This window comes from Citrobacter sp. CK198, assembly GCF_030333295.1.
Classification (GTDB): domain Bacteria; phylum Pseudomonadota; class Gammaproteobacteria; order Enterobacterales; family Enterobacteriaceae; genus Citrobacter_B; species Citrobacter_B koseri.
The window spans coordinates 1-57,671 of sequence record NZ_JAOWGE010000030.1 but is presented as its reverse complement, the minus strand read 5'-3'; the positions used below and the strand labels follow the sequence as shown (position 1 = coordinate 57,671).

Here is a 57,671-nt window from a genome sequence, read left to right as displayed (position 1 = left end):
CAGGAAATTATTCAGGATGTGACAATACACGCGCTCTATAAGGCGCTAATGGCATATTCCGCAGAGATGAAGAATATCAGGGAGATTTCAGAAGAAAAAACAAACCGGTTTTACTTCTATCAACAGCGGCGCTGGGAGCTTGAGTGCATTTTGTTGTATTGCCAGGCCGTTACGGCGCTGTATGAGCGTATAGCGCCGCTGTCTTTGTCTTCCGACGGTATGATTAATTTCAGGCATTATCTTCGTCAGTATATCGAGAGTGAAAATTTTACCGGGTTATATTCAACCGCCACTATGATAAGAAAAAGTCTGGAGGCGGTTCAGTACGGCCTGAAAATTAAAGGCGACGCCATTATTGTTGAACGGTATCACCAGGAGAAAAACTATAGCGATGAGATCCTCGATGTGTTCTCAAAGTTTAAGCAGCATGATGTGAATGTCGAGGTGGAGAGTAGACATCACAGCTTCGGGATGAACCATATTGAAGCACAAGTTCTGGATTGTGTTGCCAGACTATTTCCCGCCGAGTTTCATCAACTTGATGTGTTTATAGATGCCAACAAACGCTACAGAGATAACACGCTGGATCTTTTTGAACGTGAAGTGCAGTTTTATCTGGCTGTTGTGGAATACATTGAAAAATTTCGGCAGAAAGGGCTGCCGTTTTGTATCCCGGAGATACAACGAGATAAAAAAGCTATTTCGGCTGTTGCGGCTTTCGATCTCGCGCTTGCAGAGGTCATCCTTGAGAAAAAGGAGAAGGTTGTCTGCAATGATTTCAGCTTCCAGAAGCATGAACGTATTTTCGTCATATCGGGCCCCAACCAGGGCGGGAAAACCACCTTTGCCCGCATGATAGGGCAACTGCATTTTCTTGCCTTGCTGGGCATTTATGTCCCTGCCAGGCAGGCAAAACTCTTTCTGACAGACACTATTTTTACGCATTTTGAGAAAAGCGAAAATATTTATAACCTTCGGGGAAAACTGTATGACGACCTGGTGAGAATAAAAGCGATCCTTGATGCTGCCACATCACACAGTTTGATTATCATGAATGAGATTTTTACGTCAACCACATCGCGGGACGCTATTTATCTGGGAACACGGGTAATCAAGAAAATAGTCATGCTCGATGCGCTTTGTGTCTGCGTAACGTTTATCGACGAGCTTACGGCATTAGATCCGTCCATCGTCAGCTTAATGAGTACGGTTGAGCATAATAATGCGGCATTAAGAACCTATAAAATCACCAGGAAACCGGCCGATGGTATCGCATGGTCAACGACGCTGGTGATAAAGCATGGGCTGACATATGAGCAGATAAAAACGAGGTTAAACGGATGAACGCGTATCTGATGTATAAAGATAACGATTTTATCGTTGACGATAATATCCCAGAGAACATCAAATTTGCCATGAAAGATCTGGAGCTGGCGGTGTTGTTTCATGCGTTGTCTGATGGAGATGATTTTCTTTATTCCGTCGTCAGGAAGGCATGTTCTGTGCTGCTATCGGGCATTCCTGACATTGAGTACAGGCAGGCTATTCTGCGGGATTGCCTGTATAATGAGGACGTTATCAGAACATTCTATAGCGTGGTGGTTGAATGTCTGCAAATGGAAAAAGAAAAACTTCACTACGGCGTTTTTGGTCATTATCCTTCCGCTGTGCTGCATCAGTCTCTTTCGTTTACCCAATTCCTGATGACCTATTTACAGAAAATAAAAATTATCGCACAAGAAAACATCCATCACGTTGAATCTCCGGGGATGGTTCGTCTTTTCTCGATGCTTGTTCAGGAGTTAAACGATGATTATATGAGTACTATTGAAAGACATCTGAAACAGATGTCTTTCAAAAAAGGCATATTAATCAGCGCACGATTGGGGCAGGGTAATCAGGGCAAAGACTATGTACTCAGGCGGCCCAATCCCCCGCAAAAAGGATGGTTCCGGCGTCTTTGGACAAAAAGGCCAGCGCATTACACCGTACAGCTAGCCGCGCGTGATGAAAATGGCTTCAGGGCATTAAGCGACTTAAAGGATGAAGGACTCGTATTGATCGCCAATGCAATGGCGCAATCCACCGCGCATTTGCTTAATTTTCTAAAGTCACTGCGCACTGAATTAGGATTTTATATTTCATGCCTTAATCTTGCGCAGGCCTTAAACAAACGCAATATTCCACTGTGCTTTCCTGTCCCGATATATCAAAGAGAACGCCATCATGTGTTTGAGGCACTCTTTGATCCCTGCCTTGCACTGACATCGGATCGGGAAATCGTTAGCAACACATTAAGAACGGATAATAAAAATACTTTTATCATCACTGGCGCAAACCAGGGAGGGAAATCCACTTTTTTACGCAGTATCGGGCTGGCGCAGATAATGATGCAGACGGGGATGTTCGTTTCTGCTGAATGTTATAGCGCAGATCTTTGTCGGCAGATATTCACGCATTACAAATGTGAAGAAGACAGCCATATGGTCAGCGGAAAGCTGGATGAAGAGCTCCGACGAATGAGTGATATTGTTGATGCTCTACAACGTGATGACCTGGTGCTGTTTAACGAATCGTTCTCTGCGACAAACAGTCGGGAAGGGGCCGAAATCATCAGAGGCGTGGTAACCGCACTGGCAGAAAGCAACGTGAAGCTCTTTTTTGTTACGCATACTGCGGAATTTGCATGTTCGTTTTATCAGGAGGATCGCCAGGACACGGTATACCTGTGCGCCGAACGACGCGACGATGGAGAAAGGACATACAAAATAGCAGAAGGCGTGCCTCTGGATATCAGTTATGGCGAAGATCTGTACCGGGATGTTTTTGATGCCTCTCCCGTATACCGGAATACGGGAGAGGTTTCAGAGCATTAACCTTTTCTGAAAGCAGATTTACCGGCAAAAACGGCGGCATCGCCAAGTTCATCTTCAATACGCATTAGCTGATTGTATTTTTCGATGCGTTCTCCACGGCTTGGCGCTCCCGTTTTGAGGTGTCCAGCGCGTAAGCCTACCGTCATATCAGCAATGAAACTGTCTATTGTTTCTCCGCTACGGTGTGAGATAAAGCTGCCCCAGTGATGATCATGACACAATTGAACCGCTTCGATTGTCTCGCTTAACGTACCAATCTGGTTCAATTTGATCAGTGCGGCATTCGCCAGATTTTCATCAATTCCTCGCTGGATATATTTTACGTTAGTCACAAAAAGATCGTCACCCACCAGTTCAATCTTATTGCCAAGCGTATCACTCAGAATTCGCCAGCCAGCCCAGTCATCTTCAGCCAGGCCATCTTCAATCAGAACAATGGGGAATTCGTTGACCAGCCGCTCATAATAGCGCGTCATCTCTTCCGCACTGAATTGCGCATTTTCGCTGCGCAGGGTGTATTTTCCATCTGAATAAAATTCGCTGGATGCAGGGTCCATGCAAATAACAATATCCTCGCCGGGTTTATAACCGGCTTTTTCGATCGCTTCGACAATCAATTCCAGCGGTTGCCGGTTTGACGAGACGGCTGGCGCGAATCCACCTTCATCGCCCACGCCAGTAGACAAGCCTTTCTCCAGTAAGACCTGACGTAAATTCTGATACACCTCGCTACCCCAGCGAATGGCTTCCCGAACAGAGCTTGCGCCCCAGGGAGCAATCATGAACTCCTGAAAATCGGCGCCTTGCCAGCGAGCGTGAACGCCGCCATTGATGATATTCATACAAGGAACCGGGAGGAGGTTAGCGCCAACGCCGCCGAGGTAACGATACAGCGGAATGTTTGATAGCTGCGCGGCCAGACGCGCCACGGCAAGCGATACCCCGAGAATAGCATTGGCCCCGAGACGACTTTTATTTTCCGTACCATCAAGAGTTATCAGGCGGTTATCGATATCTTTCTGGCGGCGGACATCATATCCCCGTAGCGCATTATCGATCTCAGTATTGATACTCTGAACCGCGCCCAATACACCTTTGCCGCCAAAACGCGACTTATCTCCATCACGGCGCTCAATGGCTTCGCGCGAACCGGTACTGGCACCGGAAGGGACTGACGCGCGCGCAACACCGCCGCCGATGGCGGAGACTTCGACCTCAACGGTCGGATTACCTCGGGAGTCCAGAATTTCTCTTGCGATCACACGTTCAATTTCATAGCTCATAGAAATGACCTTATTTTATGGAGTGGATATATGTTTAATCAGCACATCAACCGAGAGATGATTGATGAACTCAAAAGAGAACGAGGAAAAAACCCCAAACAGGCGATTCTTATGACCCAGCATGACCAGGTCGATATCCTCATGTTGGATAACCGCTTCAACATCTTTGAAACGTTGAATGCTGATAATTGATTTCACTTGCACATGAATACTGCTGGATTCCGCCAGGCGACTGAGCATCGCTTTGGCCTCGATCACTTCATGTGATTGTCGATCCCGGGTTAAAGCATCACTCGTGTAATCCAGCTCCCGGTAATCAGAACTGATATGCCCGAGGGTGATCTGAGTCCCCATTTCTTTTGCCAGACGTTCAGCATGGTGCAGCAACAGCACACCATCGATTTCATTCTGGACCAGTAATAATGCGTGTTTGTACATATGCATACGCCACCTCTCAAGTAATGAGAAACGTTCAGCATCGCAAATGAACAATGTGTTGCAGACGGGCCGATGGACATAACAAGAGCCGGTGAGCGCTACGTTGTTGCTGATGTTGTGATAGTCAAAGGCATGGATAACATCTTTCTTTTCAAAAAGATGAGATTCAGGAAGTAATGAAGTGGTTGTTTTACTATTCATAGCGATACCCGACATACATGCCTAAGAAAAACAGCAACAGTTGTATATCAGGCGTCATCATCCGATTCGAGCGAACCGGCGGTTGGGAAAGGTGGAACACCATCACCTTGTGAACTAAGCGTATAGCAGGTTCAGGCGGAAATCAATGAGAAGTAAATCTGTTACGCATGGATCGCGAAGAAGGAGAGGGTAGTCAACGAAATCTGCGGCGGAAATAACGCAATAAAAATTATAACTTAGTACGATTTTGACTTTAACAATTCCATAAGTCGTTTAATTATAGACAATTATTGTATCTACAAGTCTTCGAGTGTGCTTATGAAAGAGATCTGTTCCGCAGATTCGTCAACATTTAAACATGTGCGTTTTGTTCTCACAGACATGGATGAAACGCTGACTTACAAGGGGCGCCTTGCGGCTGAAACCTATCTGGCGCTGGAACGGTTGCAGAACGCGGGAGTCAAAGTGATACCGGTCACAGCCGCGCCCGCAGGCTGGTGCGACCAGATGGCACGGATGTGGCCAGTTGATGGCGTCATTGGTGAAAATGGCGGTGTGTTTTTCAGAAGGCGAAATGACGGTCATGGCATTGAGCGTTTCTTCTGGCACGGCACAGAAAAATATCCTGACGTCGCTGAGCGCCTGACGCAAATTGGGGAACAGATAAAAAGGGAAATTCCTGCCGCTCATTTTGCCGACGATCAACCTTTCAGAATGACGTCCATTGCCTTTGCTAAACCGCCAGAAGCCCATCAGTGTTCATTAATACTTAACGCATTGACGCAAGCAGGCGCTACAACCACCGTAAACAATCTCTGGATTCTTGGCTGGTCTGGAGAATATGACAAGTTATCTATGGCCCGACGAGTGCTCAGGGATTTTTACGATCTCGACATTGATGCCGAACGTTCTGCCGTATTGTATAGCGGCGACTCGACGAATGATGCGCCGATGTTTTCATTCTTTGAACATACGGTTGGAGTGAGCACGGTATCAGATTACCTTGATCAAATCCCGAAACCTCCGCAGTGGATTACCCGTGGCCCGGGAGGTGCTGGTTTTGTGGAAATTGCAGATGCGGTAATTGCCGCCAGATAGTGAGAAACGCAGATCCCATTGGCTTATCCGGTCACAGTGGCCGGGTTTTTAATGCGTGCGCTACGTGAAATCTGACGCAGGATAACCGCCAACAGTTTGCAGAATTCACACAGAACACGATGGAAGGTATGCATAAAAAGGCGAGGGATGCGTTATGAGTCAAGGGAGTAAGCCCGTATTGGGCGTCATAAATTCAATTTAACATAATATACATTATGCGCACCAAAGAGAATAAAGGGAGAATCTGTGGTTTTGTAGTCATCCTTATCCTTGTGCTGGCCGCTATAGTCTCTGAAGCACTTTCTCCAGCACGACTCCGTTGATTCTGGGGCTCTGTTTCACAGCTCCGGCACTTCCCGCGATGTCTAAATACATTTTCCGAATACATGTAACACGCTTTTTTGCTTAGGCGTTGTGAATTCCTCATCCGCAAGATGCTGCATCCCCAGGGATTCATAAAACCGACGCCCGCTGTCGTTACCCTTAAGAACCTGCAACCAGAAAAAATGCTGCTCCTTATGCCTTGCTATCTCGATGGCTTTTTCGAAAAGAATTCGGCCATATCCTTTACCGGTTTCTCCGGGTGCAAAATACAGTTTGTTTAAGAGCGCTCCTGAGTGATTACCACCGCTAACTGGACGGTCCCAGCTTATCTTTGCAAAACCTACTGGCTTATCGCTTTCCGCAATGAGCCAGGTAACTGACGGATCATTTAAACTATTTTCAAGTTGGTCCGGCGCGTACTCACTGTCAATAAATTGTCGAAGCTCTACAGAACAATTCCATAACTCTTTGAAATGATAGTAATAACTTAACTTCCCCAGCGTTTATAATATCGGGGTATCGGCAGGTACAGCATAACGTATGGTCAAGTTCATTCACTCTCCTGAAACGGCTTAAATTTAAGTTAACGCACAACATAATGCTGAATATGATATTTATCACAAAGCGCTCAGAAGTGCTGTAGCAAGATTAAAATATGCTATGGTTAATATATAATGTTTTCATCGGGTACATCCATCAGTTATTGTTAACATACTAAGGAACCTGTCGCTTACTCACATAAACATACCGATATTACTCGTTTAAATCCTTGTCGTTATTATTTTAAGGAGAAGAGTATGAAAGAGCTTAATATCTTCGGTCAATATGTAGGCAGACATCTTGAGGGTAACCTTGATTTTATTTTACCTGACACGCGCCAGTTGTCAGGCCGTTACTGTCACTTACAGCCCCTTGCGACTTACCACTGTGATGATCTTTATCAGGGCTGGCATAGTATAGAGGACCCACGGGACTGGACTTATCTTCCTGATGAACGCCCCGAGACAAGGCAAGCAACCTTTGACTATATCAAACGCATCATCAGTCAGGGCGGAATTTCATATTATGCCATAATAGAAAATAAATCCGCGAAGGCCCGAGGCACCCTCGCCCTTTTTAATATAGACAAGAATAATGGCGTTGCGGAAATCGGATATGTACATCTCACGCCAGCGATAAAACGCACCTTTTTAAGCACGGAAGCAATTTATCTTTTACTGATGTATGTTTTTGATGTCCTTAAATATCGCCGTTGTGAGTGGCAAACAGACACGCTTAATCATGCTGGAATGAATGCTGCTGAAAGAATTGGGTTTCGGAAAGAAGGCATCTTACGTGATAAGCAAATCATAAAATCAAGGAGCGTGGATATCGCAACATATTCAATTATTAGCGCCGAGTGGCCGAAGATATCCAGTGCGATATCTGTCTGGCTAAGAACGGAAAATCTCGACGAGCGCGGACATCAGATTCACCCTTTACGGCACTACCTGGCGGAGCCTGAAGTGTAATCTGGAATACGGGGCCGTGACGACGGCCCATGCTTTTATTTATCCCATAAGCATTCAAGTTTTAAACACTCAGCGCCTTTGTATAAGCATTCATCATAAATACGGTAGCCCACATGCTCAGCAACACGAATGGACGGAATGTTATTCTTTGCGATAAGACAAATTGTCTTCGAAGGTGAAAACGAATGGACAAACCACTGATGCGCAGCGACGGCGGCTTCCTTTGCTACGCCAGCCCCCTGAGCTGAACGTGAAATAACCCATGATGCCTCGACACAGTTCTCAAAGTTTTCATCAATGCCACGATGAAAATTAGCCAGCCCTGTTTCGCCTAAAAACGTGCCGTCAGACTTTTGAAAAATAGAAAATATACCGTAACCAAAAACAGACCAATGCCCGATGTTTCTCAACAGGCGGTTCCATGCCTCTTCTGGCGTAAAGCCTGGGGCATTAACCAGATGAAATATTTTAGGGTCTGAATACATCGGATACCATACATCATAATCTGTGATGACTTGAGGGCGCAGAATGAATCTTTCCGTGACGATAGCAGACATTATTTTCCACTCATTATGCTTACGTTGCTTCTATTGTAACTGAGTTATCCACTCATTCCGTCCAAAACTTTCTGTGGATAACGCGTTGGCGTTAATCCCGTGTGTTGACGGAAAAACGCAACAAATGCGCTGTCGCTGGCAAATTCCAATAGACAGATAAACACGGTTTTCCCGCCATTGAGATATCTGTTTAGCCTCCGTTGTAACACAGATCCCGCTTTGTCATTATGATCCTGCGTCTGTTCTCCTTTCTGCCATTCATCACTGGTTGAGTGTGGGATCATCTGATAGTGTCGGGAAATGAATGTTTAACGGAAATGACGATGAGCAAAGTCTATACTGGCGGCTGTCTGTGCGGTTTTATCCGTTTTTCGGCGGTAGCGCCGAAAAATCCACATACCTGTTCCTGCTCGATTTGCCAAAAACATACAGGTGCATATTCGGTCAGTTGGGTTGAGTTCGACGCTCAGGATGTGACGTGGACAGGACAAGGAGACAAGCCTGCGGTCTGGCGCTCTTCGGATATCTCCAGTCGGGCATTTTGTTCTCACTGCGGAAGTTCAGTCGGCGCAATTGATGATGCGCCTACCGTTGCGTTGTTAACTGGCGTATTTGACGAGCCTCAGGATGAAGATCTTCATGCGCATTGAGCGCATCGCCCTCACCCTGTCTGCCTGTTTCGCCAGCCCTCCCTTTTCTGCCTGACGGGTAAACGCACGGAAGTTTCAGACAGCGATTAACTTTCCCCTCAAAAGTATGTTGTAACTAAATAACATGAAAACAAAACCCGGCCGCAGCCGGGTCAGATGATTAGCACAGCGGTTTTACCGCTTCACGCATCCCTTTCGTCAGGATTGCATCCAGGTCGGTCGTGACCTGTTCGACCAGACCTGCAACGTGCGTCAGATCCTGCCCCCAATGCGCGTCCACGGCCAGCACGGCATGAACCAAATCCTGTGTGCTGATAAGACCGTCGCTATGTTGATGCCACAACTGTTGATAGCGCTCAATCCAGTGCGCATCATCCTGGAGCGGATACGTCTCGCCGCGACGTTCACCACGATAAAATGCGATCAGCGCCGCAAGCGCAAACGTCAGGCGCGCCGGTAAAACGCCGCTGACCTGCTGCCCTGCCAGTAGCTGCGGTAAAATACGGGTGCGAAATTTAGTCATGCCATTTAACGCAATCGACAACAACTGGTGTTTAATATACGGATTCTGGAAACGCCCCGTCACCGCACTGGCGAACGACATTAGCTCGTCGCGAGGTAAGTCCAGCACCGGAATAATCTCTTCATAGATGGCTTTTTCAACAAAGGCGCAAATGTCGCGGTCATTCATGGCTTCACCAACGGTATCCAGCCCGGCCTGGAACGCAACGGGCACCAGCGCCGTATGCGCACCATTCAGGATCGCGACCTTACGCTCTTTGTACGGCTTGATGTCATCAACAATCAGCACGTTGAGCGGATACTTATCAAGACGCAGCTCAGACGCTACCTTTTTTGGCCCCTGAATCACAAACAGATAAAAATGTTCCGCAGTATCGAGAAAAGCATCGTGATAGCCAAGTTCCGCTTCAAGTTGCGTCACTTCATCACGCGGATATCCGGTCACGATCCGGTCAACCAGCGTGGAGCAAAAGGTGTTCGCCTGATCCAGCCACTGCACAAACGCAGCGGACAAGCTCCACTCCTGAGCGTAACGCAGTACCAGCTCGCGCAACGCCTCGCCATTGTAATCAATCAGTTCACAAGGAATGATAATCCAGCCTTTATCAAGCGCGCCGTCAAAACAGGTATAACGTTCAAACAGCAGTCGCGTCAGCTTCGCGGGGTAGCTGACCGCGGGCGCGTCATCAAATGCGTCACCGGCATGGTAGCTAATACCGGCTTCTGTGGTATTAGAGAAAACAAAACGCATGTCCGGGTTATGCGCCAGTTTCAGGAATTCATCGTAATCCTCATAGACGCTGATTTCACGGTTAACAGAACGGATCAAACGCGCGTCGCTAACCGCCTCGCCCTTTTCATTCAAACCACGAATAATCGTGGTATAGAGCCCGTCCTGGGTACTCAATGACGGCGGAAACGTGCTTTCGATAGGGCGAACAATGACCACTCCGGCGTTCAAATCGGTATGTTCATTCAGCAGATCAACTTGCCAGTCAACAAAGGCGCGCAGGAAGTTTCCCTCACCAAACTGAATGATGCGCTCAGGATAGCAGGCACCGGGAAAATCGCGACGGTTTAGAGTTTTCACAATGGGTTCCCTTCTTAATTAGTCATACAACCTGTTTGAATTGGTAGAACAGGTTAGCAAACTTTATGATATTGAAACCCTGTTTTGATCAAGTAGTCACGATTAATCAAAACTGTTTTATGCTTTAACATCTCTCACGACGCGGAGATTTACGGCTGATTCATCTGGATAACCAGCCAGTGGTGAATGACGGCAACAACATACTGCTGCTGTTCTTCACTCAGCGATTCTCCCTGGGGAATGTTGTGCCATTTCGCCAGACAACCACGGCAGCAGGTCGCCGTCGCGTGTTGGGCAATAAATACGGGGTGGCCGCGCATCGGCGTTTGTTTACCATCGTTGCGCGGAAAAGCCGGGGCCAGCCGCTTAGCAATAAACTCAGCGGCATGTTGATCAATAACCTGCGCGCCTTTATCCCAGCAATACTGCCTTTCTTTTGCGCCAAGACGAAACCGCGCGCGAAATGGCGAACGTGACAGGCGAGAAAAAAGTGGATCAAGCGCGTTCATCAGTAAACCGAACGCCCTAATTGTTGGGTGAGTTGTTCGAGTACCGCAATACCCGCCAGGGAGTTGCCCGCCGGGTCCAGTTCAGGGCTCCATACCGCAATCGCCATTTCGTGCGGGACAATCGCCACAATCCCGCCGCCGACGCCTGACTTGGCAGGTAATCCTACTCGCCAGGCAAATTCGCCTGCGTTCTGGTACATTCCACTGGTCGCCATCAGCGCGTTGATTTGTCGGGCCTGCATCGGCGTGACAACCGGTTCATCAAGGTGAAACGCCTGCCCCTGTCTGGCCAGAAAAACAAATGTACGCGCCAGTTCTGCACAGCTCATTTTCAACGCGCAGTAGTGAAAGTAATTTTGCAAAACGGTAGTGACATCATGCTGGAAATTACCAAATGACTTCATCAGCCAGGCAATAGCGGCATTGCGTGCGGAGTGCTCAAATTCAGAACGGGCGACCGTGACGTCATACGCAATATCCGACACACCACTAAGCGCCCGAACCACTTCCAGCATACGCTGGCGCGGCGCGCTCAGTCGCCCTTGTAGCATATCGCAGACCACCAGCGCGCCGGCATTAATGAACGGGTTACGCGGTATCCCTTGCTCCAGTTCCAGTTGCACCAGTGAATTGAATGGCGACCCGGAGGGATCTTTTCCGACACGTTGCCAGATTTCCTCTTCCGGGTAGTGACGCATCGCCACCACCAGACTCAGCACCTTTGAAATGGATTGTATTGAGAAGCGTTCCTGCGCATCGCCAGCCTGATAGTATTGCCCGTCAACGGTGCAAATGGCGATCCCCAGTTTTGACCCATCGACAGAAGCCAGCGCAGGGATGTAATCAGCCACTTTCCCCTGTCCAATCAACGGGCGCACCTGCTGAAGGATGGTCTCTAAAATTGAATTGTCCATGGCCCTGGCCACAATGTGCTCCTTGCTCGCAGGTCTGAAAAGGCCTGCGAGTATAACAGAGCTGAATGTGCGGCGTCAGGCAGAAAGACGAAATCGCGCCACCGCGTTCAGAAGCTGATGAGATTCATGATGCAGTTGCAGCGATGACGCCGATGCGGTATTTACCAGGCTGCTGGTCTCTTGCGCCGCACGGTTAAGCGCCTGTAGCTGCCCCGTCATCTGGTGGATGCTGTCCCCCTGGCTTAACGTGGCGCCAGAGATGTCATTCAACAGTATGCCCAGATTGTCTACTAACGAAATCACCTGCTGTAAATTTTCTTCCAGACGATTAACCGCATGTGAACCCTCCTCGATTCCCTGCAAGGAGTGGTGGATAAGTTCCTGTATGTTCTGCGTGGACTGGCTGCTTTTACGGGCCAGCAGCCCCACTTCTTTTGCCACCACGGCAAATCCGCGACCTTGTTCTCCGGCATGGGCCGCTTCGATAGCCGCGTTCAGCGCCAGGATATTGGTCTGGAACGCGACGCTGTCAATCAGAGAGATGATCCCGCGCATTTCTGACGATCGCTCAACAATCGCCTGCATCGAACGGTTAACGGTCTCCATCATACGATCGCCGCCAGCCGCTACCTGACGCGCCTCGGCTGCACGTTGATTAGCCAGTCTGGCAAAGCCGCTATTGTCCTCGACATGCGTTTCCAGAAACGAGATATGCGAGGTGACACTACTTAACTCTTCGCTCTGTTTCGCCGATTGCTGATAAAGCTGTTTGTTGCTCTGCGCAAGCTGATCGATGTTGCCGACCATTGCGGTGGTGGCATCACTCACCTGCTGCACCAGTTGCCTCAGCCCCTGTTGCATCGCATCAATGCGTGAACTGAGTTGCGCGACCTCGCGGTTAAACCCGCTCACCTTCGGCATCGGTTCGGACAGATCGCCTGCGGCCAGAATATTAATATGGGCGATCAGGCGACGCAGCGGAGAAATAACCCAACGAGACATGCCGCTCCAGACCAGCAGGGCAATCACCACCAGCACAAACGGGATGAACAAAAAGAGGTGCTGCAACCCTTCCAGGCTGGCAATCAGCTGCTGCCTGCCGCCCTCTGTCTGACGCCCGCTCTCTTGCTGAAAGCGGGCATAATTTTCATTGAAATCTGTCTGAAACGCCTGAACAGGAACAGCAAAGAACGCGTCGATGGCGTTAGTTTGACTCAAACCATCCGCCTGTTCCTGAATACCACTATAAAAACGCTGATAACTCTCAATCAGGCCGTCGTCTTTATGAGGAGCCATTGCAAGCCAGGCATCCCAGGCCGTTTTTGACTCTACCAGCGCCTGCTGAGCTTCATCCATCAACGGGCGCCAGCTGCCTTCTGATCCCGTTGCGGCATCCTGCATAAAGTAAACGCCCGCCCGGTTCAGCAGATCGCTTGCGGACAACAGCGCTACCCTCGCCTCATCCACCTTCGTTTGTTGCAGCAGTGCCTGCTGGTTACGTTGTTCGTTGCGCTGAGCGTCTCGCACGGAAAACGACAGCATCAGGGATGACGCAACCTGCAAAATAGAAAACAGCGCGATAATGCAAAATATTCCCGTTAACAGACCAAACTGGCGGGGAGTGAAACGACGAATTAAGCCTCGAAAAATTTGCGTTAAGTTCATGATATTCTTCTGTATCAATGCGTTATGCGCGAGTGTACGGAGAGAAAATGACAGAACTATTGCAGTAATGTGACATGGCGCCTCAAGAAGACGCCAGAATGATCACAGACGGTTTTTCCAGACAGTTTGTACGTTGCAAAACTCATGCAGGCCAAAATGGGAGAGCTCGCGACCAAAGCCGCTTTTCTTCACGCCGCCAAATGCCACACGCGGATCGCTGGCGCTGTATCCATTGATAAACACCCCGCCGCATTCCAGGCGCGATGCCATCTCCTGAGCCAGTGCATCACGCGCAGTGAACAGCGTCGCCGACAACCCAAAGTCGCTGTCATTAGCCAGTTGCAAGGCATGTTCGGCGTTCTTCGCCACGGTAATCGCCGCCACGGGCCCAAACAACTCCTGACGAAACGCCGTCATCTCAGGCGTCACATCGCCCAGAACCGTAACGGCATAATAGTTGCCTTCCCCGGCGAGCTTTTCACCGCCCAGTAATAAACGCGCGCCTTCTGCTATTGATGCCTCCACTTGCTGATGCAGCTCATCCCGTAGATCAAAACGCGCCATAGGGCCGAGATCGTTCTCTTCCGCCAGCGGATCGCCCATTTTCAGTGCGCCAGCGGCGGCAACAAACCGTTCAGTAAATTCCCCGGCAATCCCCTCTTCAACAATAAAGCGCTTCGCCGCCGCGCATACCTGCCCGGTATTTTGATAGCGACCGGCGACAGCGGCTTTAACAGCCAGATCCAGGTCGGCATCGTTAAGAACGATAAACGGATCGGAACCGCCCAGTTCAAGCACGCATTTTTTCAGCGCAGCCCCGGCCTGCGCACCAATCGCGGCCCCGGCACGCACGCTGCCCGTTACCGTCACGGCGGCAATACGGGGATCGTTAATCATCTGGCTAACGCCGTCGTTACTGACATTTACCCAGCCATAAACGCCCGCCGGAATATCGGCATCGGCGAAGATCTGCGCAATACGTTCAGCGCAACCGATCACATTCGGCGCATGTTTTAGTAAATAGCCGTTACCCGCCAGCAGGATGGGAATCGCCCCACGTAATACCTGCCAGAGCGGAAAGTTCCACGGCATGACCGCCAGTATTGTCCCCAGCGGACGATATGCAATCACCGCCTGCTGATTTTCCACCAGCGTCGGTTCCGGGTTAAGCATCGCGGGGCCATGTTCTGCATACCAGTCACAGAGCGCCGCAGATTTCGCCACCTCGGCGCGCGCCTGCCGGATCGGTTTTCCCATCTCACGGGAAATACTGTGCGCCATCTCTTCTGTACGGTTACGCAGCGCTTGCCCGATATCGCGAAGTTTCTGCGCCCGGTATGCCACCGTCGTGCGTTTCCATTCCTCAAATCCACGGGCAGCCAGAGTAAGTGCATTTTCAATATCATCAGCGCTGGCCCACGGCATCATCGCCAGCGTTTCACCGGTTGTCGGGTCCACGGAAATCGCATGTGTAGCAGGTGTCATCGTCATCGGTTTGTCTCTCTACGTTGCGGGATATGCCTGCATAATGGGCGCATTTACTCTTTCTGAAAAATGAATAATATTAAGCACTGCGTTCACAAAAAGAGAAAACTATGGATCTGACTCAGCTGGAAATGTTCAATGCCGTGGCCGAAACCGGCAGTATTACGCAGGCGGCGGCGAAGGTGCATCGCGTCCCGTCGAACCTCACTACGCGAATCCGCCAGCTTGAGGCCGATCTTGGCGTGGATCTGTTTATTCGTGAAAGTCAGCGGCTGCGCCTTTCTCCCGCCGGACATAACTTTCTGCGCTACAGCCAGCAGATCCTGGCGCTGGTTGATGAAGCGCGAATGGTGGTCGCCGGTGATGAACCTCAGGGACTGTTTTCACTCGGCGCGCTGGAAAGCACCGCAGCAGTACGCATCCCGGCCACGCTTGCAGGGTACAATCAGCGTTACCCCAAAATTCAGTTCGCCCTCTCTACCGGGCCTTCCGGGACAATGCTCGAAGGCGTTCTGGAAGGCAGACTTAACGCAGCGTTTGTTGATGGCCCGATTACTCATCCGGGTCTTGAAGGTATGCCGGTATACCGTGAAGAGATGATGATTGTCGCCCCTCATGGGCATTCCCCCGTACGGCGGGCAAAAGACGTGAATGGCAGCAATATCTACGCCTTTCGCGCAAACTGCTCTTATCGCCGTCACTTTGAAAGCTGGTTTCATGCCGATCGCGCGATGCCCGGCACCATTCATGAAATGGAGTCGTACCACGGCATGCTGGCGTGCGTTATCGCCGGAGCGGGCATCGCGCTGATCCCTCGTACCATGCTGGAAAGTATGCCCGGGCATCATCAGGTCGAAGCCTGGCCGTTGAGCGAAGAGTGGCGATGGCTGGACACCTGGCTTGTGTGGCGTCGCGGGGCAATGACCCGTCAACTGGACGCGTTTATCGCCCTGCTGAATCCGTCCTCGCAGCCATAGCATTATCCTATGGGTTTGGGGCTACGCCTGCCGGGAGAAGCGTTTTATACTGCGCAAGACGAAAACGGATATGGAACAGTCATGAACACCAAAGCGCGTAAAGTGATGATCATTGGGGCAGGTAATGTTGGCGCATCAGCAGCTTACGCTCTGCTCAATCAGAATATTTGTGAAGAACTGATTCTGGTCGATTTGAACAGAGATCGTTCGGAAGGCCATGCTTTGGATCTCGCCGACGCAGCGGCCTATATGCCGGGGATGATGACCATTTCCACCCGGGAGGCGCGTGAATGCGCCGATGTCGATATCGCCGTGATTACCGTTTCCGGCGGCGCATTAAAACCTGGGCAAACACGGCTTGATGAGCTGAACAACACTGCGCGGATTGTACAAAAGATCGTGCCGGAAATGATGGATGGCGGCTTTAACGGCATCTTTCTTATCGCCACCAATCCTTGCGATATCATTACCTGGCAGGTATGGACGCTATCAGGCCTGCCGCGCAGCCAGGTAATCGGCACCGGCGTCTGGCTGGACACCACCCGTTTGCGGCGCGCGCTGGCGCAGGAACTGGATATCGGCGCGCAAAGCATCGATGCCTTTATTCTGGGGGAGCATGGCGATACGCAATTCCCGGTCTGGTCCCACTCCTCCGTCTACGGTTCTCCGATTGCGGATGTTTATCAACGCCGTACGGGTAAAATCCTGGACGTCGAGGCGATGGCGGAAAAAGTGCGCAAACATGGGTTTGAAATCTATAACCGCAAAGGCTGCACTGAATATGGTATTGCCGGAACCATTGCGGAAATTTGCCGGAACGTCTTCACCGGAAGCCATCGGGCGCTGGCCATCTCCTGCGTACTGGAGGGGGAATACGGCGTTGACGGCGTCGCTATCGGCGTACCGGCGGTGCTGACTCAAAGCGGTGTTCAACAAATTATCGAATTACAGTTAGCCGATGATGAGCTGGCGAAATTCAGATACTCCGCCGAAGTCATCAAAGCGAATATCGCAAAACTCCCCTGAATACGGTGTCCGGGATGATTTCCATACCCGGACGCCATTTCGTTTGTTTCATCAATCGGCTCACCAACGATAATGAGACATACATCACAAAATGATTGTATTTTCGCCAGCAAACGTTTTAAGATCGTGACCTCGCCTTTTCGCAACTAACCCGATTTACTCTTATGACAACAAACACTGTTTCCCGCAAGGTCGCGTGGCTACGGGTAGTTACGCTTGCTATTGCCGCTTTTATTTTCAATACCACAGAGTTTGTCCCTGTTGGCTTACTGTCGGACATCGCCCGAAGTTTTGCTATGCCGACCGCGCAGGTCGGGATTATGCTGACGATCTATGCCTGGGTTGTGGCGCTGATGTCGTTGCCCTTTATGTTGCTGACCAGCCAGGTTGAGCGGCGTAAGCTGCTAATCTGCCTGTTTGTTCTCTTCATTGCCAGCCATGTGCTCTCCTTCCTGGCATGGAATTTTACCGTGCTGGTGATCAGCCGCATCGGGATCGCATTTGCACACGCCGTCTTCTGGTCTATTACCGCTTCGCTGGCCATTCGCCTTGCGCCGCCAGGCAAACGCGCGCAGGCACTGAGTCTGATCGCCACCGGAACCGCGCTGGCGATGGTGCTGGGGCTGCCTATCGGGCGTATCGTTGGTCAATACTTCGGCTGGCGAACAACGTTCTTCGCCATTGGTATAGGGGCGTTAATCACGCTGGTATGCCTGATCAAACTGCTACCGAAATTGCCCAGCGAACATTCTGGGTCACTAAAAAGCCTGCCGCTGCTGTTCCGTCGCCCGGCGCTAATGAGTATTTATTTACTGACGGTCGTGGTGGTCACCGCACACTATACGGCATACAGCTATATTGAACCGTTTGTACAAACGGTGGCGGGTCTGAGCGCAAACTTTGCCACGGTATTACTGCTGATCCTCGGCGGCGCCGGGATTATCGGCAGCGTGGTATTCGGCAAACTGGGTAATCAGTACGCCTCGCCGCTTATCAGCATTGCCATTATGCTGCTGGTGATTTGCCTGATGCTCCTGCTGCCCGCAGCAGACAGCGAAAGCCATCTTGCCGTGCTGAGTATTTTCTGGGGTATCGCCATTATGGTGATAGGCCTGGGGATGCAGGTGAAAGTCCTGGCACTGGCGCCGGACGCCACCGATGTGGCAATGGCGCTGTTCTCAGGCATTTTTAATATTGGCATTGGCGCTGGCGCATTGGTGGGGAATCAGGTGAGTTTACACTGGTCGATGTCCACTATTGGCTACGTCGGCGCAGTGCCAGCCCTGGCGGCGCTGGTGTGGTCGATCATTATCTTTCGCCGCTGGCCTGTTTCACTGGAAGAGCAGCCGCAGCATTGAAGTAAAACCCCAATAAAATGACTTTTTTATAAAGGGCCAGAGCAGGTAAGTTCTGGCCCTTTACTCGTTTCTTATCAATGTTACTTAATGAACGATAAGATCAGTTGCAATGATGCAACGATGAACTCAAGAACCACAATAATCGTGCTTAAGATATTCACCACGCTTTCTTCCTCTTAAAGAGGAATGCGATTACTCCGGCTTAGCCTCTCCTTGCCCGTCCACCGAAGATCAAGTGTGTTAAGTTTGGTTTATCGCATTCTTGGCCCAGGCGCTCGCAGGTACCACCCCGTAAGCCAGGACTTAGAAACTTTTTTTGCACAGGAGCAAAAGCCAGTAAAACGATAATCAACACACCTGCGCAGTATAACCTTCCCCGAAAAACGCATCAACACAATGATTTTTATACATTAATTCACAGGGTGTATATAAAAACATAAATAATTCAGCACCGAATATAAGACGGCTTAGCGATGTAATCATTAACGGTTAGATTTGTATGATGGCCTGATGTGGCGTAAGATAATGCGCGTGTTAAGTTTGGTTTATCGCACTTTTTATAAGTGCTGAAGCCTTTCCTGAATTAATGACTGGCTTCAAAAATAAAAACCACCGCTACCAACGGTGGTTTTTATTTTTTCAGGGCAACACATGTCACTTAATGGTAAGTCTTAATAATTTCCAGCACGCCGTTAATGATAAACTGCACGCCCATACAGACCAGTAAGAAGCCCATCAGGCGGGAAATAGCTTCAATTCCCCCCTTGCCGACCAGACGCATAATCGCCCCTGAACTGCGCAGAGAACCCCACAGAATCACTGACACCGCCAGAAAAATAAGCGGTGGTGCCACCAGAATAACCCAGCCGGGAAAATCGACGCCGTGACGTACGGTAGAGGCCGAACTGATGATCATCGCGATCGTCCCCGGCCCTGCGGTGCTCGGCATCGCCAGCGGAACAAAAGCGATATTGGCAGAAGGCTCATCCTCCAGCTCTTCTGACTTGCTTTTCGCCTCCGGCGATTCGTGCGCCTTCTGCTGCGGGAACAACATCCGAAAGCCGATAAAGGCGACAATCAGCCCACCCGCAATGCGCAAACCGGGGATGGAAATTCCAAAGGTGTTCATCACCAGTTGACCGGCGTAATACGCAACCATCATGATGGCGAACACATACACGGAGGCCATCAGCGACTGACGGTTACGCTCCGCGCTGTTCATATTACCGGCCAGGCCTAAAAACAACGCCACCGTGGTTAGCGGGTTCGCCAAAGGCAGCAGGACAACCAGCCCAAGCCCTATCGCTTTAAACAAATCCATCATAATGCCATCTCTTCCCCATCAAGCTCGTTGTAAGCGGCAAGTATAAAGGGAAAACGCGGCGTTTCGCCATTAAGCATTCATTATGCCGAATAAGCATAACCAGTAATTATTATTAATAAATTACCCCGTGATGCAGCCCCTGCACTGACGCGTTTTAGCAAATCGTGGCATCCCCTTATTCATTCGATTGACTTATATTTGCCTGGGCAATAGTATCTGCCGTGACTAACTACTTGCCGGGGCAACCATTGTGAAAAGCACCAGTGACCTATTCAACGAAATCATCCCGCTGGGTCGCTTGATCTACATGGTCAATCAGAAAAAAGATCGTCTGTTGAACGACTATCTGTCGCCGCTGGATATCACCGCATCGCAGTTTAAGGTGCTCTGTTCTATCCGTTGCGCGGTATGCATTACCCCGGTCGAGCTGAAGAAAGTGCTGTCTGTCGATCTCGGCGCATTGACGCGCATGCTTGATCGGCTGGTCTGTAAAGGCTGGATCGAAAGACTGCCAAATCCACATGACAAACGCGGCGTGCTGGTGAAACTCACCGAACACGGCGCGGCAATTTGTGAGCAATGTCATCAGTTAGTAGGACAAGACCTGCACCAGGAACTAACAAAAAACTTAACGGCGGATGAAGTGGCAACACTTGAGCTTTTGCTTAAGAAAATCCTGCCGTAAACAGAAAGAGGTATGACGATGTCCAGACGCAATACTGACGCTATTACCATTCATAGCATTTTGGACTGGATCGAAGATAACCTGGAATCGCCGCTCTCACTGGAAAAAGTGTCAGAGCGTTCAGGTTACTCCAAATGGCACCTGCAACGGATGTTTAAAAAAGAGACCGGTCACTCATTAGGCCAGTACATCCGCAGTCGCAAAATGACTGAAATAGCCCAGAAATTAAAAGAAAGTAACGAACCGATCCTGTACCTGGCGGAACGTTATGGCTTTGAGTCACAGCAGACGCTGACCCGGACATTTAAAAACTATTTCGACGTTCCACCGCATAAGTACCGTATTACCAATATGCATGGCGAATCCCGGTATTTGCATCCACTCAACCATTGTAATTGCTAATCGCCTGTTAATGACGTAATCGAGGAAATCATGAAATCTCTGTCTTCCGCAATGCTGGCTGTGCTGCTTGTCGTCTCTGGCCCAAGCATTGCGGAGCAAACCGCACAACCTGGAACACAAAATAATCGCGATGCGATGGTCATGCCGTCTGCGCATGACCAGTCGCCATTCGATTTCAATCATATGGGTGCGGGAAGCGATAAATCCGACGAATTAGGCGTACCGTATTACAACGGACACAGCCTGTAATTCGTTTTTGCCCCGCCACTGCGGGGCTTTTTTTATCCCCTTACCTGCGCCGCTTTGCGCAGCCGAAAACCAAACACGTTGATGTACAAACCCGCCATAATCAGCACCGCGCCAAGAAACTGTAACCCGGTAAGCGTCTCATTGAGCAACACGGCCGCGCTGGCCAACCCCACGACCGGCACCAGCAAAGACAGCGGCGCCACGCGCCAGGTTTCATAGCGTCCGAGCAACGTTCCCCAGATCCCGTAACCGACAATCGTGGCGACAAACGCCAGATACACCAGCGATAAAATCGTCGTCATATCAATCGCGATCAGGCTCTGAACCATCTGCGCAGAACCATCCAGAATCAAAGAGGCCAGAAAGAAGGGAATAATCGGGATCAGCGCACTCCAGACCACCAGCGACATCACCGCCGGGCGAGTGGCATGTTGCATGATCTTCTTATTGAAAATATTCCCGCACGCCCAGCAGAACGCCGCCGCCAGCGTTAACATAAACCCGAGCATCGCAATATGTTGCCCATTGAGGCTGGCTTCTATCAGCAGCAGAACGCCAAACACCGCCAGCGCGATACCGGCCACCTGTTTGCCCTGCAAGCGCTCGCCGAACGCAAACGCGCCCAGTACGATGGTAAAAAACGCCTGCGCCTGTAGCACCAGTGACGCCAGCCCGGCAGGCATTCCGAATTTAATCGCACAAAAGAGAAACGCGAATTGACCAAAACTGATGGTCAGGCCGTAGCCGAGTAACAGCGACAGCGGGATTTTCGGGCGCGCAACGAAGAAGATAGCCGGAAACGCGACCAGCAAAAAACGTAATCCCGCCAGCATCAGCGGCGGCATATTGTGCAGCCCGACTTTGATGACGACAAAGTTAAGCCCCCACACCACCACGACCAGTAACGCCAATAACCCGTCTTTACGCGACATACCACGGCCCCTGCAAATATTAAATTTTTGTAAACAAGTTAAGTTAACGGAAATCATCGCCCCGGAACAGATCATTAATTCAGGTAGGGCGGGACGAGCACTTTCGAACAACATCCCGGGTATACATCACACTTTTGCCGTGCTATTGCTTTAAATCACCAATAAATATAATGAAACGCATTGTCGGGCAGGAAAATGAACACAACGCTGAGACGCTCCACCCTCGCTTTACTCGCCTCATCACTGTTATTGACCATTGGGCGCGGCGCCACGCTTCCTTTCATGACGATCTATCTTAACCGCCAGTACGATCTGAGCGTCGATCTGATCGGCTATGCCATGACGGTAGCGTTAACCATCGGCGTGATTTTCAGCCTGGGTTTCGGCATCCTCGCGGATAAATTCGATAAAAAGCGCTATATGCTTCTGGCAATTTCGGCGTTCTTGCTGGGCTTTATCGCCATCCCCCTGGTGCACAGCGTCACGCTGGTGGTGCTGCTTTTCGCCCTGATAAACTGCGCCTACTCCGTCTTTGCCACCGTGTTGAAAGCCTGGTTTGCCGACAATCTTTCCGCCACAACCAGGAGCAAAATATTTTCCCTCAACTATACCGTGCTCAATATTGGCTGGACCGTCGGGCCGCCGCTTGGCACCCTGCTGGTCATGCAAAGCATCAACCTGCCGTTCTGGCTTGCGGCCATTTGCTCTGCTTTCCCGCTGGTGTTTATCCAGACCTGGGTGAAGCGCGCAGAGACGCCCGTTGAAGGAACAACGGCGTCAGTCTGGTCGCCATCGGTGCTGTTACGCGATAAAGCCCTGCTCTGGTTTACCCTGTCGGCCTTCCTGGCGTCATTTGTCAGCGGCGCGTTCGCCTCATGTATTTCCCAGTATGTCATGGTCGTCGCGAACGGTAATTTTGCCGAAAAAGTGGTGGCTGTCGTACTCCCCGTCAACGCGGCGATTGTTGTCAGCCTGCAATATGCCGTAGGCCGTCGGTTAACGACCGCAAATATCAGACCCTCGATGGCGGCCGGCACAATCTGTTTCGTGGCTGGGCTGGTTGGTTTTATGATTTCAGGAAACAGCCTGCTGCTCTGGGGGCTCTCCGCCGCCGTATTTACCATTGGCGAGGTTATTTATGCCCCGGGCGAATATATGCTGATCGATAACATTGCTCCGGCGGGGATGAAAGCAAGCTACTTCTCAGCGCAGTCGCTTGGCTGGCTCGGCGCGGCGGTCAACCCGCTGGTCAGCGGCGTGATCCTCACCACCTTGCCCGCCTGGTCCCTGTTTGTGGTGCTGATCGTTGCGATTATTCTTGCCTGGGCGCTGATGCTAAAAGGGATGCGGGCCAGACCCTGGGGGCAGCCCGCAATGTGCTGACGGCACGCCAGACTGTGCCGGATAACGTCCGGTACAGTCCCGGAACTCAGATCGCGACCAGACCGCGGACGCCCTCCGCTTCCATATTCTCGCCCCTGCCGCTCTGAATAATGCTTCCCCGCGACATCAATAAGTAGTGATCCGCCAGTTGGGCGGCAAAATCATAGAACTGCTCCACCAGCAAAATCGCCATATCCCCCTGACGCGCCAGATGTGCAATCACCTGCCCAATCTCTTTGATCACCGACGGCTGTATCCCTTCGGTCGGTTCATCCAGAATTAACAGCTGAGGACGGCAGGCCAGCGCCCGGCCAATTGCCAACTGCTGCTGTTGCCCCCCGGAAAGATCGCCCCCTCGCCGGAGCTTCATCTCTTTAAGCACCGGAAAAAGCGCGTAAATATCATCCGGCACCTGTTTTGCATCGCGGGCGGAAAAACGCGACAGCCCCAACAACAGGTTTTCCTCTACCGTCAGGCGAGGAAAAATCTCCCGCCCTTGCGGCACATAGGCGACACCGGCCCGCACGCGCTGATGCGGTTTACGCTGGGTGATGTTCTTCCCCTGCCAGACCACATTGCCGGTGCGTGCCGGGATTAACCCCATCAGACACTTCAGTAAGGTGGTTTTTCCCACGCCGTTACGCCCAAGCAAACAGGTTACTTCGCCAATGCGGGCCTCAAAACTTACCCCGCGCAGGATATGACTGCCGCCGTAATATTGATTCAGTTCATTCACCTGTAACATCCGTCCTCCCTATCGCCCGAGGTAAACTTCAATAACCTGTTCATTGGCCTGGACGTCGCGCAGGCTCCCTTCCGCCAGCACGCGCCCCTGATGCAAAACGGTAACATGGTCGGCAATGGTTTCGACAAACCCCATGTCATGCTCCACCACCATCAGCGAGTGTTTCCCCGCCAGAGTGCGAAACAGCTCGGCGGTATACTCCGTTTCCGCGTCCGTCATCCCCGCCGCAGGTTCATCCAGCAACAGCAGGTGCGGCTCCTGTACCAGCAGCATACCGATTTCCAGAAACTGCTTTTGTCCGTGCGAAAGCAGCCCGGCGCGACGCCCACGCTCCGCGCCCAGACGCAATAACCCGAGCATCTCGTCAATGCGATCCCGCTGTTCGCCCGAGAGGCGCGCTCTTAACGTGGCCCAGACGGATTTATCCTCTTTCATCGCCAGTTCCAGATTCTCCTCCACCGTCAGGGCCTCAAACACGGTCGGTTTCTGAAATTTACGCCCAATGCCCTGGCGGGCAATCGCAATAGGATCGAGCGAAGTTAAGTCCGTGGACTGATCGTAAATCGCGCGTCCGCTTTGCGGCCGGGTTTTACCGGTAATAACATCCATTAAGGTGGTTTTTCCGGCGCCATTAGGGCCAATAACGCAGCGCAATTCCCCTACGCCAATGTTCAGGGTTAAATCCGTCAGCGCCTGGAAGCCGTCAAAATTGACGTTGATCCCTTCCAGTTGCAGAACCGGGTCTGTTTGATCGCGAAAACGATCCCCCGGCAACTGGCGGGTAAAAAGTCCGTCATCCGGTTGCATCATTTTTCTCCTTTGCGAAACAGACCAATGACGCCGCGCGGTAAAAACAGCGTAACGCCAATAAAGATCAGGCCGAGAAACAGCTGCCAGTACTCCGGCATAATCACCGTAAACAGACTTTTAGCGCCGTTCACCAGCACTGCGCCAAACACCGGGCCAATTAAGGTGCCGCGCCCGCCCAGCGCGACCCAGATGGCCGCTTCAATAGAGTTGGTCGGCGACATTTCGCTGGGGTTAATGATGCCGACCTGAGGAACGTACAGAGCGCCCGCCAGACCGCACAGAACAGCGGAGAGCGTCCATACCAGCAGTTTGAAGCCACGCGGATCGTACCCACAAAACATCAGGCGATTTTCCGCATCGCGCACGGCGGTCAGAACGCGGCCAAACTTACTGCGTGCAAGGAGATACCCCAGCCACAGCGCCAGCACCAGTAATATGACGGTCGCGAGAAACAGCGCTACGCGCGTGGAGGTCGCCGCAACAGGGAAGCCCAGCAACGTGGTAAACCCCGTAAACCCGTTATTGCCGCCAAACCCGGTTTCGTTACGGAAAAACAGCAGCATGCCTGCGAACGTCAGCGCCTGGGTCATAATGGAAAAATAGACGCCTTTGATTTTTGAGCGAAAGGCAAAATAGCCGAACACCAGCGCCAACAGTCCCGGAACCAGCACGACCAGCAGCATCGCCCAGGCGAAGTGCTGCGTTCCCCACCAGAACCACGGTAATTCACTCCAGGAGAGGAAAGACATAAACGCGGGAAGTCCGTCGCCAGAGGCCTGACGCATCAGATACATTCCCATCGCATACCCGCCCAGCGCGAAGAAAATACCGTGCCCCAGCGACAGCATTCCGGCATACCCCCACACCAGATCCAGCGCCACAGCGACAATGGCGTAACAGAGGATCTTCCCGGCCAGCGTTAACACCCAGACCGGGACAGCCAGCGGGTGATCCGCAGGCAGCAGCGCCAGAAAAGGCAGAATCAGCAGCGCCGCCAGCAGGCAAAGGCCAAAAACCTGGACAGTACGCGGCGCTCTACGCGCCAGTGTTAATGTCATTGGCATGGTCATTAATCAATAACCCTCCCTTTCAACGCAAACAATCCCTGAGGCCGTTTCTGGATAAACAGAACGATCGCAATCAGAATGACGATTTTGCCCAGCACCGCGCCCATTTGCGGTTCCAGAATCTTATTGAAGATACCCAACCCAAATGCGGCGGCCACGCTTCCCGCCAGTTGTCCGACGCCACCGAGCACCACCACTAAAAATGAATCAATAATGTATCCCTGACCCAGTTCCGGCCCGACGTTGCCCAGTTGCGACAAGGCCACGCCGCCCAATCCGGCGATCCCCGACCCGAGGCCAAACGCCAGCATGTCCACGCGCCCCGTCGGCACGCCGCAACACGCCGCCATACTGCGGTTCTGCGTTACCGCGCGAACGCGCATCCCGAGGCGGGTTTTATTCAGCAATAGCCAGGTGAAAAACAGCACCAGCATGGCGAACCCCAGCACCATGATACGGTTCCAGGGCAATATCAGGTTGGCATAGACCTGCACCCCGCCAGAAAGCCACGCAGGGTTGGCAACCTCCAGGTTTTGCGCGCCAAAGGTCATGCGTACCAGTTGGATCAGCATCAGGCTAATCCCCCAGGTCGCCAGCAGCGTTTCGAGAGGACGACCATAAAGATGGCGAATAATGCCGCGCTCCAGCGCCATTCCAGTTCCGGCAGCGATCAGGAAGGCAACCGGCAACGCCACAACGGGATAAAACGCCAGCCACTGTGGCATGAACTGCCCCATAAACTGCTGAACCATCCATGTGCTGTACGCGCCAAGCATCAGCATTTCACCGTGCGCCATATTGATTACGCCCAGTAATCCATAGGTGATCGCCAGCCCCAGGGCCGCCAGCAGCAGAATCGATCCCAGCGACAGCCCCATAAATGCCTGCCCCAGGAGATCGCCAATCACCATCCGCTGCGCGATTGCGTTCAGGCTTTCTGTCGCGGCCTCACGAACACGCACATCCGGTTCATGTTCAGCATCCGTAAAGGGTTGCAGGCGTGATTGCGTTTCCGGGTCGCCCGACTGCCCCAGTAGGACAATCGCCTGACGCCGGACGTCAGCGGAAGGACTCACCAGTTGCAGGTTAGCCAGCGCAATCTCCAGACGTGATGTCACTTCGCTTTCCGTTTCCTGCGCCAGCCGCTGCTGTAAAAGCGGCAGCATCGCGGGCGTGGCCTCCCGCTGTAACAGGCTGGCGGCAGCAGCTCTTTCCGTGACATTGTCACTTAATAGTTGATGCGTGGCTAACGCCCCACTGACCAGGTTTCGCAGACGGTTAGTCAGACGAACTTTTTTCAGTTCGCCATCGGGCGCGGCGACAGCGCCGAGCGGCAGAACCTGCGTACCCTGCCGAATGAAAGCGTGCTTTGCGCTATCAGTCAGCACATTCTCACGCGCTAATGCGTTCAACAAAGACAAACGCTGCGCCTCAGGCGTGATGGCCCATTGTTCTAATAACGTCGCCTGTTGCGCCCGGCTGGCGCCAACAAACACATCAGCATCGGTTGCCTGCACGATCCACGGCACCAGCCACGTCATTAGCAACACACCCCGAATAAAGCGCATGGCTTTCATGAAAGTGTTCTCCAGAATGTGCCCTCCCGCAGGAGGGCAAAAGATCAGTTGCTGGCGGTTTTAACAGGCTGGTCTGATTTTTTATCGTTACCGGCGATAAACGGGCTCCAGGGCTGGGCGCGAACCGGTTCGTCGGTTTGCCATACCACATTGAACTGGCCGTTATCTTCAATTTCGCCAATCATGACGGGTTTATGCAGATGGTGGTTGGTGGCGTCCATCGTCAGGGTAAAGCCAGACGGCGCAGCGAAGGATTGCCCCGCCATCGCCTCGCGGACTTTATCGACGTCGGTCGTACCGGCTTTTTCTACTGCCTGCGCCCACATATGCAGGCCCACATAGGTCGCTTCCATCGGATCGTTGGTCACGACGGTGTCGGCATTCGGCAGCTTATGCGCTTTGGCGTATGCCCGGTAATCCGCAACGAATTTCTGGTTAGTGGGGTTGTCGACAGATTCAAAATAGTTCCACGCCGCCAGGTTGCCCACCAGCGGTCTGGTATCGATACCGCGCAACTCCTCTTCACCGACCGAGAATGCCACGACCGGCACGTCTGTCGCTTTTATCCCCTGATTCGCCAGCTCTTTGTAGAACGGAACATTTGAGTCACCGTTAATGGTAGAGACCACCGCCGTTTTGCCGCCCGCAGAGAATTTTTTGATATTGGCGACAATAGTCTGGTAGTCGCTGTGTCCGAACGGGGTATACACCTCTTCAATATCTTTATCCTCGACGCCTTTGGCATGCAGCCAGGCGCGAAGGATCTTATTGGTGGTACGAGGATAGACATAATCGGTTCCCAGCAGGAAAAAGCGTTTCGCGCTGCCGCCGTCTTCACTCATCAGATACTCGACAGCCGGAATAGCCTGCTGATTTGGCGCTGCGCCGGTATAGAAAACATTCGGCGATAACTCTTCCCCTTCGTATTGCACAGGGTAAAACAGCAGCCCGTTTAACTCTTCAAATACCGGCAACACCGATTTACGCGATACCGACGTCCAGCAGCCAAACACGACCGCGACTTTATCCTGGCTCAGCAGCTGACGCGCTTTCTCTGCAAACAACGGCCAGTTTGAGGCCGGGTCAACCACCACCGGTTCCAGCTTTTTGCCCAGCACGCCGCCTTTAGCATTGATCTCATCAATCGTCATCAACGCCATATCTTTAAGCGGGGTTTCCGAAATGGCCATCGTGCCGGATAGCGAATGCATGATGCCGACCTTAATCGTATCGGCCGCCTGAACGCTAAAGCTCAGCCCCATCGCAACCACCGAGGCGGACAGTGCAAAGGCTTTTAATAATGTACGACGCTGCATAGTTTCACTCCTGAAATTAAGCTTGCTGGAAGTCCCGGTGCAACCGGACGGGCAAATGGTGCAAATTAAGGATGTTCAGAAGTGATAAGGCAAAATCGATGCCAGATTTTTAAATGTCTATAAATATCAATTTATTAACCGGCAACAGGGCTGAAAAAAGAAAATCGGAAACCACAAGGCGGGAAATACAACGAGGAAAATGATCCAGAATGAAACAGCGTTGCATTACGAATGTGCAACGCTGTGTAACAAAGAGAGGCAACTTACCAGACCTGACTGGCGATTTCGGTGATGAGGCGTACTTTGCCCCATTGCTGGGCTTCCGTCAGCGTATTCCCCTCTTCCGTGGAGGCAAATCCACACTGTGGGCTAAGGCAGATCTGCTCTTTTGCGACATAGCGCTCTGCCTCCTGCAAGCGGGCTTTCACCCCTTCCGGGTTTTCCAGCTCGCCGTTTTTCGTGGTCACCAGACCCAGAACCACCTGCTGACGTCCGGGCCGAACAAAGCGCAGCGGCGCGAAATCACCGGAGCGATCGTTATCATATTCCAGGAAAAACGCATCAACGTTCACCGTGCCGAACAACACTTCCGCCACCGGTTCATAGCCCCCTTCAGAGATCCACGTCGAACGGAAATTTCCCCTGCAAACATGCAGCCCGACCGTCAGATCGGCTGGTTTATCCTCCAGCGCACGGTTAATCACGCGGGCATAAATCTGCGCCAGCTCGTCAGGATCGTCACCCCGCTCACGAATCTGCTGACGTTGCTGGTCGGAGCACAAGTAAGCCCAGACGGTGTCATCCAATTGCAGATAACGACAGCCAGCTTCATAAAAAGCATGAATCGCATCGCGCCAGGTGGTAGCTAAATCATCGAAATAAGCGTCCAGATGCGGATAAACGGTAGCATCGATATCTTTGCGCCCGCCACGGAAATGCAGCACGCTGGGGGATGGAATGGTCATTTTGGGCTCGGCTGCACCGCTAATGCTTTTCAGATAGCGGAAGTCTTCCAGCATAGGGTGATCGCCAAACCCCAGTTTTCCGGTAACGCGCACGCCGTGCGCTTTTGTCTGCACGCCATTAAACTGGATCCCCTTCTCAGCGTCATAGCGTTCAACGCCTTGCAGTCCATCGAAGAAATCAAAATGCCACCAGGCGCGGCGAAACTCGCCATCCGTGACGACATGCAGCCCGCAGGCACACTGCTGCTCCACAACGGTGCGGATAGCGTCATCTTCTACCGCGCGCAATTGTTGCGCCGTTATCTCGCCGCATGCGAATTGCAAACGAGCTTGTTTGATCGTGTCCGGGCGTAAAAAACTGCCGACGATGTCTGCGCGAAACGGGGCCTGTTGTTTTTGCATGTGATCTCCTTATTCACCCGGCGTTAGTTGCCTGACGTGATAATTTATCATTTGAAGTTTAGACTTCTGGATGGCTATGCGTCTAAAAATGACATGCAACCTGCTCACTGACAACCGAGAAAAATTCATCACTCTTGAAATAAATTCACATTGCCTCATCGTTTTGTGACGCTTTTTCATAGTCTGAAATCCCATACCGGAAAAATCCTGACGTTAACGTTGAAATAATCACCTAATTCAGCATTTGTTTAGATTTAATCTGCTACTATGGGTGCTCATGAGGTGAATTAAGGTAAGAGAGGAAACACACAAATAAAAGGAGGCATTATATGCTGGGTAATATGAACGTTTTCATGGCCGTTCTGGGAATTATTTTATTTTCTGGTTTTCTGGCCGCGTATTTCAGTCATAAATGGGATGATTAATGAACGGAGATAGCTCCTCACCGACAAGGCCCCTTGTAGCGTAACTGCACAAGGGGCCATTTTTTTACCCGCCCGGCAGACAGACAAAAAAAACCGCCGGATAAACCAGCGGTGAATGCTTGCATGGATAGATTTGTGTTTTTACCTTATGCGTTATCAGGCAATTCCCTGCGCAGATAACGGATCGTTGACCATCCTGACACAGACAATATCAATGAAGGTTAAACAACATAGAACTAAACCAGCAAAACCGGTGTTTCGCGTTTCCATCCCTTTGCACACTTATGTCAGTGAATAACCGGTTATGTAAAGAGCGTGCCGTTCGGCTCATGTTACACACGCGTGATTTGCTGATCTTTGTCCATAAACATGCAGCGATTCCTTCCGGTTTGTTTACCCCGGTACATTGCCCTGTCTGCGCGTCCGATGACGACATCCAGCGGCTCTCCCTGCTGCGCCTGGGTAATGCCCGCAGTTACCGTTATCGAGAGTTCTCCGTCAGGGTAGTTAATCGGATTATCCGCCACTAGCTGGCAGATACGTAACCCTGCCCGACAGGCCTGTTCATCCGTTTTTGTACGGATGATAATCACAAACTCCTCCCCGCCATAGCGGTAAGGCGTTTCATCGTAGCGCGTCCAGACGGATAAATTCGACGCCAGGGTGCGCAGCACGCTATCACCGACCAGATGACCATAGTTGTCATTGACCAATTTAAAGCGGTCAATATCAAAAAGCAGCAAATATAAATTAAGCGGTTGCGCATCAATAAGCTGACGATCGAAAGATTCATCAAGGACTCTGCGACCGGGTAATCCGGTTAATATATCCATATTGCTGCGAATATTGAGCAGATATATTTTGTAGTCCATCACCGCCGAGGTAAATGCTAATAACGCTTCCTGAAAGCTGTCAAAATGGTGATCTTCCGAACGTTTCTCCGCGATCGCCCGCAGTAATTCCCGACCTCGTGTATGCATGTGTTCATGAGCAATAATAATCTTGATAACAAAGCCCTTTTCTTCAGGTTCGTGTACCGGATGATTATTTAGCCATTGGCTGAACTGACACAGACAGTGAGAATTGATATCGAAAATATCGGGTTGATTGACATCGCCAGACACTGTGCAACGAAACATTTTCACCAGCCACTGATAGTGGGCATCAATAGACTGGTTCAGATCTAACAAGATGGTATCGATTTCTATCGTTTTTTTAATCATTGCCGCTCCTTGGGCATACATCCTTGATGTACCGTAGTCTAGCGGTACAAAAGCAAATTTATGTCAATTTATTAATAGAAGGCCGAGCCAGGAAATGGAGAATCTATAACGCTATGATTTTAAAGTGGTAATAAAGGAAAAAAGTGAATAATCCTGGAATATTTGCAATGCACTTAACATCTTTAATCGCCCTTCCCCTGCTGCGCCAGGCGAGTCAGGATCGTCTGACCGATATAATTACTCCAGTTGAAACTATTTTGCAAAACCACTACCGCGTTGCGATTTCTTTTATCAAACCCAATATAGCTGGAATACCCACCAATATATCCGACCTGATAGGTGATCTTTTGCGCAGAAAACTCATCACTCACCCACGCAATATTCGCTGCTTCTTTCTGTCGATAATAATAAGTCTGTGTGGCTTCAGCAAAAGCCAGATCGATGGCCGAAACGGTTGTGGATGTAAAATGCGCGCGGGCATAATTAGCCAGATCGCGGGCGCTACTGTATAAACTTGCCGCCCCCATCATATTTTTGTTAAAAACCCAGTCTGGCGTCAGATGGCCACGGGTAATGAGCTTAGGCTGATCGCCAGCATGGCCCAGCGCTCTTCGCGGGTATGCCTTCAATAACATGGGCGTATAACTGCTGTTTGTCATCGCCAGTGGTTCAAATATCATGCGTTGCGCCAGCGCCTGGATCGGCTCTCCCGTTCTGCGCTGCAAAATATACCCCAGGATGGCGTAGCCGATGTTGGAATACTGCGGAACGCGCGCGTCCGGCGCAGTAAAATCACTGAGATAACCCAGCACGGCGTCGCTGTCCAGTTGCGTATAAAAGTTCTCGCCGTTACTGAAATAGCGCATTAAGTTTTCCAGCGTCAGCAAATCCATAGGCTGCCGGGGCAAACCGGAAGTGTGAGTCACCAACTGGAGGAGCGTAATATTTTTGGCGTCAGGGCTTAAAGGTGTATTCTGTGGAAGCAACGTTTCCAGTGTATCCGTCCAGTTAAACACCCCTTCATCCACCAGCATCGTCGTCACTTCTGCCGTCACGCCTTTACTCAGCGAGCCTAAAGCGAACAGCGTATCTGGCGTGATGGGATAACGATTTTTATCATCGGTTATCCCATAACTGTGAAATTCTGCCGGGCCATTATTCTGAATAACAGCAACAACGACGCCAGTCACCTCTTTTTCCCGCATATATTGCCGAATCATCGGATCAATACCGCGCCCGTAGTATCCCACCACAACTTGCGCGCTTTTTTGCGCAGGCATATCCAGCTGTGAAAGCGTACTGTTGCCACACCCGATGAGCGCAAATAAGGATACGCAGAGCATCTGGTGTTTAATTTTCATTGTTCTCATCAGTTCTGATTCACAGACACAACAAGTTTTTTCTCAAACAAAGAGAAAAGCGGAAGAGAATACGAACACATGAAAACAGGGGCCCCGGATAAAAAGAAGCCCGCATTGTACACCAGTATCCCGGCGGCTTACTTAACATTGACAAAAAATCAGAGCGTTGCCTGATAAACATTCAGGCAGCGCCCTTGCGCTTAGCGGTCTAAACCCCGGTGTTTTAACATGGGTTCGATACGCGGTTCATGACCCCGCCACGCCGGGTAGAGGCGTTCCAGGTCCGTACTGTTGCCGCGTGACAAGATGGCATCACGGAAACGCTGTCCGTTCTCACGCGTTAACCCTCCCTGTTCAACAAACCACTGGTAGCCGTCGTCTGCCAGCATTTGCGTCCACAAATAGGCGTAATAGCCTGCCGCATACCCGCCACCGAAAATATGGGCGAAATAGCTGCTCCGGTAGCGCGGCGGCACTGCCGGAAGATCGAGTTCTTCCGCCGCCAGCGCCTGCTGTTCAAAGAGATCGACCGACTGCGATGCCGAAAAGGTTTCAAGACTGTGCCAGCGCATATCCAGCAATGCGGCGCTGAGCAGTTCCGTCATGTCATAGCCTTTGTTAAACAGGCTTGCCCGCCGCATTTTTTCCTGCAACGCTTCAGGCATTTTTTCACCCGTCCCGACGTGGCGCGCATAGCGTTCGAACACCTGCGGATGACTCGCCCAGTGCTCATTAATCTGCGAAGGAAATTCGACAAAATCGCGCGGGGTGTTCGTCCCCGACAGCGTCGCATAGCGCTGTGTCGCAAACAGGCCGTGCAGCGTATGACCAAATTCATGGAACAAGGTGATCACATCATCCCAAAGCAGCAATGCGGGCTGCCCTGCCGCTGGCTTCTGGTAATTACAGACGTTGTAGATAACCGGTCTGGTTTCGTTAAGCGTGGATTGTTCAATAAAATTGCCCATCCATGCGCCGCCGCTTTTTGACTCGCGGGCAAAGAAATCACCATAAAACAACGCCAGACCGACGCCATCATGATCGAAAATTTCCCAGACGCGCACATCAGGATGGTAAACCGGGATATCAAAGCGCTCGATAAACTTAATGCCGAACAGCTGGTTTGCCGTCCAGAACACGCCGTCGTTCAGTACCGTATCTAACGCAAAGTAAGGTTTGAGCTGCGCTTCATCCAGCGCGTATTTTCCACGGCGTACCTGCTCAGCATAGTACGCCCAGTCCCACGCCTGGGTCGTGAATCCTCCCTGCTCATCATCGATCACTTTCTGGATCTCAGCCTGCTCATCCAGCGCGCGCTGACGCGCGGCCGGAACAATGGCGCGCATAAAAGCGAGCGCCGCGTCAGGCGTTTTCGCCATCTGATCGGCGGTTTTCCAGGCGGCATAACTGGCAAACCCGAGTAATGTTGCCTGCCGGGTACGGATGTCCACCAGACGCTGAACAATCGCACGCGTGTCGTTGGCGTCGTTCTTTTCCGCACGAGTCCATGCGGCGTTGAACAGATTTTCACGGGTCTGGCGATCGCGTAAAACGGCCAGTGTCGGTTGTTGTGTGGTATTGAGAAGCGGAATAAGCCAGCGATCCGCCAGCCCTTTTTCCCTGGCGGCATCAGCGGCAAGAGCGACCTCCTCCTGGCTCAATCCGTCCAGTTGATGGCGATAATCAACCACCATCCCACCGGATTTATTCGCCGCCAACAGCCGCTGATTAAACTGGCTGGTCAGCGTGGCGGATTCGGTATTCAGGCTCCTGAGCTGCGCTTTATCGTCATCGCCAAGCTGCGCGCCGGAAAGTACAAAACGCTGGTGGATAATCTCCACAAGACGCAACGACTCGGCATCCAGCGCCAGCGTCTCCCGCTGTCGCCAGACCGCATCCACACGCGCAAAGAGCGTACTGTTGAGATAAATATCATTTGCCAGCGCCGCCAGTTCAGCGGAAAAGGCTTCATCAAGGCGCTGTAATTCGTCATTGGTATGCGCCGCCGTCATGGCGAAAAACACGCTTGTCACACGGGTGAGCAACGCGCCGCTTTGCTCCTGCGCCAGATACGTGTTCTCAAAATCAGGCGCCTGCGGGTTTTGGACAATCGCATCAATTTCAGCGCGCTTTTGCCGCATCCCTTCGTCAAACGCCGGGCGGTAATGGCGGTCTTCAATCAGATCAAAACGCGGGGCCTGGTAAGGCAATACGCTCTGGCTAAAGAATGGATTCGTTAACGACATTTTTCACTCCTGCAAACGATTTGTTCATTAGAGTAGGTCTCCCTTGAAATGACCGCAATCCCATTAACGAGGATTACCCCTGAACAGAGATGGCGTGCTATGGTAATACAACACAAAAAGCGTTGAGGAACAGTGAGATGATCGTTTTAGTCACCGGTGCGACCGCAGGTTTCGGCGAATGCATTACACGTCGTTTTATTGAGAATGGACACAAAGTGATTGCCACTGGCCGTCGCCAGGAACGCCTGCAAGAACTGAAAGATGAGCTGGGCGACAATCTGTTTATCGCTCGTTTAGATGTGCGTAACCGTGCATCCATTGAAGATATGCTGGCGTCATTACCCGCAGAGTGGCGCAACATTGATGTGCTGGTCAACAACGCCGGGCTGGCGTTGGGGCTTGAGCCCGCGCATAAAGCCAGCGTGGAAGACTGGGAAACCATGATCGACACGAACAACAAAGGTCTTATTTACATGACCCGCGCGGTTCTGCCAGGCATGGTGGAGCGCAATCGCGGCCACATCATCAATATTGGCTCTACCGCAGGTAGCTGGCCATACGCGGGTGGCAACGTATATGGCGCAACCAAAGCGTTTGTGCGCCAGTTCAGTCTGAATCTGCGCACGGATTTACACGGTACGGCAGTACGCGTCACCGATATTGAACCCGGTCTGGTCGGCGGCACGGAGTTTTCTAACGTCCGCTTTAAAGGCGATGACGACAAAGCGGGTAAAACCTACGAGAACACAACCGCGCTCACGCCGGATGATGTCACAGAAGCGGTATGGTGGGTCGCTAATCTGCCTGCGCATGTGAACATTAATACGCTGGAAATGATGCCGGTTACGCAGTCTTTTGCCGGACTGAGCGTTCATCGGGGTTAATTTTTATACCCGGCCCACGGGTCGGGTATAGATAGTGACAAAAAAGTGGTAGAGTACTCTGGTTAACTCTCTAAAAAGTAAGAACGAATGACCGTCGAAACCCAACTCAATCCTACGCAGCCTGTAAATCAGCAAATTTACCGCATTCTCCGACGTGACATCGTGCACTGTCTGATTGCGCCAGGCACACCGCTTTCCGAGAAAGAGGTTTCCGTGCGCTTTAACGTGTCGCGCCAGCCTGTACGTGAAGCGTTTATTAAGCTGGCGGAAAACGGTTTGATTCAAATCCGCCCTCAGCGCGGCAGCTATGTGAATAAGATTTCATTATCGCAGGTGCAGAATGGGTGTTTTGTCCGACAGGCCATCGAATGTGCGGTCGTTCGTCGCGCGGCGTTGATGATCACCGACAGCCAGTGCTATCAGCTGGAGCAGAACCTTCACCAGCAGCGGATCGCCATTGACCGCAAGCAGCTCAACGATTTCTTCCAGCTTGATGATGAATTTCACCAGAAACTGGCATTAATTGCCGATTGCCAGCTGGCATGGGATACGGTTGAAAATATTAAAGCCACTATCGACCGCGTGCGTTATATGAGTCTGGATCATGTGTCGCCGCCTGAAATGTTGCTGCGCCAGCATCATGATATTTTTGCCGCCCTGGAAAAGCATGACGCCGACGCGGTGGAACGCGCCATGACTGTGCATCTACAGGAGATTGGCGAGTCCGTTCAGCTTATCCGCCAGGAAAACAGCGACTGGTTCAGCGAAGAGTAATCCCGCTGACAAACAAGCCGGATGGCGGCGTAACCGCCTTATCCGGCCTACAATAGTCAATGATGTTGAACGTTGCAGGCCCTATCCGGCCTACAACCACGCAGAGATTACGCTGATGCGATATTCGCCGCATATTTTGCAACGGTTGCTTTCGCGCCGTTGGCAAGCAGCGACAGATACGCTTCTTTCACCTTATTCGTAAACAGCTCAACGTGCGGCAATTCATTACCAAAAATCGCATCGATGGCCAGCAGCGCCTGAACGCGACTTTCCCCTTCTTCACTGCCCTGAATCGCTTGCTGAATAACCGGCAGCAGCGGATCGCTAATTTCAATCGGATTCCCCTGCTCATCAACGCCGCCAACGTAACGCATCCAGCCCGCCACGCCTAAGGCCAGCAGATCGAAACGGCTGCTATGCGCGATATGCCAGCGAACGGAGTCCAGCATACGCTGTGGCAGTTTCTGGCTACCGTCCATCGCAATTTGCCAGGTACGGTGACGCAACGCCGGGTTGCTGTAGCGCGCGATCAGCAAGTCGGCATAACGCTTCAGATCCACCCCCTTCACTTTCAGCGTCGGCGCCTGTTCCTGCAACATCAACGCATGCGCGGCCAGGCGGTAATTTTCATCTTCCATGCAGTCATTAATGTGCTGATAGCCCGCCAGATACCCGAGGTACGCCAGGAATGAGTGACTGCCATTAAGCATACGCAGTTTCATCTCTTCGAACGGGATAACATCTGCCACCAGTTCAGCGCCCGCTTTTTCCCATTCAGGGCGACCCGCGACAAAATTATCCTCAATCACCCACTGGCGGAACGGTTCACACGCCACACCCGCAGGGTCGCGTACGCCGGTTAACTGTTCGATCTTATCCAGCGTGTCAGCCGTCACCGCCGGTACAATACGATCAACCATCGTGGACGGGAACGTCACATGTTGCTCAATCCACGCGGCCAGTTCTGCATCTACCGCACGGGCATAGGCAGTAACCACATTGCGCATGACGTGACCATTTTCAGGCATGTTATCGCAGGACATCACGGTAAATGGCGCCAGGCCAGCCGCTTTACGACGCGCCAGCGCTTCCACCACCACGCCAGGCGCGGATTTTGGCTGCTGCGGGTTTTGCAGATCGGCGGCGATCATCGGGTGATCCAGCATCAACTGACCGGTCGCCGGAGAGTGGCAGTACCCTTTTTCTGTTATCGTCAGGGAAACAATCGCCACCTGCGGCTCGCACATGGCGGCCAGGACGGTTTCCAGACCGTCAACCTGCGCGTGCAGCGCGTTTTTTACCACCCCAACAACCCTTGCGGTCCAGGCATCCGCTGACATTTCCGCCACGGTATACAGGTTGTCTTGCTGTTTCAGGTCGGCAATCTGCTGCTCGCCGCCAATCAGGTTGACTTCACAGTATCCCCAGTCGCTGTTGTGTTCCGCCGCGAGGATATCTGCGTAGACACCCTGATGCGCGCGATGGAATGCGCCAAAGCCCAAATGCACAATGCGAGGAACCAGTCTGGCGCGATCGTAATAAGGAAGCGAAGCCTTAGCCGTTAAGAGCTTGTTTTGCATGGTATGACCTATTGTATGAATGAATTCAGGACCGTCTCAGAGTAACGCCTGTAGGGTTGTATGATTTGATTTGAATTAAGCTTTTTGCAATTGGTATGACATCATTTTAAAGTTATGTGACAACATGACCGAAATTCAACATTCCCTGTCCATTCCGGTCATGCCCTGTGCGACGTTACCCTACCTGTGTTGCCGAACCCTGAACGCTACTTGCCGCCTTTAGGTCCGCTGCATCCTCCAGCACGCTCAGATCGCGATCTCTCACTTCCGGCATCAAAATCGCTGAAATTAAGCCGATAAGAGAATAGGCAATGATCATCGCTAATATAGGCAACCAGGAATCGGTCATATTACAGAAAATACCTGCCAGTACAGGACCAAATCCAACGGCGACTAAGCCACCGGCTTCTTTTGAAATCGCCATCCGGGTAAAGCGATTACGCGAACCAAACATCTCGGCCATCGTAATGTTTTCCAGCGCGAAGAGACCCAGCACGGCAAAGTTATGAATAACAATAAGCGCGGTCATAATCACGCCGGGGCTATAGGTTTTATCCACGATGATAGACAACATCGGGTACGCAAGAATAATCGCAGATATATTCAATAAAATATAAGGCAGGCGGCGACCATATTTATCAGATAACCACCCCAAAAGTGGAATAGTAATAAAACCAATGACAGAGCTAATCATTAACGCGTCGGTAGGAATCGCCTTATTGAATAATAACGTCTGCACTAAATATCCTGCAAGGAATGTCTGAATTAATCCAGAATTGCCCGCCTGACCGAAACGTAAACCGGTTGCCAGCCAGAAGGATTTACTGCTAAACATGGCGCCCAATGTGTTTTCTGATGCGTTATTTAACGCTGGCGCATTTTCGCTTTCATTGACCTTTTCAAATACCGGGCTTTCTTTGAGGTTCATACGCAGCCAGATAGCGAAGATCATGACAACAACGCTCGCCAGGAATGGGATACGCCATCCCCAGGCCAGAAGCTGTTCTCTGTCAAGCGCAAAGAACATCACTGCCCAGATTGCCGTTGCGCTCAGCGTACCGCAGTTTGTTCCCATTGCGACAAGCGAGGAAATAATGCCGCGTTTCCCTTTAGGCGCATACTCAGCCAGCATCGTTCCTGCCCCGGAGATCTCCGCCCCGGCGCCTAACCCCTGAACAATACGTAACGTCACCAGTAAAACAGGCGCAAATATACCAATTTGCGCATAGGTCGGCAGAACCCCAATGAGGGTTGTACAAATCCCCATCATGGTGATAGTGATAAACAAGACCTTTTTACGCCCAATACTGTCGCCCATTTTGCCGAAAATAAACGCGCCGACAATACGTGCGATATATCCTGCGCCGTAGGTTCCCATCGCCAGAATAAGCGCCATTGCGGCGGACTGTTCCGGGAAAAATATTTCATGAAAAACTAATGCAGCGCCCAGAGAATATAACTGGAAATCCATAAATTCAAGGGCGGTTCCCAGCCAACCGGATATGGCGGCTCTGATTAAATCTTTTGTTGACCGTTCATGTTTTTGTTGAGTCATATTGGCAATCTCTAAGAGGTAAGATGCGTACCACTCTCTCGCATTTATTAATATTATTCAGAGAATGTGAGTAAAACCTTGCAGCAGTGCCGTTGGTCTTTCTCAAACAATTCAATCGCGTCAGTGACATGGTGATAATTAAACGTATGCGTGACGAGCTTATCGGGATCGATCAGACCTTTTTCCAGCCAGCCAATAACGACCGGGAATTTATTCGCATTCAGACGGGAGGAATAAATTGACAGCTCTTTGCCGGTAATCCCCTGCTGCACAATCTGGCAAGGATCGCTGGAGAACCCCATCAGTACAATGCGCGCGGCGGGCGACGCCAGCGAGATGGCTTCTTGTAAAATGGACGGATGACACGCCGCATCGACGATCAGCGTCGGTTTTAACCCTTTTTCATCCAGGAAATCTTGCAGAGATTGCTGTCCATTATTGATAACCCAGTCGGCGCCGCTTTCTTTCGCCATCTCCAGTCGTTCATCAATACGATCGGCAACAATCACCTCTTTAACGTTATAAACGCCCTTCAGCGCCTGAACCGTCGTCAGTCCCATCGGCCCTGCGCCATAAATCAGCGCAATATCGTTCTCTGTCGGATTAACCTGCCCGGTGACGTTCGCCGCAATGGTGAAAGGTTCAACCATCACCGCGTGCTTATCAGCAATGGCATCCGGGATCGTAAACGCGTTTTTTGCCGGAACGACCGCATATTCACTAAATCCGCCGTCGCGGTGTACGCCCAGAACAACCAGCGAGGTACATACATTGGGCTTGCCTATTGAACAGGGATAGCAATGCCCGCAACTGATGACGGGATCGACCGATACGCGTTCCCCCACTCTGGCATGGCTAACACCTTCGCCCACGGCGTCAATCACACCAAAAAATTCATGCCCGATAACACGCGGATACTTTGCAAAAGGATTATGTCCACGATAGATATGGCTATCAGAACCGCAGATCCCCGCCAGTTTCACTTTAACCCGAACGTCCCCGGCCGCAGGCTCAGGGATAGGACGCTCCGCTAAAACTAGCGTGTCAGGTTTTTCAATCACTATACTTTTCATGTCATATCACTCCTTACCAGTTCCACAACGTGCCATCTTCCAGACGGGCGACCGGCAAATACGCAGGGTCATACGGATATTTCGCCGCCAGTTTTTCATCAAACTCAATACCAAGACCCGGCTTGTCGCCTGGGTGCATATAGCCGTTATCGAACGTCCAGCTATGCGGGAAGACATCAAGCATTTGTTCGGAGTACCCCATGTATTCCTGAACGCCAAAGTTAGGCACCCACAGATCAAAGTGAAGCGCTGCGGCCATGCAAACCGGCGACAAATCAGAAGGCCCATGAGACCCCGTGCGCACCTGGTAAAGCGAGGCAAAATCCGCAATGCGGCGCATCCCCGTAATGCCGCCGGCATGGGTAATGGTGGTGCGGATATAGTCAATCAGTTGCTCTTCAATGAGCTGCTTGCAGTCCCAGATGCTGTTGAACACTTCCCCGACGGCAATCGGCGTCACCGTATGCTGACGAATCAGACGGAAGCATTCCTGGTTTTCCGCAGGCGTCGGGTCTTCCATCCAGAACAGACGATAATCCTCAACGCGCTTACCAAAACGGGCGGCTTCAATCGGCGTCAGGCGGTGGTGCATGTCGTGAAGCAAATGCTCTTCAAAACCAAATTCAGCACGTACGGCGTCAAACAGTTTCGGCGTGAAATCGAGGTATTTCTCGGTTGACCAGAGTTGCTCTTCCGGCCACTGGCCTTTCGTGGCGGGCTCGTAGGCCAGACCTTTGCCTTTAGACATGCCGTAGGTGGTTTTCATACCCGGCACGCCGCACTGCACGCGAATCGCTTTAAACCCCATCTCTTTGTGACGCGCATAATCTTCCAGCACATCATCAATGGTGTGACCCGTCGTGTGGCAATAGACCATCACGCCTTCGCGGGATGCGCCGCCCAGCAACTGATACAGCGGCATATTGGCGGCTTTCGCTTTGATATCCCACAGCGCCATGTCAACGGCAGAAATGGCAGACATCGTGACCGGCCCGCGACGCCAGTAGGCGCCTTTATAAAAGAACTGCCAGATATCTTCGATACGGTGCGCATCGCGGCCAATAAGCTGCGGGCAAAGGTGATCTTTCAGATAGGATGCCACCGACAGCTCACGGCCATTCAGGGTAGCGTCGCCCAGGCCGGTGATACCGTCCTCGGTGGTGATTTTCAGCGTGACAAAGTTACGTCCCGGACATGTGACAAAAACTTCAGCCCCTACAATCTTCATTGTTGTTCCTTACATCTCTTCTGTGCGATGCAGGAAATTTACACACCTGAGCTACTACCATACAAGTATAATGATCAAAAAATCGCTCATCGATCACAAAATAAGGCGCTTAAGCGCGCCCCCACCCGGCAACGATAATCAGCATTCCACAGAGTGCGATCAGTGCGCCTGACCAGTCATAAAGACTGAGTCTGACGCCGTCAACAAAGTGTAACCATAACAGCGCAGTACAGACATAGACCCCGCCATAAGCCGCATAGACGCGGCCGCTGGCGGCCGGATGCAACGTCAGCAGCCAGACGAATAACGCCAGTGAGACTCCCGCCGGAACCAGCAGCCAGGCCGTCGCGCCCCGCTTCAACCATAGCCAGGGCAGAAAACAGCCCACGATTTCGCACAGTGCGGTCATGAAAAAAAGAAGTGTTGTTTTTAGCATCATCATCATTGCGTTACGTCAGGTTTAAGCATGATACGCCAGAATAGCGCCTTCGTATCCATACCCGCAGGATGGGTATGCCCTGCGCCAGGAATGGTGTAGAATTTAGACAAGTTTTATCCCTCTATCATGAAAGGAATTAACCATGAACAATACACTTAGCAAACGCCTGTGCCTGACGGCAATGCTTGCGCTGGGTGCTGTCGTGTATACCACCTCCGCATTCGCGAATACCAGCAAACTGATCATTGAATCTGGAGACAGTGCGCAAAGCCGCCAACACGCAGCCATGGAAAAGGAACAATGGAATGATACCCGCAGCCTGCGCCAGAAAGTGAACACGCGCACGGAGAAAGAGTGGGACAAAGCCGACGCCGCGTTTGATAACCGCGACAAGTGCGAGCAGAGCGCCAACCTTAACGCGTACTGGGAACCGAATACGCTGCGTTGCCTGGATCGTCGTACTGGTCGTACCGTTGCGCCATAACAGTGCGTTGAGCGACAGACGGTAAGGACACAAAATGACCCACGCCAACAGTGTTAAGTTGCGCCCGCTGGAGCGCGAAGATTTACGATTCGTCCACCAGCTTGATAACAACGCCAGCGTAATGCGTTACTGGTTTGAAGAGCCGTACGAAGCGTTTGTCGAGCTGTCTGACCTGTATGATAAGCACATTCATGACCAGAGCGAACGGCGCTTTGTCGTGGAGTGCAACGGCGAAAAAGCCGGTCTGGTCGAACTGGTAGAAATTAATCACGTTCACCGCCGGGCTGAGTTTCAAATCATCATCTCGCCGGAATACCAGGGAAAAGGGCTGGCTTCGCGCGCAGCGAAGCTGGCGATGGACTACGGATTCACCGTACTCAACCTTTATAAGCTGTATCTGATTGTTGATAAAGAAAACGAAAAAGCCATTCACATTTACCGTAAGTTAGGTTTTATGGTTGAAGGTGAACTGATTCATGAGTTCTTTATCAATGGCCAATACCGCAACACCATTCGTATGTGCATTTTCCAGCAGCAATATCTGGACGATCACAAAACGCCTGGCTCAAGCCTGCTGAAGCCTACCGCACAGTAAGCCGCTACCCGGCTGTGTCAGACGCAGCCGGGTAATAATCAATCGTATTTTTAATGGTATAGCTCCGCGCAACGGCGGGTTCGACGCTTTCATCAACGATCACAAGCTGGCAGTTGATCGGATTGGCGTAATTATCATATTCACACGTCTGCTTCACATTGCCTAACGGGCGATCGTTTAGCAGGCTGACCGCCGTATAGTCGAGCTTCTTAAGCGGGTCCGCCGACGGTTTTGCATCAATGGATAACGTTTTGTCTTTACTGATGGTGGTCTTACCCAACGGATACCCTTCCGCATCATAGCGGTATTGTACCTTCGTCTCTCTTCCCGTTGCGGAAACAACAAAACCGTTATCGTCCGTATCCCAGACCACGCCTGCCGAGGGCAACTCCGCCAACTGGCATTTCCCCTGCAAGCGCACTCTTTTCTCCATCGTCTCGGCATCGCGGTAGTAGTTTGCATCCAGTACCAACGCCAGCCCGGTATTGTTTTCCAGATCGTGCAGTTCCAGCGTATCAAAGCAGCCTTCCTGCGAAAGCGTTCCGCTGATGCGCTTCGTCACTTCCCCTTTGTCGTTCATCAACGTCTGGCTGAAATCTTTAACCGGGCCGCGCAACGGATCAAAATCGAACTCATTGGAAAAGCTGGCCATTTCCGGGGTAAAGGAGACCAGAACAGTGGCGTTATCACATCCAACAAGCAGCACACACAGAAAGCTCACCAGGGTCTGTTTCTTCACGTTATTCACCAGGATAAGGAGATGATTCTCAATCATATTAGCAAATACAGTTGTTTACACTAGAAATGCTAAGCTTTCATTATCGTGTTCATAAAAGGAGTGAATGATGAAAATCTCAGCAGGAATTGCAGCGTGTCTGCTCATCGTCGCCTCCCCGCAGGTACTGGCGGCGCCGGAGTCATGTGAAAGAGTCAAAAGCGACATCGAACAGCGCATCATTAACAATGGTGTGGCGGAGTCCAGTTTTACGTTAACTATTGTTCCTAATGACCAGGCGGATCAGCCCGATTCCCAGGTCGTAGGCCACTGTGCAAACGATACCCATAAAATTTTGTATACCCGCACCAGCAGCGGAAACGCTCCTGCCAGTACCAGTCCTTCTCAGGACGGGCATGCTGTCGAACCTCAATAACAGATAAGAGCCTGATATACCAGGCTCTTACTCCCTCTTAGAAAGATTCCCTCAATTTTGACATGGATTAATAACTCCTACCTATAAGGGGTTAAAATCACTCTTTCATTAGTATCCTATTAATTTCGTTATAAACATAATTATATAACGATAACTATAATGGAGTGAATTATGTCCGATGTTGAACAACAGGGAGGCATCAGCCGCAGGACGTTAGTGAAATCCACCGCGATAGGATCGCTGGCGCTCGCTGCCGGAGGGCTCTCTTTGCCTTTCGGGATGCGTACCGCTGCGGCTGCCGTGCAGCAGGCAATCCAGCCCGTTGAAGACAAAGTGGTCTGGGGAGCATGTTCGGTCAACTGCGGTAGCCGCTGCGCCCTGCGTCTCCACGTCAAAGATGATGAAGTCTGGTGGGTGGAAACCGACAACACCGGCGAAGATATCTATGGCAATCACCAGGTGCGCGCCTGCCTGCGCGGACGTTCAATCCGTCGGCGAATTAACCATCCTGATCGCCTCAACTATCCGATGAAACGCACAGGCAAACGCGGCGAGGGGAAATTTGAGCGTATCAGTTGGGAAGAAGCGCTGGATACCATCAGCAACAGCCTGAAAAACACGGTCGATAAATACGGTAACGAGGCGGTGTACATTAACTACACCTCCGGTATCGTCGGCGGCAACATCACCCGCTCCTCGCCTTATGCCTCTCTGGTGGCCCGCCTGATGAACTGTTACGGCGGTTTTCTTAGTCACTATGGCACCTACAGCACCGCGCAAATCGCGGCGGCCATGCCCTACACCTATGGTTCGAACGAGGGTAACAGCACCTCCGATATCGAAAACACCAAACTGGTGGTGATGTTCGGTAATAACCCGGCAGAAACCCGTATGAGCGGCGGCGGAATTACCTGGTTCCTGGAACAGGCCAGGGAACGTTCAAATGCGCGCATGATCGTTATCGATCCACGCTATACCGATACCGCGGCAGGACGTGAAGACGAATGGATACCTATTCGTCCCGGCACCGATGCCGCGCTGGTCGCCGGACTGGCCTGGGTGCTCATCACCGAAGATCTTGTCGACCAGCCTTTCCTCGACAACTACTGCGTGGGTTACGACGAAAAAACGCTACCGGCCGATGCGCCAGCGAATGGTCACTATAAAGCCTATATTCTGGGCCAGGGCGAAGACGGCACGGCCAAAACACCTGAGTGGGCGTCGCGCATTACCGGTATTCCGGCGGATCGCATCATTAAGCTCGCCAGAGAGATTGGCGCGGCTAAACCGGCCTGTATTTGTCAGGGATGGGGCCCGCAGCGTCAGGCGAACGGTGAACTCACCGCTCGCGCGATTGCGATGCTGCCGATTCTGACGGGCAATGTCGGTATTCACGGCGGGAACAGCGGCGCGCGCGAATCCACCTATACCATCACCATTGAACGCATGCCGTTACCGGAAAACCCGGTAAAAACGCAGATCTCCGTGTTTACCTGGACGGACGCCATTGCCCGCGGCCCGGAAATGACCGCCCTGCGCGACGGCGTGCGCGGTAAAGAAAAGCTGGATGTGCCGATCAAGTTCATCTGGAACTTCAAGGACTTGAAGCGGACCCTTAGTAGGCCTGAGGTCCTGCATTGAGTCAAGGACTTTGTGTCAGGCTTTGTGTCAGGCTTTGTGTCAGCCTTGTGTCATTAGACGGGATGTCTAGACGGCTGGTCAGGACCCCGGTGGCCTCTTTGTCAGGACTCAGGGTGGCACCGGGGAACATTGGTGTCTTAATTGTATTGAATAAGGTCTCTAACTTTTGGTCCAAAACTCATCGTACCCTGACTGTAAGCACGACCACCAGCACCAGCTTCAGCAGGAAGACGACAAGATAGACTTTATGCAGGTCCATGCGCCATCCTGTTATGTTATATTATTACATTAAACAAGGTCCAGACCGAAGTCCAGACCATAGTTATTAATTACATTGATAATCCACCACCTGAAGTCCTGCCAACATTCAGCCCAGCCTTACCCATGCTAGGAGTCTTAACCGGGGTGTCGCTCTGTGTCTCCACCACTGGTGACGCATCAGGCTCTACAGGAAGCTCCACAGCAGGCGCAGGGACCGGAGGTGATACGGATGTACCACCACCAGCAGAGAAGCCCTTAGCGATGGACCGGAGGCCCTTACTGACGCTCTTACCCATTATTCAGCCTTGGTGAACTTCAGGCGTTTGACTACAGGCAGGACTGCGGTTGCAGCGCCAGTGTCCAGCTTAACTGTCGTAGCAGCTTCAGCGACAACGAACACCTTACCGAGGATTTCCAGAGAGTGAGACTGGGTGTCACCATCACGAGACAGGACGACCGTAATATTTTCACCGTCGTGACGGAAGCAGCCGAAGCTCAGGGCCGTGAAGCGTTTAGCCAGCATGAATACGCCTTTGTCTTCACCGTTGTAATACGCGATGTCGGTACCCAGCATATCCACGATAGCGTCTTCACCAGAGAAGCCCTGTTTAGCAGCCAGACGGGACAGCGCTTTCAGTTGGGACTCATGGGCGATGATGCCGTAATCAGACACTTCAGAGCCGAAAGAGGACTCGGTGTTCTCAAACAGAGCGTCCATGATAGCGTCTGCCTTAGTGGTCAGGCTTCCAGTCAGGACTGGCAGCTCTACGGTCTTCAGCAGCTTGGAGGACTCCAGAACGTCAACCATGCGAGCGTTGATGGTACGGACCACATTCTCACAGATGTTCATAGCGTCCTGCTGGAGTGTGCCATGAGTGAAACCAGTGGAGGACTTGGCGTCCCACAGTTTAGTTTGCTCCGAGATGAGGATTGCCTGTTCGATAGGTTCGACGACAATCTCCTGACCAGACGGAACGGTCACGACTTCAGGTCGCTCACCACCGCGTACAGGGACGACCACAGAGCGGTCAGACAGAGTGTGGGCGATGATTGGGGTAGGCAGGCTATTGCGGGTAGGCAGGACTTCTACAGGGAACGGAATGTTATCCTGAGCGTCTTTAAGTACACCGTTCAGCATAGCCTTAACCGTCTTAGCTAACTGGAGGGCATAGACCTGTGGGTCAGCGTTAGTTGGCAGACCTCCGTTAACCTGAATGTTGTCGGTGTCGGTGATACGTACTGGCTCAATGCCGAACTGGAAAGCGTCTTTAGTCATAGTCATAATAATCAATCTCCTAAATTAGTTTGGATACTGTGGGTCCCGACATCGGGTCAGGACCACTTGTGTGTCTGTGTCTTAGAGGCTGTCCATCCAGTTACCGCCTGACTCAATGTCAGCGACAATAGCGGCACGGGAGCGACCAGCGGAATGGGTAGCACTGCGGAGGTTCTCACCATAGGTCCGGCGCTCAGCTTTGACCTGTTCGCGGCGCTGTAGCTCTTTCTGCCACTCTGCATCGGTCATGTTCTCTTCACGCATACGCTCAGCCTGAATGCGCTGCTCTTTAGCGATACGCTCAGCCTCGGCTCGCTTGTTCTGCTGGCGACGTTGGTAGGCGGTCATCAGGTCATTACTGAAGAAGTTACCAATGGTCACGCCAGCTTCAGCCAGAGCTTCCAGTAACTCCATCGCCTCGCGGCTGGTGGACGGTAAGCCTGACAGGTAGCCCGGAATCAGGGTCTTGATAGCGAAGGACAGTGGGTAGGACTGACCGTCCAGACTCACAGTATTCTCGTAGAGATTGATGTCGGTGACTGACAGTTTCCAGTCGTTGTTGTTGAATAACATAAGGTGGTACTCCTATTGAGAAGGTGAGAATTATCGGTATCGCAGACACAGTTATGCCTACGGGTCTCCCCGCATCGGTCATTCTCAAAAGGTGTTTAAATTAGGTTCATCCGGAGATTTCCGGAAGGTTAAGACTCCAGTTCACTAGCTGCGCTAGACTTCGCAAAGGCTCGACGTAACTGATTATTCAAATCACGGTCGACCAGCATTGCTATCAGCTCGTCACGGCTGTAGTAAGGACGCTCAGGGTCTTCGACTCCAAGTCTCAGCAGAGACAGCAGATGACGTGTGGGCAGGCCACGGTAACGAAGGGTCGCTTTGCCGATAGGTGTACGAGGGTCAATCATAGCCATGATTACTTACCTCCACTCACAGCGACCAGCGGTCACAGCTTGATAGTCTGAATACTCAGCCTGTGAGACTTCACGTCCGGCGATGTAGAGGCCTGTGCCATGACGCTGGATGAATTCCTTGGTCTCCGGCTTGATGTCCTCAGCAGACGCTACAGCAGACTGCACGGTGGCGCTGGAGGTCATAGACACGAAGGCTCGGGTTACTGCCAGTCCGTACCCAAGGTCCAACCACCGACCGAACTCTATAGCGGCTACTGGGTCAGCCAGCCACGAGGTCCCTAAGTGACCCATGTTAATCTTTTTAACAAACCCGTTTTCTGGGTTGGTTAGACTTCTACCAGCCTTGGTCCTCATGAAGCGAGCAACCTCGGTACTACGGTTATCTTCTACCTTACCAATCTGAATGCCTACCCGGCGTATCTCATCCAGTCGAAACAATCCGTCCTGACTGGTGATGTCCTGACCGAAGATATGAATGGTGTATTCCTGCTTATTGTCAGAAGTCATAAGAGGCACCTCCCGCCAGAGCTTCGGCAAAGGACTTGAAGCGCTGTTCTTGGTCAGCTTTCGCCTGAAGGCGTTCGGCATCAGGTGGGACCAGCTTATCAAAGGTGCCGTTTTCGTAATCTTCAGTTAGGACCTGAAGGCGGCGGGACCATTTGCTCTCCACCTGCATCATCGCGTTAGAGATGTGCTTCAAGTCGGCATCAGAGCGTGACGCTATCCAATCCATCTCTTCTGAGTCACCCTCACAGGTGTAAGGATTGTTGAAATAGAAGATGTCCTGTAGGCCACGCTTCAGCTCTTCCTCGGTGTGTGTCTGGAGGTATGACTGGATAGGCTCCGCGTACATCTCCCGGATTTTCTCATAGTCCCAGTCTTCCGCTTGGGCATACCATCGGGATAACTTCAGCAGGTCTAAGTTATAGCGACAGCAATCGACACTGGACTCTGCATTGGTCAGCAGGATGATTAAGAACTGGCGGTTAGTTACAGGTAATTCGGTATTCATACAAAGATGCTCCTTTGGTAAAGCACTTTCTGTCTCCACATGGAGTCCGCACCATTCAGACGCATCCTAAACGGACCCCCATCAGAAAGTGCTTAACGAAAGTGAATGGTTAAATGTTGACGGTCTGGAGTGACCGGGTGTCTCCATATGTATAAAGGCGGGACCGCATGTCAGGACGAGTTGTAAGGACTTCCAGATGGTGAGCGGTGATAAACTTAAGCCAATGAGTAGTGAGTAGACGAGCTACTAACAGACGACTAAAGAACGCTAACGAGCTGGAGGTCGATACAGGAGGTCTGACAGAGGCGGTCACGGGCCTTGATTACTTAGGAGAGATACTTAATGTCGGTTGACCAGATGCTCGCATGTTCTGACGCATCAGACTCAGAGGCGGAAGCAGGTCTCCCTATAGTGATAGTTTAGGGTCCGTAATCATGAACCAGCTTTACTGGCGTGGTACTGGACGGATTTACTGGCGCTGACGACGGCAGCATAGACGTAGCGAGCGTAGCGAGTTGAAACCATAGGTTCACCCAAGGCAACACGCTTACGGCTCAGGGACTCCTGCACAGCGCTTACAGTTAATGTGTCGTGCGTTAGTAGTTGGGTCAGAATCAAGTATGGGCTGACAGGCTTGGTATTGCTTGCCATTGATTCGCTCAGGCGACCAGCACCAGTAAGGACATCATCCAGCCAGCCACTCAAGTCACCCTGACCATCGAATGACAGCAGGTCCCCGCAGTGCTGCTGCAAGTAGGCTTTGGTGAACGTGTTGTCGTGAGTTGCGATTGGTCGTGCCATAGAGTATCTCCTGTCGTTGAATTAGTTGGTTCCCCTATAGTGATAATCAAGTCCACCACTGGTGATACATACAGTAGCGCGACAGGATGTGACTCACAGGCTGGACTGGATGTCAAGGATTAAGGAGACCATAGGAATTAAGGAAGTAAATATAAAGAGGGAGGACCGGATGTGACTCACAGGTTGGACCGAATGTCAAGGACTAAAGACGCCTCAGGAATTAAGGAAGTATATATAAAGAGAGACAGAGGCGACTCACAGTCAAACAGGAATGTCAAGAGGAGACCATAGGAATTTGGAGGGACCTGAGTTAGGGAACCAGTTTAAATAAGACAACAGACAGACTTAAAGTCGGACAGCCGAAGGCGAACCGGTGGACCTATAGTCAGGAGGGATTATGATTATTATCACCCTCCCTAACTTCAGTCAGACTTCAGTGACCCAAGGTCTCAACCATCAAGCCGTATATGGTCTACACCTTGGGTCTTCCTACTTAAAGTAAAGCTGTCTTCAGCACCTCAGCCAGCCTACCAACAGCGTGTCCTTTCCCGTACAGGTCATACGTAATGGACTGACTGCTGTGACCTAAGATGCCCTGAGCGTCCACCAGATTAACTCCACGCTCTTTCATTCGTGTAGCCAGCCAATGCCTCAGACTGTGGAGAGAGACATCCGTAGCGTCTCCCAGAGCTTCAGTCATGACCCTTGAGTTAAACCAGCTTGAGTATGCGCTTGGAGTCATCCCGAAGAGAGGACCCTCGTCAGGCTGCATGTCTACCCATTCGAGGAAGGACTTCAGGTCAAGACCACAGGCCCCATCGGTCAACGGCACAAGTCGGACTGAATGCTTGTTCTTCACAGACTTACCTTCCCCATCTTCATTGATGTCGATACAGACCAGCCCATTGTCCAAGGTTACAATGTCACGTTTAGTCAGGTGGCAGACCTCAGCAGACCTAGCTCCAGTGACCACAGATACCAGAGACGCCCATCTACGGGCCTCAGAGGTCGTGTGAGCCGTGTGTCGTGTGAACTGATACTCAGACTCAACACGGACCAGAAGTCTCTCCAGCTCCTCGTCAGTGAATGCTCTACGCTTGGAGTCTACATCCTTAGTTAACTTCATGCGCTCAATCGGGTTGCGGCCCTCAAGTTGCCCATTCATCAGGCCATAGTCCAGACACATCTTCGCCTTAGTCAGCAGCTTGTTAATCGTCGACGGTCTCACCTCAGAAGCCAGCATAGCGTCCCTGACAGCCAGCCACTCAGAGCGAGACATCAGGTCCATGTCTTCAGGCAGGAACCGGGAGACAGTATTTAGTGAGGACGAGAGGTCCTTGTAGCTGGAGGACTTCAGGGTCTGGACCTTCTCAGCCAGCAGCGAGGACACTAGCTCAGAAAAACTACAGATAGCTGGTTGGTCAGCGATAGTGACCTCAGGTTGGCGCTCCTGTGTGAAAACTACTGGTCTATCCCCCTGCTCATTCTTCAGAATTGACGTAGAGTCGCCTATAGTTGAGTAATCAGTATGGTTATTATCATCAATCAGCTTAATCAGACCAGAGGTATCACCAGTGTCTACCCTCTGCTGTGCTGCGCTCAGGACTTCAAGCGCTAACCTTATGCCCTTCTGCTGGTCCAGACTTAAGGCTTGCGTAGCGGCTAGCTCCCTCAGGTTGGACTTCTCGTCGACCAGAGTAGCGACCTCAAGTCCATTCCAGTAATCGTCACTAGCGTCTGTCAGGAACTGCTCAGCCATAGACCGGAGATGCTCTGTAAGCTCCTGTAGTGAGACTTCAGGCCTATCCAACATGAAGGCCTTAGCTGTGGCTGCGAGCTCTCTCTGACGCATTGTGGCTACTCTCCTGTCTGTGCTTCGGGTCGATACTGAAAGAAACGGGATGGTCTGTCCCTTGAGTCTGAAGCGGATAGTATATCGACCATTGGCTCTACGGACTAACTGAGGCTTAGCTACGCTGAGTAGATTGATTTGTGTCAGCCTTGTGTCAGGGCTTGAGGTGTAGACTTGCTGATACAGATAGGGAGACCCAGAGGAAAAACTGGATGGATATACAGTGTTATCATGATTAATGTCAGTCATATCAGGACCTTAAGTAGCGTTGAGTCAACTACTTCAAGTCCGTCCATCCGTCTGACAGTGGAGTCCATCTGGAATTACGCGGGCAATACCATCACCAACCAGCATTCGGATATCAATAAAACACACGAGATCCTGCAAGACGAATCGAAGTGCGAAATGATCGTGGTCATCGACAACTTTATGACCTCTTCCGCGAAATACGCCGATATTCTGTTGCCGGACCTGATGACGGTCGAACAGGAAGACATCATTCCTAACGACTACGCGGGCAATATGGGTTATTTAATCTTCATCCAGCCCGCAACCGCCCCTAAATTCGAGCGTAAGCCCATTTACTGGATAATGAGCGAAGTCGCGAAGCGGCTGGGCCCGGACGTGCACCAGAGGTTTACCGAGGGGCGAACCCAGGAACAGTGGCTGCAATATCTGTACGCCAAAATGCTGGCTAAAGACCCGGAGTTACCAGGCTATGACGAGCTGAAAAAAATGGGGATCTACAAGCGTAAAGATCCCAACGGCCATTTCGTGGCCTATAAAAAATTCCGTGAAGACCCACAGGCAAACCCGCTGAAAACGCCGTCCGGCAAGATAGAAATTTACTCCAGCCGCCTGGCTAAAATCGCCCAAACCTGGGAGCTGGAAAAAGGCGACGTCATCAGCCCGCTTCCCATTTATGCCTCAACGTTCGAAGGATGGGACGATCCTAAGCGCAGCGTATTCCCACTGCAACTCTTTGGTTTTCATTATAAATCACGCACGCACTCCTCTTACGGCAACATTGATGTTCTCAAATCCGCCTGCCGTCAGGAAGTCTGGATTAACCCCGTGGATGCGCAAAAACGCGGTATCGCCAACGGGGATATGGTGCGGGTATTTAACGATCGCGGCGAAGTACGCATTCCGGCGAAAGTTACGCCACGCATTCTCCCCGGCGTGAGCGCGATGGGCCAGGGCGCCTGGCACGATGCCGATATGTCAGGCGATCGCATCGATCATGGCGCCTGCGTGAATACGTTAACGACGCAGCGCCCCTCTCCGCTGGCGAAAGGAAATCCGCAGCACACCAATCTGGTCGAAATCGAGAAAGTGTAACCCCCATCCCCTGAAACGATTACAGGCGTTTCGGGGGATGTGTTCGCACGTCCATCGGTCATGCGAACAAACCAACGTCCTGTAAAAACAAATTTTATAAATCGCGTTTCTTTTTTTTAATCAATAAGCAAAGTGAGTAACTATGAAAATCACCACGCCTGAGGCGCTCATGACGGCCACTATCAGCCGTCGTAGTCTGGTGAAAACATCCGCCATTAGTGGTCTCGCGCTCGCCAGTAGCGCCTTCACGCTTCCTTTCTCCCGAATCGCCCGCGCCGCTGACGGCCTTTCGCCTGCGCCAGTGGAAGAAAAAGCGGTCTGGAGTTCCTGTACCGTCAACTGCGGGAGTCGCTGTCTGCTACGGCTGCATGTGAAAGATGATGCGGTGTACTGGGTCGAGTCCGACACCACCGGCGATGACGTCTACGGCAATCATCAGGTGCGGGCCTGCCTGCGCGGACGCTCGATCCGTCGCCGTATGAATCACCCGGATCGCCTTAAATACCCGATGAAACGCGTCGGTAAACGCGGCGAAGGCAAATTTGAACGTATCAGCTGGGATGAAGCGCTGGATACCATTGGCGACAACCTGAAGCGTATTCTGAAAGACTACGGCAACGAAGCCGTACATGTGCTGTATGGCACCGGCGTGGATGGCGGGAACATCACGAACTCCAACGTGCCTTATCGTCTGATGAACTCATGTGGTGGTTATCTCAGCCGTTACGGCAGCTACAGTACCGCACAAATCAGCGCCGCAATGAGTTATATGTTCGGCACGAATGACGGCAACAGCCCGGATGACATCGCCAACAGTAAACTGGTGGTAATGTTCGGCAACAACCCGGCAGAAACGCGCATGAGCGGCGGCGGCGTGACCTACTATGTGGAACAGGCTCGCGAACGCTCCAACGCCAGAATGATCGTCATCGATCCGCGTTATAACGATACGGCGGCGGGTCGCGAAGATGAATGGCTCCCTATTCGTCCCGGTACCGATGCCGCGCTGGCGGCGGGGATCGCCTGGGTACTCATCACCGAAAATCTGATCGACAAGCCTTTCCTCGATAAATACTGCGTCGGTTACGACGAAACGACCTTACCCGCCAGCGCGCCGCGTAATGCGCACTATAAAGCCTATATTCTGGGCGATGGCCCGGACGGTATTGCCAAAACACCGGAATGGGCCGCGCATATCACCAGTATCCCGGCGGAAAAAATCATCCAGCTGGCACGGGAAATCGGCTCAGCAAAACCGGCGTATATCTGTCAGGGCTGGGGGCCGCAGCGTCACTCCAATGGCGAACAGACTGCGCGCGCGATCGCCATGCTCTCTATCCTGACCGGCAACGTCGGGATCAACGGCGGCAACTCCGGCGTGCGTGAAGGCACCTGGGACCTCGGCGTAGAGTGGTTTTCTATGCTGGATAACCCGGTAAAAACGCAGATCTCCGTTTTTACCTGGACAGACGCCATCGATCATGGCGCGGAAATGACCGCCACACGCGACGGCGTGCGCGGTAAAGATAAGCTTGATGTCCCGATCAAATTTATGTGGTGCTACGCCAGCAATACGCTGATTAACCAGCATGGCAACATCGCCCACACCCATGACGTATTACAGGACGACAGCAAGTGCGAAATGATCGTCGGGATTGAGCACTTCATGACGGCGTCCGCAAAATACTGCGACATTCTGCTGCCGGACCTGATGCCAACGGAACAGGAAGATCTTATTTCGCACGAATCCGCAGGCAACATGGGTTATGTCATCCTGGGGCAACCGGCCACCTCACCAAAATTTGAAAGAAAGCCGATCTACTGGACGCTGAGCGAAATCGCCAGACGCCTCGGCCCGGACGTCTACCAGACATTTACGGAAGGCCGTACCCAGCACGAGTGGGTGAAATACCTGCATGCCAAAACCAAAGCGCGTAACCCGGAAATGCCGGACTACGAAGAGATGAAAACCACCGGCATCTTCAAGAAAAAATGCCCGGAGGAACACTATGTCGCCTTCCGTGCATTCCGCGAAGATCCTGCCTCCAGTCCGCTGAAAACGCCATCAGGGAAGATTGAAATCTACTCCGAGCGGCTGGCGACCATCGCCGACACCTGGGAGCTGGAAAACGATGAGATCGTTCATCCGCTACCCGCCTATGCACCAGGGTTTGATGGCTGGGACGATCCCATCCGAATAACCTATCCGCTGCAATTGACCGGCTTCCACTATAAAGCCCGCACCCACTCCAGCTACGGCAATATTGATGTGTTGCAGCAAGCGTGCCCGCAAGAGATCTGGATTAACCCCATTGACGCGAAAGCGCGCAACATCAAACAGGGCGACACGGTGCGCGTATTTAACAATAACGGGCAGATGCTGATCCCGGCAAAAGTCACGCCGCGCATTTTGCCGGGCGTTACCGCCATCGGGCAAGGCGCCTGGCTCAAGGCGGATATGTTTGGCGACCAGGTCGATCACGGCGGTTCCATCAACATTCTGACATCACATCGTCCTTCTCCGCTGGCGAAGGGGAACCCGTCTCACAGCAATCTCGTTCAGGTTGAGAAGGTATAAGGAGTAACCGATGACAACCCAATATGGATTTTTTATTGACTCCAGTCGTTGCACCGGTTGCAAAACCTGCGAACTGGCCTGCAAAGACTACAAAGATTTAACCCCGGACGTCAGCTTCCGCCGCATCTATGAATATGCGGGCGGCGACTGGCAGGAGGATAACGGCGTCTGGCACCAGAACGTCTTTGCCTACTATCTTTCCATTTCCTGCAACCACTGCGAAGACCCGGCCTGCACGAAAGTGTGCCCGAGCGGCGCGATGCACAAACGCGAGGACGGCTTTGTGGTGGTGGATGAGGACGTCTGCATCGGCTGTCGCTACTGCCATATGGCCTGCCCATACGGTGCGCCGCAGTATAACGCCGCCAAAGGCCACATGACCAAATGCGACGGCTGTCATGACCGCGTTGCCGACGGCAAAAAACCGATCTGCGTCGAGTCCTGCCCGCTGCGCGCGCTGGACTTTGGCCCGATAGAAGAGCTGCGGAAGAAACATGGCACGCTGGCGGCAGTTGCGCCGCTGCCGGGCGCGCACTTCACCAGACCGAACATTGTGATTAAACCCAACGCCAACAGCCGCCCGACCGGGGATACCACGGGTTATCTGGCAAATCCGAAGGAGGT

Annotated in this window: 53 protein-coding genes, 2 pseudogenes and 1 riboswitch (1 of these 56 running past the window's edge); of the genes and pseudogenes, 22 read left to right on the top strand and 33 right to left on the bottom strand. The window is 51.8% G+C overall.

Annotated elements, in window-relative coordinates; genetic code table 11:
* Together OGY62_RS09180 and OGY62_RS09175 are read left to right on the top strand one after the other, a co-directional pair.
* Positions 1 to 1,344: the 3' portion of a MutS-related protein gene (locus OGY62_RS09180; RefSeq protein WP_286459626.1), read on the top strand. The gene continues 216 nt to the left of window position 1, outside the view; the window shows 1,344 of its 1,560 coding nt (coding positions 217-1,560); its start codon lies off the left edge, out of view; the stop codon is at positions 1,342 to 1,344.
* A complete protein-coding gene (locus tag OGY62_RS09175; RefSeq protein ID WP_286459625.1) occupies positions 1,341 to 2,876 on the top strand; it encodes a MutS-related protein in 1,536 nt (511 codons plus the stop codon). The genes OGY62_RS09180 and OGY62_RS09175 overlap by 4 nt, the downstream gene beginning before the upstream one ends.
* Here the strand turns inward: OGY62_RS09175 and eno are convergent.
* Together eno and OGY62_RS09165 are read right to left on the bottom strand one after the other, a co-directional pair.
* Positions 2,873 to 4,159 (bottom strand): phosphopyruvate hydratase, encoded by a 1,287-nt coding sequence (gene eno / locus OGY62_RS09170; RefSeq protein ID WP_012132408.1) that lies wholly within the window; start codon positions 4,157 to 4,159, stop codon positions 2,873 to 2,875. The two genes, OGY62_RS09175 and eno, sit on opposite strands and share 4 nt — an antisense overlap.
* Positions 4,160 to 4,174: 15 nt before the next feature.
* Positions 4,175 to 4,603, bottom strand: a complete 429-nt coding sequence (locus OGY62_RS09165) for a universal stress protein (RefSeq protein WP_012132409.1) — start codon at positions 4,601 to 4,603, stop codon at positions 4,175 to 4,177.
* A gap of 236 nt (positions 4,604 to 4,839) precedes the next feature.
* A riboswitch (Fluoride riboswitch) is annotated at positions 4,840 to 4,914 on the bottom strand.
* Positions 4,915 to 5,116: 202 nt separating this feature from the next.
* On the opposite strand from OGY62_RS09165, the gene OGY62_RS09160 reads away from it, so the two are divergent.
* Positions 5,117 to 5,896, top strand: a complete 780-nt coding sequence (locus OGY62_RS09160; RefSeq protein WP_058669171.1) for an HAD-IIB family hydrolase — start codon at positions 5,117 to 5,119, stop codon at positions 5,894 to 5,896.
* A 365-nt stretch (positions 5,897 to 6,261) separates the two neighbouring features.
* Here OGY62_RS09160 and OGY62_RS09155 read toward each other — a convergent pair whose 3' ends face one another.
* Positions 6,262 to 6,720 carry a GNAT family N-acetyltransferase gene (locus OGY62_RS09155; protein WP_286459992.1) on the bottom strand — a complete coding sequence of 153 codons (459 nt, stop codon included), beginning with the start codon at positions 6,718 to 6,720 and terminating at the stop codon, positions 6,262 to 6,264.
* A 297-nt stretch (positions 6,721 to 7,017) separates the two neighbouring features.
* Here OGY62_RS09155 and OGY62_RS09150 point away from each other — a divergent pair, with 297 nt between their 5' ends.
* Positions 7,018 to 7,731 (top strand): GNAT family N-acetyltransferase, encoded by a 714-nt coding sequence (locus tag OGY62_RS09150; protein ID WP_012132412.1) that lies wholly within the window; start codon positions 7,018 to 7,020, stop codon positions 7,729 to 7,731.
* Positions 7,732 to 7,766: 35 nt separating this feature from the next.
* Here the strand turns inward: OGY62_RS09150 and OGY62_RS09145 are convergent, their stop codons facing one another.
* Positions 7,767 to 8,288 (bottom strand): GNAT family N-acetyltransferase, encoded by a 522-nt coding sequence (locus OGY62_RS09145; protein ID WP_115609309.1) that lies wholly within the window; start codon positions 8,286 to 8,288, stop codon positions 7,767 to 7,769.
* A 323-nt stretch (positions 8,289 to 8,611) separates the two neighbouring features.
* On the opposite strand from OGY62_RS09145, the gene OGY62_RS09140 reads away from it, so the two are divergent.
* Entirely contained in the window at positions 8,612 to 8,938 is a 327-nt protein-coding gene (locus tag OGY62_RS09140; RefSeq protein ID WP_024130336.1) for a GFA family protein, read from the top strand.
* Positions 8,939 to 9,098: 160 nt separating this feature from the next.
* Here the strand turns inward: OGY62_RS09140 and OGY62_RS09135 are convergent, their stop codons facing one another.
* From OGY62_RS09135 to sad, 5 genes are all read right to left on the bottom strand, one after another.
* The gene (locus OGY62_RS09135; RefSeq protein ID WP_286459622.1) at positions 9,099 to 10,550 is read right to left on the bottom strand and encodes a tagaturonate reductase; all 1,452 of its coding nucleotides are present in this window, start codon (positions 10,548 to 10,550) and stop codon (positions 9,099 to 9,101) included.
* A 149-nt stretch (positions 10,551 to 10,699) separates the two neighbouring features.
* Positions 10,700 to 11,059, bottom strand: coding sequence for a DUF4186 domain-containing protein (locus tag OGY62_RS09130; RefSeq protein WP_049010515.1), 360 nt, complete (start codon positions 11,057 to 11,059; stop codon positions 10,700 to 10,702).
* Complete coding sequence (gene glsB, locus OGY62_RS09125; protein WP_104868674.1) at positions 11,059 to 11,985, bottom strand: glutaminase B; 927 nt, start codon at positions 11,983 to 11,985, stop codon at positions 11,059 to 11,061. The genes OGY62_RS09130 and glsB overlap by 1 nt, the downstream gene beginning before the upstream one ends.
* A gap of 63 nt (positions 11,986 to 12,048) precedes the next feature.
* Complete coding sequence (locus tag OGY62_RS09120) at positions 12,049 to 13,638, bottom strand: methyl-accepting chemotaxis protein (protein WP_047457125.1); 1,590 nt, start codon at positions 13,636 to 13,638, stop codon at positions 12,049 to 12,051.
* A gap of 102 nt (positions 13,639 to 13,740) precedes the next feature.
* Positions 13,741 to 15,129: a succinate-semialdehyde dehydrogenase gene (gene sad / locus OGY62_RS09115; RefSeq protein WP_286459620.1), complete on the bottom strand. Its 1,389-nt coding sequence runs from the start codon at positions 15,127 to 15,129 to the stop codon at positions 13,741 to 13,743.
* Positions 15,130 to 15,233: 104 nt separating this feature from the next.
* On the opposite strand from sad, the gene ptrR reads away from it, so the two are divergent.
* From ptrR to OGY62_RS09100, 3 genes are all read left to right on the top strand, one after another.
* Positions 15,234 to 16,100: a putrescine utilization regulator PtrR gene (gene ptrR, locus OGY62_RS09110; RefSeq protein ID WP_047457132.1), complete on the top strand. Its 867-nt coding sequence runs from the start codon at positions 15,234 to 15,236 to the stop codon at positions 16,098 to 16,100.
* 81 nt (positions 16,101 to 16,181) lie between these two features.
* Positions 16,182 to 17,126, top strand: a complete 945-nt coding sequence (locus tag OGY62_RS09105) for an L-lactate dehydrogenase (protein ID WP_049011690.1) — start codon at positions 16,182 to 16,184, stop codon at positions 17,124 to 17,126.
* 164 nt (positions 17,127 to 17,290) lie between these two features.
* Positions 17,291 to 18,484 carry a sugar transporter gene (locus OGY62_RS09100; protein WP_012132421.1) on the top strand — a complete coding sequence of 398 codons (1,194 nt, stop codon included), beginning with the start codon at positions 17,291 to 17,293 and terminating at the stop codon, positions 18,482 to 18,484.
* A 658-nt stretch (positions 18,485 to 19,142) separates the two neighbouring features.
* Here the strand turns inward: OGY62_RS09100 and OGY62_RS09095 are convergent.
* Positions 19,143 to 19,808, bottom strand: coding sequence for a MarC family NAAT transporter (locus tag OGY62_RS09095; protein WP_012132423.1), 666 nt, complete (start codon positions 19,806 to 19,808; stop codon positions 19,143 to 19,145).
* A 250-nt stretch (positions 19,809 to 20,058) separates the two neighbouring features.
* Between OGY62_RS09095 and marR the strand changes: the two genes are divergently transcribed.
* From marR to marB, 3 genes are read left to right on the top strand one after another with little or no spacing between them, the layout of a single operon-like run.
* Complete coding sequence (gene marR, locus OGY62_RS09090; protein ID WP_012132424.1) at positions 20,059 to 20,493, top strand: multiple antibiotic resistance transcriptional regulator MarR; 435 nt, start codon at positions 20,059 to 20,061, stop codon at positions 20,491 to 20,493.
* 18 nt (positions 20,494 to 20,511) lie between these two features.
* A complete protein-coding gene (gene marA, locus OGY62_RS09085) occupies positions 20,512 to 20,895 on the top strand; it encodes an MDR efflux pump AcrAB transcriptional activator MarA (protein WP_024130339.1) in 384 nt (127 codons plus the stop codon).
* Between the two features lie 30 nt (positions 20,896 to 20,925).
* Positions 20,926 to 21,144 carry a multiple antibiotic resistance protein MarB gene (marB, locus tag OGY62_RS09080; RefSeq protein WP_110494266.1) on the top strand — a complete coding sequence of 73 codons (219 nt, stop codon included), beginning with the start codon at positions 20,926 to 20,928 and terminating at the stop codon, positions 21,142 to 21,144.
* A 32-nt stretch (positions 21,145 to 21,176) separates the two neighbouring features.
* On the opposite strand, the gene eamA is transcribed toward marB, so the two are convergent.
* On the bottom strand, positions 21,177 to 22,076 hold the full coding sequence (gene eamA / locus OGY62_RS09075; RefSeq protein WP_047457143.1) for an O-acetylserine/cysteine exporter: 900 nt from the start codon (positions 22,074 to 22,076) through the stop codon (positions 21,177 to 21,179).
* A 195-nt stretch (positions 22,077 to 22,271) separates the two neighbouring features.
* On the opposite strand from eamA, the gene ydeE reads away from it, so the two are divergent.
* The gene (gene ydeE, locus OGY62_RS09070) at positions 22,272 to 23,459 is read left to right on the top strand and encodes an efflux MFS transporter YdeE (RefSeq protein WP_286459619.1); all 1,188 of its coding nucleotides are present in this window, start codon (positions 22,272 to 22,274) and stop codon (positions 23,457 to 23,459) included.
* A gap of 46 nt (positions 23,460 to 23,505) precedes the next feature.
* Here the strand turns inward: ydeE and urtE are convergent, their stop codons facing one another.
* The 6 genes from urtE to OGY62_RS09040 form a co-directional block, all read right to left on the bottom strand.
* On the bottom strand, positions 23,506 to 24,204 hold the full coding sequence (urtE, locus tag OGY62_RS09065) for an urea ABC transporter ATP-binding subunit UrtE (RefSeq protein ID WP_200076313.1): 699 nt from the start codon (positions 24,202 to 24,204) through the stop codon (positions 23,506 to 23,508).
* A gap of 9 nt (positions 24,205 to 24,213) precedes the next feature.
* A complete protein-coding gene (gene urtD / locus OGY62_RS09060) occupies positions 24,214 to 25,011 on the bottom strand; it encodes an urea ABC transporter ATP-binding protein UrtD (RefSeq protein WP_024130341.1) in 798 nt (265 codons plus the stop codon).
* Positions 25,011 to 26,084 (bottom strand): urea ABC transporter permease subunit UrtC, encoded by a 1,074-nt coding sequence (gene urtC / locus OGY62_RS09055; RefSeq protein ID WP_012132433.1) that lies wholly within the window; start codon positions 26,082 to 26,084, stop codon positions 25,011 to 25,013. The genes urtD and urtC overlap by 1 nt, the downstream gene beginning before the upstream one ends.
* Positions 26,084 to 27,658, bottom strand: coding sequence for an urea ABC transporter permease subunit UrtB (urtB, locus tag OGY62_RS09050; RefSeq protein WP_286459618.1), 1,575 nt, complete (start codon positions 27,656 to 27,658; stop codon positions 26,084 to 26,086). Before urtB ends, urtC begins: the two co-directional genes overlap by 1 nt.
* Positions 27,659 to 27,702: 44 nt before the next feature.
* Positions 27,703 to 28,974 carry an urea ABC transporter substrate-binding protein gene (gene urtA, locus OGY62_RS09045; protein WP_012132435.1) on the bottom strand — a complete coding sequence of 424 codons (1,272 nt, stop codon included), beginning with the start codon at positions 28,972 to 28,974 and terminating at the stop codon, positions 27,703 to 27,705.
* A gap of 263 nt (positions 28,975 to 29,237) precedes the next feature.
* Positions 29,238 to 30,341, bottom strand: coding sequence for a cobalamin-independent methionine synthase II family protein (locus tag OGY62_RS09040; RefSeq protein ID WP_012132436.1), 1,104 nt, complete (start codon positions 30,339 to 30,341; stop codon positions 29,238 to 29,240).
* 329 nt (positions 30,342 to 30,670) lie between these two features.
* Here OGY62_RS09040 and mgtS point away from each other — a divergent pair, with 329 nt between their 5' ends.
* Positions 30,671 to 30,766: a protein MgtS gene (mgtS, locus tag OGY62_RS09035; protein WP_000901367.1), complete on the top strand. Its 96-nt coding sequence runs from the start codon at positions 30,671 to 30,673 to the stop codon at positions 30,764 to 30,766.
* A 332-nt stretch (positions 30,767 to 31,098) separates the two neighbouring features.
* Here the strand turns inward: mgtS and OGY62_RS09030 are convergent, their stop codons facing one another.
* The 3 genes from OGY62_RS09030 to dcp form a co-directional block, all read right to left on the bottom strand.
* Positions 31,099 to 31,989, bottom strand: a complete 891-nt coding sequence (locus OGY62_RS09030) for a diguanylate cyclase (RefSeq protein ID WP_047457159.1) — start codon at positions 31,987 to 31,989, stop codon at positions 31,099 to 31,101.
* A gap of 182 nt (positions 31,990 to 32,171) precedes the next feature.
* Positions 32,172 to 33,350 (bottom strand): serine hydrolase domain-containing protein, encoded by a 1,179-nt coding sequence (locus tag OGY62_RS09025; protein ID WP_286459617.1) that lies wholly within the window; start codon positions 33,348 to 33,350, stop codon positions 32,172 to 32,174.
* Between the two features lie 200 nt (positions 33,351 to 33,550).
* The gene (gene dcp / locus OGY62_RS09020; RefSeq protein WP_286459615.1) at positions 33,551 to 35,596 is read right to left on the bottom strand and encodes a peptidyl-dipeptidase Dcp; all 2,046 of its coding nucleotides are present in this window, start codon (positions 35,594 to 35,596) and stop codon (positions 33,551 to 33,553) included.
* A 137-nt stretch (positions 35,597 to 35,733) separates the two neighbouring features.
* Here dcp and ydfG point away from each other — a divergent pair, with 137 nt between their 5' ends.
* Both ydfG and OGY62_RS09010 read left to right on the top strand, forming a co-directional pair.
* The gene (gene ydfG, locus OGY62_RS09015) at positions 35,734 to 36,480 is read left to right on the top strand and encodes a bifunctional NADP-dependent 3-hydroxy acid dehydrogenase/3-hydroxypropionate dehydrogenase YdfG (RefSeq protein ID WP_024130344.1); all 747 of its coding nucleotides are present in this window, start codon (positions 35,734 to 35,736) and stop codon (positions 36,478 to 36,480) included.
* Between the two features lie 87 nt (positions 36,481 to 36,567).
* Positions 36,568 to 37,254: a GntR family transcriptional regulator gene (locus OGY62_RS09010; protein WP_012132443.1), complete on the top strand. Its 687-nt coding sequence runs from the start codon at positions 36,568 to 36,570 to the stop codon at positions 37,252 to 37,254.
* A 107-nt stretch (positions 37,255 to 37,361) separates the two neighbouring features.
* Here the strand turns inward: OGY62_RS09010 and OGY62_RS09005 are convergent, their stop codons facing one another.
* The 5 genes from OGY62_RS09005 to OGY62_RS08985 all read right to left on the bottom strand — a co-directional run bounded on the left by OGY62_RS09005 (position 37,362) and on the right by OGY62_RS08985 (position 43,126).
* Positions 37,362 to 38,834 carry a mannitol dehydrogenase family protein gene (locus OGY62_RS09005; protein ID WP_286459614.1) on the bottom strand — a complete coding sequence of 491 codons (1,473 nt, stop codon included), beginning with the start codon at positions 38,832 to 38,834 and terminating at the stop codon, positions 37,362 to 37,364.
* Between the two features lie 175 nt (positions 38,835 to 39,009).
* A complete protein-coding gene (locus OGY62_RS09000) occupies positions 39,010 to 40,389 on the bottom strand; it encodes an MFS transporter (protein ID WP_286459612.1) in 1,380 nt (459 codons plus the stop codon).
* 53 nt (positions 40,390 to 40,442) lie between these two features.
* Positions 40,443 to 41,462 (bottom strand): Zn-dependent oxidoreductase, encoded by a 1,020-nt coding sequence (locus OGY62_RS08995; RefSeq protein WP_012132447.1) that lies wholly within the window; start codon positions 41,460 to 41,462, stop codon positions 40,443 to 40,445.
* A gap of 13 nt (positions 41,463 to 41,475) precedes the next feature.
* On the bottom strand, positions 41,476 to 42,690 hold the full coding sequence (gene rspA / locus OGY62_RS08990) for a starvation-sensing protein RspA (RefSeq protein WP_012132448.1): 1,215 nt from the start codon (positions 42,688 to 42,690) through the stop codon (positions 41,476 to 41,478).
* Positions 42,691 to 42,799: 109 nt separating this feature from the next.
* A complete protein-coding gene (locus OGY62_RS08985; RefSeq protein WP_200055884.1) occupies positions 42,800 to 43,126 on the bottom strand; it encodes a YnfA family protein in 327 nt (108 codons plus the stop codon).
* Between the two features lie 145 nt (positions 43,127 to 43,271).
* Between OGY62_RS08985 and OGY62_RS08980 the strand changes: the two genes are divergently transcribed.
* Both OGY62_RS08980 and speG read left to right on the top strand, forming a co-directional pair.
* Positions 43,272 to 43,613, top strand: a complete 342-nt coding sequence (locus OGY62_RS08980) for a DUF1283 family protein (RefSeq protein WP_012132450.1) — start codon at positions 43,272 to 43,274, stop codon at positions 43,611 to 43,613.
* Between the two features lie 34 nt (positions 43,614 to 43,647).
* Positions 43,648 to 44,208, top strand: a complete 561-nt coding sequence (gene speG / locus OGY62_RS08975; RefSeq protein ID WP_012132451.1) for a spermidine N1-acetyltransferase — start codon at positions 43,648 to 43,650, stop codon at positions 44,206 to 44,208.
* 4 nt (positions 44,209 to 44,212) lie between these two features.
* Here speG and OGY62_RS08970 read toward each other — a convergent pair whose 3' ends face one another.
* Entirely contained in the window at positions 44,213 to 44,947 is a 735-nt protein-coding gene (locus OGY62_RS08970; RefSeq protein ID WP_024130347.1) for a YnfC family lipoprotein, read from the bottom strand.
* Positions 44,948 to 45,050: 103 nt separating this feature from the next.
* On the opposite strand from OGY62_RS08970, the gene OGY62_RS08965 reads away from it, so the two are divergent.
* Both OGY62_RS08965 and OGY62_RS08960 read left to right on the top strand, forming a co-directional pair.
* A complete protein-coding gene (locus tag OGY62_RS08965; protein ID WP_012132453.1) occupies positions 45,051 to 45,359 on the top strand; it encodes a DUF1161 domain-containing protein in 309 nt (102 codons plus the stop codon).
* 171 nt (positions 45,360 to 45,530) lie between these two features.
* Positions 45,531 to 46,955 (top strand): annotated as a pseudogene (locus OGY62_RS08960) (molybdopterin-dependent oxidoreductase); the annotation flags it as partial.
* 601 nt (positions 46,956 to 47,556) lie between these two features.
* Here OGY62_RS08960 and OGY62_RS08955 read toward each other — a convergent pair.
* The 7 genes from OGY62_RS08955 to OGY62_RS08925 form a co-directional block, all read right to left on the bottom strand.
* Positions 47,557 to 48,543 carry a hypothetical protein gene (locus OGY62_RS08955; protein ID WP_078309553.1) on the bottom strand — a complete coding sequence of 329 codons (987 nt, stop codon included), beginning with the start codon at positions 48,541 to 48,543 and terminating at the stop codon, positions 47,557 to 47,559.
* A 75-nt stretch (positions 48,544 to 48,618) separates the two neighbouring features.
* Entirely contained in the window at positions 48,619 to 49,110 is a 492-nt protein-coding gene (locus tag OGY62_RS08950; protein WP_078309555.1) for a DUF6971 family protein, read from the bottom strand.
* A gap of 128 nt (positions 49,111 to 49,238) precedes the next feature.
* Entirely contained in the window at positions 49,239 to 49,463 is a 225-nt protein-coding gene (locus OGY62_RS08945; protein WP_078309557.1) for a hypothetical protein, read from the bottom strand.
* A gap of 6 nt (positions 49,464 to 49,469) precedes the next feature.
* Complete coding sequence (locus tag OGY62_RS08940; protein WP_000199921.1) at positions 49,470 to 49,970, bottom strand: hypothetical protein; 501 nt, start codon at positions 49,968 to 49,970, stop codon at positions 49,470 to 49,472.
* A complete protein-coding gene (locus OGY62_RS08935) occupies positions 49,960 to 50,475 on the bottom strand; it encodes a hypothetical protein (protein WP_001091024.1) in 516 nt (171 codons plus the stop codon). Before OGY62_RS08935 ends, OGY62_RS08940 begins: the two co-directional genes overlap by 11 nt.
* Before the next feature lie 432 nt (positions 50,476 to 50,907).
* Positions 50,908 to 51,276, bottom strand: a complete 369-nt coding sequence (locus OGY62_RS08930; protein WP_000113586.1) for a hypothetical protein — start codon at positions 51,274 to 51,276, stop codon at positions 50,908 to 50,910.
* A gap of 493 nt (positions 51,277 to 51,769) precedes the next feature.
* Positions 51,770 to 53,377: a site-specific integrase gene (locus tag OGY62_RS08925; protein ID WP_353654533.1), complete on the bottom strand. Its 1,608-nt coding sequence runs from the start codon at positions 53,375 to 53,377 to the stop codon at positions 51,770 to 51,772.
* Positions 53,378 to 53,434: 57 nt separating this feature from the next.
* Between OGY62_RS08925 and OGY62_RS08920 the strand changes: the two are divergent.
* The 3 genes and pseudogenes from OGY62_RS08920 to OGY62_RS08910 form a co-directional block, all read left to right on the top strand.
* Positions 53,435 to 54,469 (top strand): annotated as a pseudogene (locus OGY62_RS08920) (molybdopterin dinucleotide binding domain-containing protein); the annotation flags it as partial.
* 142 nt (positions 54,470 to 54,611) lie between these two features.
* A complete protein-coding gene (ynfF, locus tag OGY62_RS08915; protein ID WP_047457179.1) occupies positions 54,612 to 57,047 on the top strand; it encodes a selenate/tellurate reductase subunit YnfF in 2,436 nt (811 codons plus the stop codon).
* A 10-nt stretch (positions 57,048 to 57,057) separates the two neighbouring features.
* Positions 57,058 to 57,671 (top strand): dimethylsulfoxide reductase iron-sulfur subunit DmsB (locus OGY62_RS08910; RefSeq protein WP_012132456.1); only part of this gene is annotated, 614 nt, incomplete at its 3' end.

What these genes read in the sequence shown, in the direction of transcription:
- ydeE (WP_286459619.1), top strand. Translation starts at nt 22,272, where the DNA reads ATGAACACAACGCTGAGACGCTCCACCCTCGCTTTACTCGCCTCATCA.
- OGY62_RS09165 (WP_012132409.1), bottom strand. Translation starts at nt 4,603, where the DNA reads ATGCATATGTACAAACACGCATTATTACTGGTCCAGAATGAAATCGAT.
- marB (WP_110494266.1), top strand. Translation starts at nt 20,926, where the DNA reads ATGAAATCTCTGTCTTCCGCAATGCTGGCTGTGCTGCTTGTCGTCTCT.
- OGY62_RS08955 (WP_078309553.1), bottom strand. Translation starts at nt 48,543, where the DNA reads ATGACTATGACTAAAGACGCTTTCCAGTTCGGCATTGAGCCAGTACGT.
- ptrR (WP_047457132.1), top strand. Translation starts at nt 15,234, where the DNA reads ATGGATCTGACTCAGCTGGAAATGTTCAATGCCGTGGCCGAAACCGGC.
- OGY62_RS09130 (WP_049010515.1), bottom strand. Translation starts at nt 11,059, where the DNA reads ATGAACGCGCTTGATCCACTTTTTTCTCGCCTGTCACGTTCGCCATTT.
- OGY62_RS09100 (WP_012132421.1), top strand. Translation starts at nt 17,291, where the DNA reads ATGACAACAAACACTGTTTCCCGCAAGGTCGCGTGGCTACGGGTAGTT.
- OGY62_RS08965 (WP_012132453.1), top strand. Translation starts at nt 45,051, where the DNA reads ATGATGAAAATCTCAGCAGGAATTGCAGCGTGTCTGCTCATCGTCGCC.
- OGY62_RS09030 (WP_047457159.1), bottom strand. Translation starts at nt 31,989, where the DNA reads ATGATTAAAAAAACGATAGAAATCGATACCATCTTGTTAGATCTGAAC.
- OGY62_RS08945 (WP_078309557.1), bottom strand. Translation starts at nt 49,463, where the DNA reads ATGGCTATGATTGACCCTCGTACACCTATCGGCAAAGCGACCCTTCGT.
- OGY62_RS08950 (WP_078309555.1), bottom strand. Translation starts at nt 49,110, where the DNA reads ATGTTATTCAACAACAACGACTGGAAACTGTCAGTCACCGACATCAAT.
- urtB (WP_286459618.1), bottom strand. Translation starts at nt 27,658, where the DNA reads ATGAAAGCCATGCGCTTTATTCGGGGTGTGTTGCTAATGACGTGGCTG.
- OGY62_RS09000 (WP_286459612.1), bottom strand. Translation starts at nt 40,389, where the DNA reads ATGACTCAACAAAAACATGAACGGTCAACAAAAGATTTAATCAGAGCC.
- OGY62_RS09120 (WP_047457125.1), bottom strand. Translation starts at nt 13,638, where the DNA reads ATGAACTTAACGCAAATTTTTCGAGGCTTAATTCGTCGTTTCACTCCC.
- OGY62_RS09005 (WP_286459614.1), bottom strand. Translation starts at nt 38,834, where the DNA reads ATGCAAAACAAGCTCTTAACGGCTAAGGCTTCGCTTCCTTATTACGAT.
- OGY62_RS09160 (WP_058669171.1), top strand. Translation starts at nt 5,117, where the DNA reads ATGAAAGAGATCTGTTCCGCAGATTCGTCAACATTTAAACATGTGCGT.
- OGY62_RS09095 (WP_012132423.1), bottom strand. Translation starts at nt 19,808, where the DNA reads ATGATGGATTTGTTTAAAGCGATAGGGCTTGGGCTGGTTGTCCTGCTG.
- OGY62_RS08980 (WP_012132450.1), top strand. Translation starts at nt 43,272, where the DNA reads ATGAACAATACACTTAGCAAACGCCTGTGCCTGACGGCAATGCTTGCG.
- speG (WP_012132451.1), top strand. Translation starts at nt 43,648, where the DNA reads ATGACCCACGCCAACAGTGTTAAGTTGCGCCCGCTGGAGCGCGAAGAT.
- urtA (WP_012132435.1), bottom strand. Translation starts at nt 28,974, where the DNA reads ATGCAGCGTCGTACATTATTAAAAGCCTTTGCACTGTCCGCCTCGGTG.
- mgtS (WP_000901367.1), top strand. Translation starts at nt 30,671, where the DNA reads ATGCTGGGTAATATGAACGTTTTCATGGCCGTTCTGGGAATTATTTTA.
- OGY62_RS09145 (WP_115609309.1), bottom strand. Translation starts at nt 8,288, where the DNA reads ATGTCTGCTATCGTCACGGAAAGATTCATTCTGCGCCCTCAAGTCATC.
- ynfF (WP_047457179.1), top strand. Translation starts at nt 54,612, where the DNA reads ATGAAAATCACCACGCCTGAGGCGCTCATGACGGCCACTATCAGCCGT.
- sad (WP_286459620.1), bottom strand. Translation starts at nt 15,129, where the DNA reads ATGACGATGACACCTGCTACACATGCGATTTCCGTGGACCCGACAACC.
- eno (WP_012132408.1), bottom strand. Translation starts at nt 4,159, where the DNA reads ATGAGCTATGAAATTGAACGTGTGATCGCAAGAGAAATTCTGGACTCC.
- OGY62_RS09105 (WP_049011690.1), top strand. Translation starts at nt 16,182, where the DNA reads ATGAACACCAAAGCGCGTAAAGTGATGATCATTGGGGCAGGTAATGTT.
- dcp (WP_286459615.1), bottom strand. Translation starts at nt 35,596, where the DNA reads ATGTCGTTAACGAATCCATTCTTTAGCCAGAGCGTATTGCCTTACCAG.
- OGY62_RS09140 (WP_024130336.1), top strand. Translation starts at nt 8,612, where the DNA reads ATGAGCAAAGTCTATACTGGCGGCTGTCTGTGCGGTTTTATCCGTTTT.
- OGY62_RS09025 (WP_286459617.1), bottom strand. Translation starts at nt 33,350, where the DNA reads ATGAAAATTAAACACCAGATGCTCTGCGTATCCTTATTTGCGCTCATC.
- OGY62_RS09010 (WP_012132443.1), top strand. Translation starts at nt 36,568, where the DNA reads ATGACCGTCGAAACCCAACTCAATCCTACGCAGCCTGTAAATCAGCAA.
- marA (WP_024130339.1), top strand. Translation starts at nt 20,512, where the DNA reads ATGTCCAGACGCAATACTGACGCTATTACCATTCATAGCATTTTGGAC.
- OGY62_RS08925 (WP_353654533.1), bottom strand. Translation starts at nt 53,377, where the DNA reads ATGACTGACATTAATCATGATAACACTGTATATCCATCCAGTTTTTCC.
- eamA (WP_047457143.1), bottom strand. Translation starts at nt 22,076, where the DNA reads ATGTCGCGTAAAGACGGGTTATTGGCGTTACTGGTCGTGGTGGTGTGG.
- OGY62_RS08930 (WP_000113586.1), bottom strand. Translation starts at nt 51,276, where the DNA reads ATGGCACGACCAATCGCAACTCACGACAACACGTTCACCAAAGCCTAC.
- OGY62_RS09040 (WP_012132436.1), bottom strand. Translation starts at nt 30,341, where the DNA reads ATGCAAAAACAACAGGCCCCGTTTCGCGCAGACATCGTCGGCAGTTTT.
- rspA (WP_012132448.1), bottom strand. Translation starts at nt 42,690, where the DNA reads ATGAAGATTGTAGGGGCTGAAGTTTTTGTCACATGTCCGGGACGTAAC.
- ydfG (WP_024130344.1), top strand. Translation starts at nt 35,734, where the DNA reads ATGATCGTTTTAGTCACCGGTGCGACCGCAGGTTTCGGCGAATGCATT.
- OGY62_RS08940 (WP_000199921.1), bottom strand. Translation starts at nt 49,970, where the DNA reads ATGACTTCTGACAATAAGCAGGAATACACCATTCATATCTTCGGTCAG.
- urtD (WP_024130341.1), bottom strand. Translation starts at nt 25,011, where the DNA reads ATGCAACCGGATGACGGACTTTTTACCCGCCAGTTGCCGGGGGATCGT.
- urtC (WP_012132433.1), bottom strand. Translation starts at nt 26,084, where the DNA reads ATGACCATGCCAATGACATTAACACTGGCGCGTAGAGCGCCGCGTACT.
- urtE (WP_200076313.1), bottom strand. Translation starts at nt 24,204, where the DNA reads ATGTTACAGGTGAATGAACTGAATCAATATTACGGCGGCAGTCATATC.
- OGY62_RS08985 (WP_200055884.1), bottom strand. Translation starts at nt 43,126, where the DNA reads ATGCTAAAAACAACACTTCTTTTTTTCATGACCGCACTGTGCGAAATC.
- OGY62_RS09150 (WP_012132412.1), top strand. Translation starts at nt 7,018, where the DNA reads ATGAAAGAGCTTAATATCTTCGGTCAATATGTAGGCAGACATCTTGAG.
- OGY62_RS08995 (WP_012132447.1), bottom strand. Translation starts at nt 41,462, where the DNA reads ATGAAAAGTATAGTGATTGAAAAACCTGACACGCTAGTTTTAGCGGAG.
- OGY62_RS08935 (WP_001091024.1), bottom strand. Translation starts at nt 50,475, where the DNA reads ATGAATACCGAATTACCTGTAACTAACCGCCAGTTCTTAATCATCCTG.
- OGY62_RS09175 (WP_286459625.1), top strand. Translation starts at nt 1,341, where the DNA reads ATGAACGCGTATCTGATGTATAAAGATAACGATTTTATCGTTGACGAT.